This window comes from Pseudobutyrivibrio sp. OR37, from assembly GCF_900113655.1.
Taxonomy (GTDB): Bacteria; Bacillota; Clostridia; order Lachnospirales; family Lachnospiraceae; genus Pseudobutyrivibrio.
Map to the genome: position 1 here is coordinate 1 of NZ_FOQF01000023.1, position 57,671 is coordinate 57,671.

General features: G+C 39.7%; 46 protein-coding genes and 1 riboswitch (1 of these 47 running past the window's edge). Of the genes, 44 read left to right on the forward strand and 2 right to left on the reverse strand.

Translation table 11 applies throughout. The annotated features are described in order from the left end of the window. Positions 1–114 precede the first annotated feature (114 nt). From BM097_RS11165 to rbr, 11 genes are all read left to right on the forward strand, one after another. A complete protein-coding gene (locus BM097_RS11165) occupies positions 115–1,404 on the forward strand; it encodes an IS110 family RNA-guided transposase (protein ID WP_090549543.1) in 1,290 nt (429 codons plus the stop codon). Between the two features lie 448 nt (positions 1,405–1,852). Then, positions 1,853–3,157 carry a S41 family peptidase gene (locus BM097_RS11170; RefSeq protein ID WP_090549546.1) on the forward strand — a complete coding sequence of 435 codons (1,305 nt, stop codon included), beginning with the start codon at positions 1,853–1,855 and terminating at the stop codon, positions 3,155–3,157. Positions 3,158–3,233: 76 nt separating this feature from the next. Then, a complete protein-coding gene (locus tag BM097_RS11175) occupies positions 3,234–3,656 on the forward strand; it encodes a DUF4430 domain-containing protein (RefSeq protein ID WP_090549549.1) in 423 nt (140 codons plus the stop codon). A gap of 4 nt (positions 3,657–3,660) precedes the next feature. Next, on the forward strand, positions 3,661–4,182 hold the full coding sequence (locus tag BM097_RS11180) for a hypothetical protein (protein ID WP_090549552.1): 522 nt from the start codon (positions 3,661–3,663) through the stop codon (positions 4,180–4,182). Positions 4,183–4,186: 4 nt separating this feature from the next. After that, a complete protein-coding gene (gene ybaK, locus BM097_RS11185; RefSeq protein WP_090549555.1) occupies positions 4,187–4,660 on the forward strand; it encodes a Cys-tRNA(Pro) deacylase in 474 nt (157 codons plus the stop codon). Between the two features lie 73 nt (positions 4,661–4,733). Continuing rightward, complete coding sequence (locus BM097_RS11190) at positions 4,734–4,940, forward strand: hypothetical protein (RefSeq protein WP_090549558.1); 207 nt, start codon at positions 4,734–4,736, stop codon at positions 4,938–4,940. Positions 4,941–5,029: 89 nt separating this feature from the next. Next, entirely contained in the window at positions 5,030–5,887 is an 858-nt protein-coding gene (locus BM097_RS11195; RefSeq protein WP_090549561.1) for a hypothetical protein, read from the forward strand. Positions 5,888–5,979: 92 nt separating this feature from the next. Then, entirely contained in the window at positions 5,980–6,441 is a 462-nt protein-coding gene (locus BM097_RS11200) for a LytTR family DNA-binding domain-containing protein (protein WP_090549564.1), read from the forward strand. After that, positions 6,438–7,157 (forward strand): hypothetical protein, encoded by a 720-nt coding sequence (locus tag BM097_RS11205; RefSeq protein ID WP_090549567.1) that lies wholly within the window; start codon positions 6,438–6,440, stop codon positions 7,155–7,157. The genes BM097_RS11200 and BM097_RS11205 overlap by 4 nt, the downstream gene beginning before the upstream one ends. 1 nt (position 7,158) lies before the next feature. Continuing rightward, positions 7,159–9,111 (forward strand): ATP-dependent helicase, encoded by a 1,953-nt coding sequence (locus BM097_RS11210; RefSeq protein ID WP_090549570.1) that lies wholly within the window; start codon positions 7,159–7,161, stop codon positions 9,109–9,111. Positions 9,112–9,169: 58 nt separating this feature from the next. Further along, positions 9,170–9,712, forward strand: a complete 543-nt coding sequence (gene rbr, locus BM097_RS11215; protein WP_090549573.1) for a rubrerythrin — start codon at positions 9,170–9,172, stop codon at positions 9,710–9,712. A gap of 26 nt (positions 9,713–9,738) precedes the next feature. Here the strand turns inward: rbr and BM097_RS11220 are convergent, their stop codons facing one another. Next, positions 9,739–10,509 (reverse strand): histidinol-phosphatase, encoded by a 771-nt coding sequence (locus BM097_RS11220; RefSeq protein ID WP_090549576.1) that lies wholly within the window; start codon positions 10,507–10,509, stop codon positions 9,739–9,741. 259 nt (positions 10,510–10,768) lie between these two features. Between BM097_RS11220 and BM097_RS11225 the strand changes: the two genes are divergently transcribed. After that, positions 10,769–12,187, forward strand: a complete 1,419-nt coding sequence (locus tag BM097_RS11225) for an amino acid permease (RefSeq protein ID WP_090549579.1) — start codon at positions 10,769–10,771, stop codon at positions 12,185–12,187. On the opposite strand, the gene BM097_RS11230 is transcribed toward BM097_RS11225, so the two are convergent. Further along, positions 12,177–13,013, reverse strand: coding sequence for an AraC family transcriptional regulator (locus tag BM097_RS11230; protein WP_090549582.1), 837 nt, complete (start codon positions 13,011–13,013; stop codon positions 12,177–12,179). The genes BM097_RS11225 and BM097_RS11230 overlap by 11 nt on opposite strands. Positions 13,014–13,128: 115 nt before the next feature. On the opposite strand from BM097_RS11230, the gene BM097_RS11235 reads away from it, so the two are divergent. The 32 genes from BM097_RS11235 to BM097_RS11390 all read left to right on the forward strand — a co-directional run. Continuing rightward, entirely contained in the window at positions 13,129–15,330 is a 2,202-nt protein-coding gene (locus BM097_RS11235; protein ID WP_090549585.1) for an alpha-galactosidase, read from the forward strand. A gap of 114 nt (positions 15,331–15,444) precedes the next feature. After that, positions 15,445–16,764, forward strand: coding sequence for an ABC transporter substrate-binding protein (locus BM097_RS11240; RefSeq protein WP_090549588.1), 1,320 nt, complete (start codon positions 15,445–15,447; stop codon positions 16,762–16,764). A gap of 150 nt (positions 16,765–16,914) precedes the next feature. Continuing rightward, complete coding sequence (locus BM097_RS11245; RefSeq protein ID WP_090549592.1) at positions 16,915–17,808, forward strand: carbohydrate ABC transporter permease; 894 nt, start codon at positions 16,915–16,917, stop codon at positions 17,806–17,808. 13 nt (positions 17,809–17,821) lie between these two features. Then, positions 17,822–18,643, forward strand: coding sequence for a carbohydrate ABC transporter permease (locus BM097_RS11250; RefSeq protein WP_090549594.1), 822 nt, complete (start codon positions 17,822–17,824; stop codon positions 18,641–18,643). Between the two features lie 37 nt (positions 18,644–18,680). After that, on the forward strand, positions 18,681–22,958 hold the full coding sequence (locus tag BM097_RS11255; RefSeq protein WP_090549597.1) for a LamG-like jellyroll fold domain-containing protein: 4,278 nt from the start codon (positions 18,681–18,683) through the stop codon (positions 22,956–22,958). Between the two features lie 101 nt (positions 22,959–23,059). Next, entirely contained in the window at positions 23,060–24,469 is a 1,410-nt protein-coding gene (locus BM097_RS11260) for an alanine/glycine:cation symporter family protein (RefSeq protein WP_207647035.1), read from the forward strand. A gap of 247 nt (positions 24,470–24,716) precedes the next feature. Continuing rightward, positions 24,717–26,054 (forward strand): MFS transporter, encoded by a 1,338-nt coding sequence (locus BM097_RS11265; protein ID WP_090549601.1) that lies wholly within the window; start codon positions 24,717–24,719, stop codon positions 26,052–26,054. Continuing rightward, on the forward strand, positions 25,981–27,096 hold the full coding sequence (locus BM097_RS11270) for a helix-turn-helix domain-containing protein (protein ID WP_090549604.1): 1,116 nt from the start codon (positions 25,981–25,983) through the stop codon (positions 27,094–27,096). The genes BM097_RS11265 and BM097_RS11270 overlap by 74 nt, the downstream gene beginning before the upstream one ends. A gap of 82 nt (positions 27,097–27,178) precedes the next feature. Further along, the gene (locus BM097_RS11275) at positions 27,179–27,451 is read left to right on the forward strand and encodes a hypothetical protein (protein WP_090549608.1); all 273 of its coding nucleotides are present in this window, start codon (positions 27,179–27,181) and stop codon (positions 27,449–27,451) included. Continuing rightward, a complete protein-coding gene (locus BM097_RS11280; RefSeq protein ID WP_090549610.1) occupies positions 27,435–27,713 on the forward strand; it encodes a DUF4160 domain-containing protein in 279 nt (92 codons plus the stop codon). Before BM097_RS11275 ends, BM097_RS11280 begins: the two co-directional genes overlap by 17 nt. A 301-nt stretch (positions 27,714–28,014) precedes the next feature. Further along, positions 28,015–28,755, forward strand: a complete 741-nt coding sequence (locus BM097_RS11285) for an ABC transporter ATP-binding protein (RefSeq protein ID WP_090549613.1) — start codon at positions 28,015–28,017, stop codon at positions 28,753–28,755. Continuing rightward, a complete protein-coding gene (locus tag BM097_RS11290; RefSeq protein ID WP_090549616.1) occupies positions 28,755–29,678 on the forward strand; it encodes a SufB/SufD family protein in 924 nt (307 codons plus the stop codon). Before BM097_RS11285 ends, BM097_RS11290 begins: the two co-directional genes overlap by 1 nt. A 168-nt stretch (positions 29,679–29,846) precedes the next feature. Continuing rightward, positions 29,847–30,206, forward strand: coding sequence for a hypothetical protein (locus BM097_RS11295; protein ID WP_090549620.1), 360 nt, complete (start codon positions 29,847–29,849; stop codon positions 30,204–30,206). Between the two features lie 164 nt (positions 30,207–30,370). Beyond that, positions 30,371–31,549, forward strand: coding sequence for an aldo/keto reductase (locus tag BM097_RS11300; RefSeq protein WP_090549623.1), 1,179 nt, complete (start codon positions 30,371–30,373; stop codon positions 31,547–31,549). Between the two features lie 45 nt (positions 31,550–31,594). Further along, positions 31,595–32,146, forward strand: coding sequence for a DJ-1 family glyoxalase III (locus BM097_RS11305; RefSeq protein WP_090549625.1), 552 nt, complete (start codon positions 31,595–31,597; stop codon positions 32,144–32,146). Positions 32,147–32,164: 18 nt separating this feature from the next. Continuing rightward, on the forward strand, positions 32,165–32,626 hold the full coding sequence (locus tag BM097_RS11310) for an S-ribosylhomocysteine lyase (RefSeq protein WP_090549628.1): 462 nt from the start codon (positions 32,165–32,167) through the stop codon (positions 32,624–32,626). A gap of 206 nt (positions 32,627–32,832) precedes the next feature. After that, positions 32,833–33,519: a 5'-methylthioadenosine/adenosylhomocysteine nucleosidase gene (locus BM097_RS11315; protein ID WP_090549630.1), complete on the forward strand. Its 687-nt coding sequence runs from the start codon at positions 32,833–32,835 to the stop codon at positions 33,517–33,519. A 203-nt stretch (positions 33,520–33,722) separates the two neighbouring features. Next, positions 33,723–36,089, forward strand: a complete 2,367-nt coding sequence (locus BM097_RS11320) for a phosphoketolase family protein (RefSeq protein WP_090549633.1) — start codon at positions 33,723–33,725, stop codon at positions 36,087–36,089. A 216-nt stretch (positions 36,090–36,305) separates the two neighbouring features. Beyond that, on the forward strand, positions 36,306–37,976 hold the full coding sequence (locus BM097_RS11325; protein ID WP_177197452.1) for a cache domain-containing sensor histidine kinase: 1,671 nt from the start codon (positions 36,306–36,308) through the stop codon (positions 37,974–37,976). A gap of 2 nt (positions 37,977–37,978) precedes the next feature. After that, on the forward strand, positions 37,979–39,466 hold the full coding sequence (locus BM097_RS11330) for a response regulator transcription factor (protein ID WP_090549639.1): 1,488 nt from the start codon (positions 37,979–37,981) through the stop codon (positions 39,464–39,466). Further along, a complete protein-coding gene (locus tag BM097_RS11335; protein ID WP_090549642.1) occupies positions 39,463–40,665 on the forward strand; it encodes a sugar ABC transporter substrate-binding protein in 1,203 nt (400 codons plus the stop codon). The genes BM097_RS11330 and BM097_RS11335 overlap by 4 nt, the downstream gene beginning before the upstream one ends. A 132-nt stretch (positions 40,666–40,797) precedes the next feature. Next, the gene (locus BM097_RS11340) at positions 40,798–42,069 is read left to right on the forward strand and encodes an extracellular solute-binding protein (protein ID WP_242944703.1); all 1,272 of its coding nucleotides are present in this window, start codon (positions 40,798–40,800) and stop codon (positions 42,067–42,069) included. Positions 42,070–42,135: 66 nt separating this feature from the next. Further along, a complete protein-coding gene (locus tag BM097_RS11345; protein ID WP_330389636.1) occupies positions 42,136–43,050 on the forward strand; it encodes a carbohydrate ABC transporter permease in 915 nt (304 codons plus the stop codon). Between the two features lies 1 nt (position 43,051). After that, complete coding sequence (locus BM097_RS11350; RefSeq protein ID WP_090549645.1) at positions 43,052–43,885, forward strand: carbohydrate ABC transporter permease; 834 nt, start codon at positions 43,052–43,054, stop codon at positions 43,883–43,885. A 9-nt stretch (positions 43,886–43,894) separates the two neighbouring features. After that, on the forward strand, positions 43,895–45,847 hold the full coding sequence (locus BM097_RS11355; protein ID WP_090549648.1) for a glycoside hydrolase family 127 protein: 1,953 nt from the start codon (positions 43,895–43,897) through the stop codon (positions 45,845–45,847). 30 nt (positions 45,848–45,877) lie between these two features. Then, positions 45,878–51,838: a DUF5695 domain-containing protein gene (locus tag BM097_RS11360; protein WP_090549651.1), complete on the forward strand. Its 5,961-nt coding sequence runs from the start codon at positions 45,878–45,880 to the stop codon at positions 51,836–51,838. 176 nt (positions 51,839–52,014) lie between these two features. Next, positions 52,015–52,464 (forward strand): DUF4869 domain-containing protein, encoded by a 450-nt coding sequence (locus tag BM097_RS11365; RefSeq protein WP_090549654.1) that lies wholly within the window; start codon positions 52,015–52,017, stop codon positions 52,462–52,464. Further along, on the forward strand, positions 52,464–53,429 hold the full coding sequence (locus BM097_RS11370) for a hypothetical protein (RefSeq protein ID WP_090549659.1): 966 nt from the start codon (positions 52,464–52,466) through the stop codon (positions 53,427–53,429). The genes BM097_RS11365 and BM097_RS11370 overlap by 1 nt, the downstream gene beginning before the upstream one ends. Positions 53,430–53,516: 87 nt before the next feature. After that, positions 53,517–53,613: riboswitch (THF riboswitch) on the forward strand. A 68-nt stretch (positions 53,614–53,681) separates the two neighbouring features. Next, entirely contained in the window at positions 53,682–54,200 is a 519-nt protein-coding gene (locus BM097_RS11375) for a folate family ECF transporter S component (protein ID WP_028243303.1), read from the forward strand. After that, complete coding sequence (locus tag BM097_RS11380) at positions 54,197–55,483, forward strand: bifunctional folylpolyglutamate synthase/dihydrofolate synthase (RefSeq protein WP_090549663.1); 1,287 nt, start codon at positions 54,197–54,199, stop codon at positions 55,481–55,483. The genes BM097_RS11375 and BM097_RS11380 overlap by 4 nt, the downstream gene beginning before the upstream one ends. A gap of 68 nt (positions 55,484–55,551) precedes the next feature. Continuing rightward, a complete protein-coding gene (locus BM097_RS11385; RefSeq protein WP_090549666.1) occupies positions 55,552–57,234 on the forward strand; it encodes a phospho-sugar mutase in 1,683 nt (560 codons plus the stop codon). Between the two features lie 6 nt (positions 57,235–57,240). Next, on the forward strand, positions 57,241–57,671 hold the 5' portion of the coding sequence (locus BM097_RS11390) for a TetR/AcrR family transcriptional regulator (RefSeq protein ID WP_143084985.1). 145 nt of this gene lie beyond the right edge of the window; only the first 431 of its 576 coding nucleotides appear in the window; its start codon is at positions 57,241–57,243; the stop codon falls past the right edge of the window.

Consider the following 57,671-nt stretch of genomic DNA (forward strand, 5'->3'; position numbering starts at 1 on the left):
GGAGCATTCCTGTAATTCATAAATAACACCAATTGAATAAAAAAGAACCTCAAGGTAAGATTGAGATGCATCTTGGCGGATGTAACAAATCAATCAAAACACTGGAGGTTCCAAATGAATTATACACAGAATGAAAAAATCGAACAAGTAACAGATGAGACATTAGTTGTTGGTGTGGATATAGGAAGCCAAACTCACTACGCTAGAGCATTTGACAACCGAGGACGTGAGTTAACAAGAAAAGTATTTGTATTTCATAATGACTTAGAAGGGTTCAATTCCTTTAATTTCTGGACAGAGACATTAAAAGCTGATAATAAAAAGACAAAAGTTTTAGTAGGCTGTGAGCCAACAGGTCATTATTGGTTTTCATTAGCAAAGTATTTGAAAGACCATCAAAAGAAGCTTGTAATGGTAAATCCATTCTCTGTTAAAAAGATAAAGGAATTAGATGATAACAGCCCAAAGAAAACAGATGCTAAAGATCCAAAAACAATTGCAAAATTGGTTATAGATGGTAGATATTCAGAGCCATATATACCGGAAGGCATTTATGCCGAAATAAGAGATTTGGTATACAGCCGCGATAGAATTATGAAGCAGCATAACATTTCTGCAAATAGAATTCAGCGCTGGCTTGCAATACATTTCCCAGAGTATCTGGGATTATACAAAAGATATGATGCTGTGTGTGGCTTAATGATTCTTGAAAAGGCGCCTTTGCCACAAGATATCATTACACTTGGAGTAGACGGTGTTAAACAAATCTGGAAAGATGCTAAAAAACGAGGCCGTGGAGTAAGTAAAGATAGGGCAGAGACCCTGGTTGAGGCGGCTCATAATAGTATTGGACTAGAAGGAGGCATCGGTGCAAAAAGTGAGTTCTTTATGCTACTTGAAGAGCATCGCTTATGGGCTTCGCAATTAGAAGCTATAAATAAGGTACTTGAAGAAGCAATTCGAAAAGTATCAAACGTGGAGAAGTTACTCGCCATTAAAGGAGTAGGAGTTGTAACAATAGCAGGATTCATAGCTGAGGTTGGTGATATAAGACGCTTTAAATCACCAAAACAAATCCAAAAGTATGCTGGGCTAGAACTAGTGGAAAGAAGTTCTGGAAAGCATAAAGGAAAAACGAGAATCAGTAAACGAGGAAGACGTAAACTGAGAAGAATTCTTTATCAAGTAATGGTGCCATTGCTAGCAAGGAACCATGAATTTAGAGAAATCTATGATTATTATGTTACTCGTGTTAAGAATCCGCTGAAACGCAGACAAGCCATGATGGCCGTAAGCTGCAAATTGATTCGCGTATTTCACGCGGTATTAACAAAAGGTATGGATTATGACAGATTCAAAATGATGACGGATATCCATAGGAATAGCGAGCTAATCGCTGCCTAGTCAAAAAAGAAACTTGTAAACAGGAAGCGTCCGCCAATAGTTGGTGCTGAATACAGGAATGACAAAATATAGAGAACAAAGTAGAGCTAGTAGCTGCGTTGACATTTATTATAGGGCAACGACCCTGACTGAGGAGCATGAGCAGCACCCAACTACGGATAAGCAGTACGAAGGAATTTAGGACCTGACAGAGGTCAGTGATCCTGGTAGACATGAGAGGTTAGTTACTGTAGGTGATTAGGGAGACAAGAGGGCCTTCATAAAGAAAAAACAAAGACGTTCTTTTTGTTGTACCAAAAATCATCAGAAAAGGGCTCCAAGAAGCCAACTTCATATCTGTAATGCACTATTTTGATCAATATAAGTAACTGTAAACAGTTTAACAAAGCTTGATAAATCAAGGTTCTTTGTTAAACATCAACAAAAAAGAATAGAGAGGATATTTGTTATGAAGATAGGCAAACTGAAGAGATTTTTTATAGTCATAGGTGTATTTGCAGCAGCATTACTGCTACTAATCCTAATATATCAATTGGCATTCAATCCATACAGGGGGACAGCTGATAAATATGTGGAACCTCTAGCACTAGAGGATGAGCTTACTGAAAAACAAGTGCTTAAGGATATGGATTACACTATAAAGATGCTGCGCAGCCATCATCCTGCATGGCTTGAAAAGGATAATGCAAAGGTGCAGGCGGTGGAAAGAGAATACAAAAATCAGCGTGAGCAGCTATTAAATGATGAAAGCGATAGCTATACAACCTTAGATGAATGGCGCATTATATCTAAAATCACAAACAAGTTAAATGATGGTCATACAGGCTGCCTGTATAAATCAGATAATAATCGCTACATAGAAGATGCAACTCAGGTTGAAGCATATGGAGTTCCGACACAGATAAATGGAGCATCTACAGATGCGCTGCTTAAGGATTTTAAAGAGCTATTCTCTTATGAAAGAGAAGAATATTTAATAGTGTTCTTTAAAGATGCCATACAAAACGAAGCATATCTGAAAATGCTTGGAGTAGATACTAAAGAAGGGGTAACCTTTACATTTAATACAGAAAATGGAAATAAGGATTACCATTACAATTTTGTCTCTTTTGAGCAGATTAAAAGAATCCAAGATGATACCAACGAAGATTGGGTATATTATGACATTGATGTGGATAATAACATGGCAGTATTTACCTTGAAGGAATGCAATTATGATGAACATTATAAAAACACCTTAGACAGCTTTTTTAAAGAGGTAAATGATAAAGATATAGATAATATTGTTGTAGATTTGCGTGGCAATGGTGGTGGAAATTCATACGTTGCAGATGAATTCTTAAGCTATCTTGATATAGATGGCTATAATACATGGGCATGCGCCATTAGATATGGAGCTTATTTAAAGAAATGTGATGCAAGCTATACAAAGATAAACAAAAAGCCGGATGCCTTCAGTGGCAATCTGTATGTGCTAACAGATTTAAATACATATAGCGCAGCCATGGATTTTGCAATGTATGTAACTGATAACCATTTAGGAAAGATAGTAGGTGAAGCTTCTGGAAACATGCCAGATAGTTATGGAGATGTTCTTACATTTGTAACTCCAAACTCAAAGCTTACGCTTAGAGCTTCATTTAAGAAGTGGTACAGAATAGATGAGACCAAAGCTGGCCAGCCTATCGAGCCAGATGTAAAGTGTGATCCTAGTGATGCCCTTAATGTCACCAGGGATTTGATTTGTAACTAGCACAGCGATTGTATATAATATGACCACAAAGGCATAATCACGAATGTGATTAATACAGACAACATGGAGGAAAACAATGGAAAAGAACAATTCAAAGAAGATAATAATAGGTGGTGTGATTTTAGTTGCATTAATTGCAGTATTTGCAATTTGCTACAATCTTTTTGTTGCAAAGCCAACAGCAGGTAGTAAGAGTGTAGTGATTGAAGTAGTAGATAGCACAGGTGCAACTACATCTTATGATGTTAATACAGATGCAGAGTATTTAAAGGATGCAATGGACGAGCTTGCAGACAGCGATGATAGCTTCTCTTACAGCGGAACTGATGGAGATTACGGTATCATGGTAGAGGTTGTAAACGGCGAGCAGGCAATCTTTGCAGAGGATAATGCATATTGGGCACTTTACGTAAATGGTGAGTATGGTCAGTATAGCGCAAACCAGCAGCCTGTAGCTGATGGCGACACATATACATGGACCTACGAAAAGGCAAACTAGTTAAATGCAAAATAGAATTACAACAAAGGACATAGCGATGATAGGCCTTATGGTGGCCATTATCGAGGCTTGCAAAATGGCCCTCAGCTTTGCACCTAATATAGAGCTGACTACCTTTTGGCTGATTATGTTTACCAGACAGTTTGGCAAGAAGGTGGCAGTGATAGTACCGGTGCTGATTCTTGTTGAAGGGATGATGTATGGCGTAAATACCTGGTGGGTGATGTATCTTTACATATGGCCACTGCTTGTGATTTTGGCATATATGTTCAGAAAGGTTGATTCAGCAATCTTTTGGGCAATATTTTCCGGAATCTTCGGGCTTTGCTTTGGTATGCTTTGCTCCATCACATATTTCTTCATAGGAATGAGGGACGGCGGCATCATCGGCGGCTTTAACACAGCCTTCCCTTGGTGGATTTCAGGAATTCCATGGGATATGGTGCACTTTGCAGGAAATTTTGTGTTGATGCTGGTTTTGTATTATCCTATTGGAAATGTAATGAAACGCAATTGTAAAGGATGATAAAATGAAAAACAACGATAAAACAAATGTAATGCGTGTCCTTGACTCAAAGAAAATTTCTTACGAGAGTCATTCATACGAGCCAGATGCAACAATGACTGGCGAAGAGATTGCTGGTGTCCTAGGGGAGCCAGCTGAAAAGGTTTTTAAGACACTTGTAACTCAGGGAAAAACAGGAGCCTACTACGTATTCGTAGTTCCTGTAGTTGAGGAGCTTGACCTTAAAAAGGCAGCCAAGGCCGCAGGAGAGAAATCTATTGCCATGATAAAGCAAAAGGATTTGCTGGGCCTTACAGGCTACGTCCACGGTGGATGCTCTCCAATCGGCATGAAAAAGCAATTCCCAACCTTCATCCATGAGACTGCAGCAGGCTACGATAAAGTATTCGTAAGCGCAGGTAAGGTGGGCTTTCAGATAGAGCTTTCACCAGCAGATCTTATTAAGGTAGCAAATATTAAGGCTGTGGATCTGGTGTGATACTAGTGTGACAAAGACTGTTATATACTGTAACCATCAAATAAACCAATACAGTTTATAGGAGGAGAAAATTATGGCAGTTGTAATCATCGCAGCGTTAGTATTATATGTAGTAGAATTTGTAACATTAGCACAGTTACACAAGGAAGCTAATGAATTAAAGAATGACGATTTAGTTTTTCTTGAGAACGCATTTGGATATACATATATTGATGAGGATTTCGAGCAGGTTGAGGCTGAAATTCTCAAGCTTAAGGAAGAACTAAGATATGCAATTTAAATGGATTGCATTTAACATAATAGAAATGTAAAATCGAATGGAGCAGGTTATCTGCTCCATATTTTTTTGCGATAAATGGAGGTTAAAAAATGTCTTACGCAGAGTATGCTAAACATTATTTTACCATGCCAGATTGCATACTATTTTTACTTTTAGCAATGCTATTACTGGCAGTGGTGTACGGAATATTTTTTGTATTTGCTAACAAAACATTCGAAGGAGAGCTGAAGATTCAGCACGAATTCTTCTCATTATCAGAAAGATTTTACGAGCTAATCTTTTCAGGCGGCAGTATCATCGGATTTATGGCGGCGTACTATCTGATAAATAGATTTGTTACATCTGGATCATTTTATGAATTCTGGAGTGATTATAAGGATTATTTACTTCTGGTGTTCATGATAATCTCAATACTTTTGAACACATTCTTGGATCATGTCTTTGTAAAGCTAAAGAGACTAGACAAAAGCGAAATGGCATCCATCCGCCTTACAGGAATGATATATATGATTGTTATCTTCTGCTATATCAAATTTATCTACGAGGATAATAACTACGACATGTTCATCACATATTTCCTTACATTGATGATTGGTCGATTCGTATATTTTGATGCAAGCTTCAAGGATTTTATTGAGTGCATGAAGCAGGCGATTAAGAACATCCCAATTATGTTAATTGGCTTGACCTTCCTTGGAATCCTTTGTTTACGCGGTTATTCATCAGACTATCTGCTGAAGCACAACGGTGTAATCACCAATATTTTCTTCTGCCATTTGTATATTATCGTGGCAATATTTATCATGCATTTTGCAGTAGATATTTATTTCAATTATAGAAGCAAACGCCATGCAGAAGAAAGCCAGCCTGAGCGAAAGCCAAAAAGAAAGCCTAGACCAGCGCAGAGACCTCACAAACCAGATATACAGAATCTAGAGGATTTTTAACCTGTAACATTAAAAAAATCACCTCTTGTCCCAAATTGTTGAATAGATTTAGAAGTTATGTAGAATATAAATCATAGGAGGCGCCAATAGTTATGAAGATAAATATTGACGTAGATGATTCATTACAGCAGGATGTGATAACCATTCATTGTCGGGAGATTACAGACGAGATTCTAGAACTGCAGCGTCTGCTGTCTCAGCGGCAAACAGGTTCACAAAGGATTTCAGCATACATGGATGATACGGAATATTATGTGGATGTGAAATCTATTGTATTCCTGGAAAGCGGTGGCAACTATATAGCAATACATACTGCTAAATCAATCTACAGAATCAGACAAAAATTATATGAGCTTGAAGAAATACTCCCAAGAGATTTTATCAGGGTATCCAAATCCACTATCGTAAATACGGATTTGATATCTTCGATAAAAAAGAATATCACGGGAGCAAGTGAGATTACCTTTAGGAATTGCACCAAGCAGGCTTATGCATCGAGGAACTATATTAAAGCATTGATAGAGATTATGGATGAAAAGAGGTTGAAAAAATGAAAGATAATAGGATTAAATCAATATTTAGAGGCTTGGCACTTATCGCATTTGCGGTATGTTGTTTAATTGGAAACAGCGATAAATTCGCCGATATGCCACTTTTTAGAATAGGTGTGAGCTTGTTATTATTGGTGGTTTTAGTAGAAACAATCATTGAAAAGAATTTTATTAGCATATTTTGCGTATTAGGCTGTGGTGCATGTGTTTATCAAAATGAACTTGGCCTTAAGGATGTTAATTTCTTATTAATTATCGGTTTATTCATTCTGATTGGAGTTGGTATGAATCTAATATTTGGCAAGAAACCAAAGATTAACGTGATTAAGGATGGCCACAAGGGTTCAGTGGAAAGCGCAGGAAACATAGAATACTGGGAAGATGATGGAAATTTCAGCATAGATAACAGTCTTGGACAGCGCACTCAGTACGTTAAGATTCAGAACCTGAAAAAGGGTGACATCGATAATTCACTTGGTTCACTTACAGTATATCTTACAGGCAGCACTGTTGATGCAGATGGTGCAGTACTTGATATAGACAATGGAATGGGAAGCCTAACGGTTTATATCCCAAAGGATTTCAGAGTACGTTTTAACTGTGATAATGGCATGGGCAAAATCAATATGCATGGAGAATGCAGCCAGGATGAAAGCCTGCCACTTGTAAAAGCCAATGTGGATAATGGAATGGGAACTATAGATTTTTATTTTGAGTAATATGATAGAAAAAGATTTTTTAGACAGATATACAAAACAATTAAGCAATCAACAATTAGAAGCAGTACAGACAGTAGAAGGGCCTGTGCTGCTTCTTGCTGTGCCAGGAAGTGGTAAAACTACAGTGCTTGTTAATAGGCTAGGCTACATGATTTACTGCAAGGGCATTGCCCCTGAAAACATCCTGACACTTACATATACAGTGGCTGCCACAAAGGATATGGCCACGCGTTTTACACACATCTTCGGGGAAGAGCTTTCAGGCAGACTAGAGTTTAGAACCATCAACGGCATCTGTGCCAAGATAATTGCCTACTATGGAAGAATGATTGGAAAGACTTCCTTCGAACTATGTAGCGATGAAAAGTTTACAGGGCAGCTTCTTACAAACATATATCTGAATGTTGAACAGGATTATCCCACAGAAAGTGATATTAAGGGGCTTCGCACGTTGATTACATATTGCAAAAATATGTATCTAAATGCTGATGAGATTAAGAAGCTGGGTAAGGATAATGATATAGATTTATATCGTATTTACGAACTGTATAATGCCAAGCTTAAAGAGCAAAGTATGATGGATTATGATGATCAGATGATTTATGCCTACAAAATCCTGAAGGGCTCAACTGTTACATTAAAGTATTTTCAGGACATATACAGATACATCTGCGTGGATGAGGCTCAGGATACATCAAAGATTCAGCACATGATAATCTCCCTGCTTGCAGGAGCAAAGGGGAACCTTTTCATGGTAGGTGATGAGGATCAAAGTATCTACGGATTTAGAGCTGCATATCCAGATGCTCTTCTTAATTTTGAGAAGGAGCATCCAGGGGCAAAGGTGTTGGTGATGGACAAAAACTATCGTTCTAATGCAAGGATAGTAGAGGCTGCAGATATATTTATCCAGCACAACAAGGAGCGCCATGCCAAGCATATATGCGCTACCAAATCAGCTGCAAGCGATATTAATTATGTCTCAATAGCAAGGGAGGCTCAGTACAGCTATCTTATGAAGGTGGCTGAAAATCCAGCCACAAGGACAGCAGTGCTATATAGAGATAACGAAAGCGTACTTCCACTGGTGGATTTGTTAGAACGAAACAATGTCCCTTACAACATTAAAAGCGCTGACCTGACCTTTTTCAGTAATCGCGTGGTAATTGATATTGTAAATATGCTCAGATTTGCCTTCGTTCCTATGGATGAAGAGCTTTTCATGAAGATATATTTCAAGTTTCAGGCTTATATCAAAAAGACTGATGCAATCGCCATGTGCCAGCTGGCGGAAGCAAATCACAGCGGTATATTGGATGCAGCAGAGCTTGTAAATATGAACCCTCACGTGCTGGGAAACTGTCGCTCATTAAGAACTCATTTCAAAAACATGGCAAATGAGAATCCATACAAAGCCATTAATAGAATTGAAAACTTTATGGGTTACGGCGATTACCTTGGGGATAACAACATCGACACTAATAAAATCTTCATACTAAAACAGCTTGCCAAGCAGGAAAAGGATATTCCGTCATTCCTTAATCGTCTGTCTGTATTAAGACAGCTGCTTATGGAAAAGAAGAATGACCCAGGCACAAAGTTTATCCTATCTACCATCCATTCCAGCAAGGGATTAGAGTACGATTCGGTAATATTAATGGATGTATTAAATGGAGTATTTCCTAACAAGGTTCTAAGAAAACACACCAAGGCAACTCCTCAGGAGAAGAAGGATTACGAGGAGGAGCGCAGAATCTTTTACGTGGGAATGACCAGGGCCAGGGAGCATTTGACAATATTCAAATACAAGGACAGACCATCAGCCTTTTTGAAGGAATTGTCAAATAAGCAGGAAATTCCAGAGGAAATGCTAGAAAGCAAGCCGGCCAATACCTATTCGGCCACCCAGGCTACCTCTTATCTACAAAGAATGATGAGAAATTCACAGAAATAAACCTCAAAATATGTTATTATGATGTTAACTGGCAATGTATTGTAGAAGGAGGATTATTATGGCGGAAAACAAGTATGCAGGAACCAAGACAGAAAAGAATCTTTGGGAAGCTTTTGCAGGCGAATCAATGGCAAGAAATAAGTACACTTATTTCGCATCGGTAGCAAAGAAAGCTGGCTATGAGCAGATAGCAGCTTTATTCCTTAAGACAGCTGACAATGAAAAAGAGCATGCTAAGCTATGGTTCAAGGCTTTGGGGGAAGTTGGGGATACACCTACCAATCTTTTGCATGCAGCAGAAGGCGAAAATGCTGAGTGGACTGATATGTACGATAGAATGGCCAAGGAAGCTGAAGAAGAAGGTTTCCCAGAGCTTGCAGCCCAGTTCAGAGGGGTTGCAGCCATCGAAAAGGCACATGAAGAAAGATACCGTAAGCTTTTGCATAATGTGGAAGCCATGGAAGTCTTTAAGAAGAGTGGCGTAACCATGTGGGAGTGCCGCAACTGTGGTCACATTGTTGTGGGCGTAGAGGCTCCTGAGGTTTGTCCGGTTTGTAAACATCCTCAGTCTTACTTCGAAGTAAGAGAAGAAAATTATTAATACAAGAATTAACAAAGAGCTAAGGCCTATACAGGTCTTAGCTCTATTACGTTATCGCCATATATAATGTTGTTCTTGTTAAGGAAATCTACAAATCCAGGTAAGCTTTCAGGCTGCATTACATCTCTTGGAGCGTGGGCATCGCAGCCGATTACAAATTTTGCACCCATCTGCGACGCCAGGCTAAAGAATCTGTCGCAAGGATAGTTGCGGCCTGTGGCAAAGCCCAGCATATTTACCTCTAGTGGAATGTTCATATCAATAGCAGTTTGAATTACAGGACGCATGTGCATCTGGAATACATCTTCGTCACCAACATAATTGATTAAATCAGGATGTGCCAAATATGAGAAGAGGCCTGTTTGCATTCCTTCGATAGTAAGGGCTGCGTAATCAATAAGGTTTTGCTCATCTTCTGTCATAGCCCCTGAATAAAATCCTGTGATTTCATCTGGGACAAAATGCTGTCCCTGAATGATATAGTCCAAAGGGAACTGACGTAGATAGTTAATTAGCTTGTCGAAATATTTGTGTGTATATTCCACTTCATATCCGATTAAAATCTGAATATCGTCTTTATATTCATCTTTTAACTTTTGTAAAGTCTGGGTATAATTTTCCACCTCGGACATTTTCATACGGATATGAGATTCGTAGGTATCAGGGTATGGCTGAGGCACATGGTCCGAAATACCGTAGATTTTAAAGCCTGCAGCGATGGCTGATTCGATATACTCACGCTCTGTACCGCTGGCGTGATTGCACCTAACTGTGTGTGAATGGTAATTAGCTAACATTATGAAATCCTCCAAATATCATAAATAATAGCACAATAGTGACAAGTTTGCATTTGCTCAGAGAAAAGAGGATAAAAAATGACTACAGACTGAATAATTATCCAATGTTCAGAATATTTTATTTAAGATTTAATTTTCGGGAAAAATGTAGTATAATAGCCTTCGTCGCTGTACGGTGTAAAAGTTTACAGTGCTAAAGTCTTGTAGGCTCTGTCTACAAAATAGAGACTGATACGATAAATAGAGGGAGGATAATTAAATGGATTCTAAACGTATCAAATGGTCCACACTTGCATTTATGGCATTTTCGACAGTATGGGGATTCGGAAATGTATTAAATGGATTTATTTACTTCAACGGTATCCAGAGTATTTTCAGCTGGATTCTCATGTTTGCTCTTTACTTTGTACCATATGCACTTATGGTAGGTGAGCTTGGTTCTGCATTCAAGACATCAGGTGGTGGTGTCAGCTCATGGATTTTCGGAACTACAGGAGCAAAGGCAGCTTACTATGCCGGATGGACATACTGGGCATGCCACATTACTTACATCGCTTCTAAGTCATCAGGTGGCTTAAAGGCTCTTAGCTGGGCAGTTTTCAGAAATGGTGAAACATACGATAGCTTCCCAACACTTGCAGTTCAGCTTGTAACATTCGCTATTTTACTTGTATTCTGCTATGTTGCTTCACGTGGTCTTAACCCACTTAAGAAGCTTGCAACTATCGCTGGTACATCTATGTTTGTAATGTCTATTCTTTACATCCTTATGATGTTTGCAGCACCTGCAATCAACCCACATGCAGCATACGTTCCAATGGAATTTACAGCAAAGACACTTATTCCATCATTCAACGTTAAGTACTTTACATCACTTTCTATCCTTGTATTCGCAGTAGGCGGATGTGAGAAGATTTCTCCATACGTTAACAAGGTAGAAAACCCATCAAAGGGATTCCCTAAGGCAATGATTACACTTGCTGTTATGGTTATGGTATGTGCTATCCTTGGTACAATCGCTATGGGTATGATGTTTGATCCAGCTGATGTTAATGCTAACTTCGATGCATACAACTCAAACGGTTCTTACTGGGCATTCCAGAGACTTGGTGAGTACTATCATGTTGGTAACGCTATCATGATTATCTATGCACTTTGCAATGCAATCGGTCAGCTTTCAACACTTGTTATTTCTATCGATGCACCACTTCGTATGCTTCTTGATAACGAAGATGCTAGAGAGTTCATCCCTTCTAAGCTTCTTAAGAAGAACGATGCAGGCGCTTATGTAAATGGTATCAAGATGGTAGCAGTTCTTTCAGGTGCAATCATCCTTATCCAGTCATTCGTTCCTGGTGCAGCTGTAGTTCTTAAGCAGCTTACAAAGCTTAACTCAGTATGTATGCCACTTCGTTACCTTTGGGTATTCTTCGCATACATCATGCTTCGTAAGGCTGGTGAGAAGTTCAATCCTGAGTACAAGTTCGTTAAGAATCAGGCTGTAGCAATCTTCGCAGGTTGCTGGTGCTTCTTCGTAACAGCAGCTAGCTGCTTACTTGGTATGTATGTAGAGGGCGATTTATTCAACACATTCCTCAACATCCTTACACCAATCGTACTTGCAGCACTTGGCGTAATCTTACCAATGATCGCTAAGAGAGAGCAGTCTAATCAGTAATACCGTGACGTTTACGGTATTCACTTGGTGACATATCTTTATATCTTTTAAAGGCCTTGGAAAATGTAAATGCATCGCAGTATCCAACCATAATAGCAATATTATTGATGGATTCAGATGTATTAGATAACAATTCCGAGGCTTTTTTTATTCTGTAGGTGGCAAGATATAGCTGAGGGGTGTACCCCGTGGCGTGCTTGAAAACACGCGTAAGGTAACTGCGGTTCAGCCCACAGGCTCTTGCAATATCTTCTACATTAATAGGCTCTGAATATTTCAGCTGAATATATCTAATTGCGCTTTTAACATAATTAAGTCTTGGGTCAATCTCTACTTCTGGTTGTTTATTAACAGATTTGGTGTTTAAGCAATTGAAGAATTCATAAACCTTTGCGTAGCAATAGCATTCTTTATCTGCGTTATCATAGATATCATTAATATATTGCTCAAGCTCGCCAGCATCACCAGAAGAAGTAAAAACGGGATTTTCGGCGGTGATGCCTGCACTGGCAAAAAGCTCAGTGCTTCTTGGCCCATCCACATGAATCCATACATAAGACCAAGGGTCATCCTTATCAGCTTCGTAGTAAGCGGTGCACTTTGCAGGAATCAGAAATCCCTGGTTAGCATGAATATCAAATCTTTTTCCATCTAATATAAGATACCCTTTCCCAGATATTACATAGTGGAAAATCGTTCTAGTTCTAATAATCGGACCATAGCTGTAGGATGGTTCACATTTATAACAGCCCACTTCAAATAAATAGAAATCATTTGAACTAGTCATATCAACGAACTTTACCTTATCTACCCCATTTACATTCATAACATTCTCCTACAATGTCACAAAGTGACATGAATATATAAAATTACGACATCAACATAAAATAGCGATGTCAATATAATGATTATAGCAAAAATGAAAGAAGCGAGGAGACAAAATGGATATAAAGTTTAATGAGAAGGAAAAACAATTTCATCTTTTTAATTCAAAGATTAGCTACGTAATTGGAATATGCCTAGACGGCGAAATCGGCCAGTTGTACTTCGGAAAAAGAATAAATGAAAACCAGGTGGTGCTTGACTATCAGTCTGCAGGCTTGCGTCCTTTGTGCTGTAACGTAAAGGAAGAGGAAAACTACACTAAGGAGCTGGCTCTTTTAGAATATCCAGCCTTTGGTAACGGAGATTTTAGAGACCCTGCATACGAGATTCTCCAGGCAAATGGTTCTAGAGTAACAAATTTAATCTTTAGCAGTTATCGTATTTACGATAGTAAGGAGACTATACCAGGACTTCCTGCTACCTACACAAATACTGATGATGAAGCAAAGACTCTTGAAATTATCTGCAGGGATGAAGTGGCTGGAATAGAAGCTACATTATATTACACCATTTGGAGAGATTACCCTGTAGTCTGCCGACACACTAGAATCAAAAATGTGGGTGATGAAGAATTTAAGATAGAGAAAGCTTTAAGCTGCAACCTTGATATTCCTGATATCAATTATGAGCTGATGCATTTTGAAGGAGCCTGGGGTAGAGAAAGAACACCAATCACACGCGACGTATCCCATGGTATTGCATCAGTGGAAAGCATGCGCGGCCATTCAAGTGCAAACTACAATCCTTTTGTAATAATGAAGCGCAAGAACACAGACGAGTTTAAGGGCGAGGCTATGGGCTTCAGCCTTGTGTACAGCGGCAATTTCACTGTCATGACTCAGGCAGATACCTTCGGAAAGCTTAGATTCAACATGGGCATAAACCCAAAGTGGTTTAGCTGGCCATTGGCTCCACAGGAGTGCTTTGATACTCCAGAGGTTATCATTACCTACACTCAGGATGGATTAAATGATTTAAGCCAGAATCTTCACAAGCTGATGAACAACAACCTGGTTAGAAGCTGCTACAAAAACAAGCCAAGACCTATCCTTCTAAATAACTGGGAAGCAACAGAGATGGATTTCACAGAAGAGAAAATCCTTCAGATTGCAAAGAAGGGCAAGGAAGCTGGAGTAGAGCTTTTTGTCCTTGATGATGGTTGGTTTGGAGCAAGAAATGATGACCATGCAGGACTTGGAGACTGGGTAGTAAATACTGACAAGCTTCCAGAGGGAATCACAGGATTATCTAAGAAGATTAATGACATGGGCCTTAAGTTTGGTCTTTGGATTGAGCCAGAAATGACAAACGAGGATTCCGATATGTACAGAGCACATCCGGATTGGGTATTGGCTGCTCCAAACAGAAAGAGAACCTTAGGCCGTCACCAGATGGTGCTTGATTATTCAAAGCCTGAAGTGGTGGACAATCTTTACGACCAGCTTTACAAGGTGATTTCCACAGCAAGCATTGATTACATCAAATGGGATATGAACCGTTCTATTACAGAATGCTTTAGCCAGAATCATGATGCAAGAGAGCAGGGAACCATCTATCACAAGTACATTCTTGGAGTGTACAGCCTATACGAAAGATTGAAGGCAGCCTTCCCTAATATCCTTTTTGAATCATGCGCCAGCGGTGGAGCCAGATTTGACGCAGGAATGCTTTACTATGCACCACAGGCTTGGACATCAGATGATACAGATGGCTACGAGCGTGTAAAGATTCAGTATGGCACAAGCTTCGGTTATCCGATTGCATCAATGGGCTCTCACGTATCAGCTTCTCCAAATCTCCAGACAGGAAGAAGCATGAAGATTAAGGATAGAGCAAATATTGCTTATTTTGGTACCTTCGGCTACGAGCTGGATTTAAACGAGATTTCCGAGGAGGAATTTGCTGAAGTAAAAGAACAGATAAAGTTCATGAAGGAGAATCGCGAGCTGTTCCAGTACGGCACAGTTTATAGATTACAGTCTCCATTTGACCATAACATCGCATCATGGATGGTTGTATCTGAGGATAAGAAAAAGGCAATCCTTACCACATATAAAAAGGAAAATGTTCCAAACATGGGAATTGAGAAGGTGAAGCTTGCAGGCCTTAATCCTGATTTTAAGTACACAATCAACGGTGCAGCTCAGATGTATGGCGACTATTTAATGGAAGCTGGAATATCTATGAGCGAGAAGAACAAATTCTGGTTTGAAAGTGATGGGGATCATTCTTCACGTTTGTATGTGCTTGAAGCATAAGTCACAAATTGACATCTTTAGGAAAAAGAAATCCATACAAACTAGGGTTAAATGAAGCTAATATGAAAATATCTTCAGAGAGGCTAAATATATTATAGAGGGAGGTTTTTTAGCATGAAGGCGAAGAAATTAATTAGTCTGTTACTGAGTTCAGTAATGGCAATGTCGATGGTGGCATGCGGCGGTGCTGCAGACACATCATCAACAGAAGAAACAGCGGATTCTACTGCTACAGAAACAGAGGCAATGAAGGGAAGCGTTGAAGGAGAGCTTACTGTTTCAATCTGGGATGAAAACCAGAGAAAAGGACTACAGGAAATCATTGATGAATGGTCAGCACAGTCAGGGGTAAAGGCTACTATTCAGGTTGTAGGCTGGGATGATTATTGGACACTTCTAGAGGCAGGTGCTTCTGGTGGAGAATTACCTGATGTATTCTGGATGCATTCAAATCAGGCACAGAAATACATGGAAAACGATATGCTCATGGATTTAACAGACAAAATCGCAGCGAGCGATAAGATTGACATGGGCAACTACTATGAAGGTATCGTAAACCTATATCAGTCAAACGGTAAGCAGTACGCAGTTCCAAAGGATATCGATACAATCGCACTTTGGTACAACAAGACAATCTTTGATGAGATGGGCGTTGCTTATCCAGATGATACATGGACATGGGATGATTTCGTAGATGCTGCAGCAAAGCTTACAAATGATGAGCATTGGGGATATGCTATTGCACCATCTAACAACCAGGATTCATTCTACAACGCAGTTTATTCTATGGGCGGAGAAATCATCAGCGATGACAAGAAGTCATCAGGCTATGACAATCCAAACACAGTTAAGGCAATCAAGATGTTCGTAGATATGGTTCAGGCAGGTTCTTGCCCAGATCTTAACACAATTTCTGAGTCAGCAGCAGATGTACTTTTCGAGTCAGGCAAGGTTGCTATGGTAACACAGGGCTCTTGGATGGTAGCAGCATTCAAGGATAACGAATACACAGCAGCAAACTGTGATGTTGCAGTTCTTCCAAAGGATGCTACAACAGGCAAGAGAGTATCTATTTACAATGGTTTAGGTTGGGCTGCTTCAGCTAACACAAAGAACCCAGACGCTGCATGGTCTCTTATCGAGTGGCTAGGTAGCAAGGAGATGCAGGAGAAGCAGGCCGAGCTTGGTGTTACAATGTCAGCTTATGAAGGCTGCTCAGACCTTTGGGTAAACTGCACAGACGTATTTGATCTTAACGGTCACATGAAGATGCTTGATGCAGATTTAGTATTCAGACCATATTCTAAGTACACAACAGTTTGGGAGGATATGCAGACAGAAAAACTCAAGGAAGCTTGGACAGGTGACAAGGATGTTGAGACTGTTTGCAAGGAAATCTGCGACAGCATGAATCAGACTCTCAGCGAGGAGTAACTTTTTTCTTCTTCATATTGTTAAATAAAGGTTCATCCTGTAGGTAACAAGCTTTAATGTTTCTCAGGCTAAATATTAATTGAGCTAAGAAATATTAGGCTTGTGACCGTAGCAGGATGATTATTTTTCTAAAGCAGGAGACATAATGTTATGGGAAACAAAAAGAAAATAACTAATCGCCAGAGGAGCGAATTCATCTGGGGATGGCTTTTTATTCTGCCAACTATGGTAGGTCTAATCGTTCTAAATATCATTCCAATATTTCAAACAATATATCAAAGCTTTTTCAAAACAGGGGATTTTGGAAAAGGAAATATCTTTGTAGGCGGCGCCAACTATGTGAAGGTTTTTTCTGACACAGAGGTTTGGCAGGCTCTATGGAACACACTGAAATATGCAGTGGTTGAGGTTCCAATTTCTATTATCATTTCATTAGTTTTAGCAGTATTTTTAAATGGGAAAATAAAAGGTAAGAGCACCTTCAGAACAATCTTCTTCCTTCCAATGGTAGCAGCACCAGCAGCTATCGCTATGGTTTGGAGATGGCTTTACAATTCTGAGTTCGGCCTTTTAAATCATATATTACCAGGAAAAACAAACTGGATTTCAAATCCAAAAATCGCAATCTATTCGATTGCAATCATCGGTATCTGGTCAATCATCGGTTACAACATGGTTCTGTTTTTGGCAGGACTTCAGGAGGTACCAAGGGATTATTACGAGGCAGCTGCAATAGATGGGGCAACAGGTGTGCAGCAGTTTTTCAGCCTTACAATTCCTCTTATCTCCCCAACCATCTTTTTCGTTTTGGTGACAAGAGTTATTGCGGCAATGCAGGTATTCGATGTTATCTACATGGTTATCGACAACAACAATCCAGCGCTTACGAAGACACAGTCACTGGTTTGCCTGTTCTATAAATATTCATTCACACAGAGTAATAAGGGCTATGGCGCCACAGTAGTAGTGGTACTTCTTGTAGTAATAATGTTCTTTACAGTACTACAGATGATAGGCCAAAAGAAGTGGGTACATTATAACTAAAGGGGTGAATGAAATGAGAGATAAAAACAAAGCAATCATATATATCATACTGATAATCATGTCATTTATTATGCTGGTTCCATTTGCATGGATGGTGCTTACCGCATTCAAAACAGTAGGCGAATCAACACAGATGGATCCATTCGTAATCATACCTGCACACTGGAGAACAGAAAACTTTGTGAAGGTAGTGCACAACGTAAATTTTGGAAGATTATATTTTAACACTATCGCAATGATAGCCCTGCGCGTGCTTTGTGCGGTGCTTACATCTACAATCGCAGGCTATGCATTTGCAAGACTTCAGTTTAAGGGAAGGGATTTGATGTTTGGATTGGTATTGTTTCAGATGATGATACCATCACAAATTTTCATAATTCCTCAATACGTAATGGTAAGTAAATTGGGTTGGACTAATTCACTTTTGGGATTATTGTTCCCAGGATTAGTATCTGCCTTTGGAACATTCCTTTTAAGACAGGCATATTTAGGCTTGCCAAAGGAGCTTGAGGAGGCAGCAAGATTAGACGGCTGCAACATCGGCCAGACCTTCTTGTTTATCATGGCTCCTCTTACAAAATCATCAATGGTTGCCCTGGGAATTTTCACAGCGGTATTTGCATATAAGGATTTGATGTGGCCAATGATTGTATGCCCTGATACAAACAAGACCACACTTGCAAGCGCACTATCAAAGATGCAGGGACAGTTCTCATCCAACTATCCTGAGCTGATGGCGGCAGCACTTATTGCATGTCTGCCAATGATAGTAATTTACGTAATTTTCCAGAAGCAATTCATAGAAGGTATAGCCACATCTGGAGGAAAACTTTAGAAGATTATTTAGGAGAATAATAATTGAGGAGGTTGTGATGAAAAACAAATGGGTAAAAAAAGCGATTGCCCTTGCTTTGGCATCGCAGGTAGTGGCAACAGGGGTGCCAGTACAAGCAGAGGCTGTAGATGAAGTAAAAGAAGTCAAAGAACAGACAATCGAAGATGAAGAGGTAGCGAAGGGGGCTACTGAGGAGGAAGAAAAGGAAGAGAAATCCGAGGAAAAATCTGAGGAGAAGAAAGAAGAGGAATCTTCTAAAAAGGATGAAAAGGAAGAGTCAGCTGAATCTGAAAAGGATTTAGAAGAGGAAGTTAAGGAAGAATCAGAGGACGAGGATTCCGAGGAAGAAGATGAAGATGAAGATAAAGATGACAAGGATAAAAAGGACAAGAAAAAGAAGAAGCTGAAAAAGGCTGATGATAAAATCCCAAGTCCTGTATATGCTTATAATTTTGAGGATGAGGATTCTGTAAAGAACAAGCTTCGCGATGATGCAAGGATTGTAAAGGATGAGCAGAAGGATAGCAGTGTTTTATATTTGCCAGGAAATGGCTCAATGGATTTACCAGAGGATTTATTTGCAAAGATTGCAGATAGTGAAAACGGTGAGTTCACAATGTCACTTTGGGTAAATCCTTCATCAGATGCACAGAATTATTCAAAGTTTTTCGATGCAAGTAATGCACCAATCGGCGAAACAAATTCAGGAGCAAACTGGTGGAACGATCCTGATTTTGCATTTGCAGCAGGTGGCGGCGCTTACGATATGACACTTTATGTAGGTAAGCCAAACGAAAGCACAGATGTAAAGACAAAGGTTAAATTTGATAAGCAGCTTACAAGAGATGCTTGGCAGTATCTTACAGTTACATTTAAAGAGGATGAATACAAGGTTTATTTAAACGGTAAGAGCCTTGGCTACACAGATGGCGCTGACAACACTAAAAAGGTTGTGGATGTGCTTCCAAAGCTACTGGATTCAGACTATCTTAAGACTTTAAAATACGCATCTCTTGGTAAATCATATTACACATCAGATAACGATTTTAAGGGCTACATGGATGATGTAGAGTTTTATGATGTAGCATTATCTGAAGACCAGGTTAAGGAATTGTACAGCACATTCCCAGCTATGAAAAAGCCAGTATCACGTGGCACGCTGGATATCGATATGAGTGCAAAGACAGGTCCTGTAAAGCACGGTGCAACAGGCTATCTTTACGGTGTAGGTGAAGATAACGTTCCTAGCGTAAATCTTCAAACAGCCATCAAGCCATACATGTGCGAGCAGAAGCCAGCAGAGGGCTTGCAGCATCCAAACGGTGACGTGCTTATCATGGCAGACACCTTCTTAGAGGCAGGTGGTGATTCAATCCAAATCGCATGCCCTGATATCTATGCAAACTGGCCATACGAATATGAAGGAATGGATGAATATTGCGAAAAGCTTCAAACAATGGTTAAGCAAACCAAGGAAGCAGGCCTTAGTGATGTGGCAGTATATGTTCTATTCAACGAGCCAGAAGGAAACTGGTTCAACGAAATCTGGAGCAATGACATGTCAAAGTTTGATGCAGCATGGCTCAAGGCTTATAAGGCTGTAAAGGAAATCGACAAGGATGCCAAGGTGGCAGGTCCAAACTTCTGCTGCTATCAGGCTAGACAGTTAGAAACCTACATGCAGTTCTGTGCTGAAAATGATTGCATCCCTTATCAGATTTCATGGCATGTACTTAACAACGATTTGTACAATAACTTCCATAATAATGTGGTTCACTATAGAGACCTTGAAAAGAAATACTGGATTGAGCCAGGGCTTATCACAGAGCCAAGAGAAATCGTTATCAACGAGTATGCCGATTTCACACACCTTGGAGTACCAGGTGCTCTTGCAAGATGGATTGGTCTTTTCGAGGATGAAAAAGTAACAGCTTGTCTTGCATACTGGCACATTTCTAACAACCTTAGCGATTTGGCAGCAGACAACAACGAGCCAAACGGTGCATGGTGGTTGTACAAATGGTATGGTGAGCTTTCTGGTGAGACAGTAAACATTGATGTATCAGGCCTTCCACAGACACAGTTCTATGGTGTTGCATCAGTGGACAGCAACAAGAAATCTTCAAACGTAATCTTCGGTGGCGCAGAGAATGCTGTATTGAATCTTAACAATATCGACAAGAGCATTTTCGGTGACAAGATTGAAGTTAAATTTGAATGTACTGATTGGACAGGTATTAATGGTGCAGCAGTAGCTCCTACATATATGAAGAAGGAAGTATACGAAGTAGGTGAGGACGGAAGCTGCCAGATTAAGATGGACGAATTAGTTGCAGCGGCAGCTTACAATCTTACAATCACACCAGCTGATGCTGATGCCGAAGTTGGTTTAGTAGAAAATGGTCCTTGGAAGAAGACATACGAAGGCGAGGAAGCAGAGCTTACAGGCGGCGCAAGAGAGGCTGGAAAGAACCAAAGCTTTGCATGCTCAGGCATTGGTCAGGCACAGGGACTTGATAGCGAAAGCGCAAAGGCTACCTTCAAGGTAGATGTTCCAGAGGATGGCTACTATAGATTTGACATGGTTTATGGTGCCGGTACAGGCAACAACACCTACAACACAGCAGCAAATGATCCAAAGAATGCGATTCAGAAGCTATTTGTAGATGGTGAGTACAAGACAGATATGTATCTTCAGAATACTCTTACATTCTACATGTCAGGATTACATACAGAATATGTATATCTTACAAAGGGTGCACATGATATTTCTGTAAGCGGTACAGATAGCGAAGGTAAAGCATCAATCGACTGCGTATATCTTACATTTGTTGGTGATGAAAATGCGCTTTACAATGACAAGAATGTAAAAACTTACGAGGCAGAGCTTAGCGATTACAACATCCTTGGCAGCCAGACAGCAACAACAGTACGTACAGCAAACGATGTAAATGGCTATACAGGTGCAGGCTATGCAGTAGGCCTTGACACATCAGTTAAGAATGGTGGTGGTATCCGTTTCATCACATTTGCAAAGGAAAACGGAACCTACAAGCTTTCAGTTAAATACAATGGAAGCGACGCTGCAGAAATCGGCGTGTATGTAAACAACTCTAACAAGACTTTAGATAGAAAGGTTGATACTCTTAAGGCAGCAGCAACTGGTAGCGAATGGAGCACAGTTACTACAGATGTATTCTTAGAGCGTGGTATTAACATCATCGACCTTGATGCAACTAGTGCAGCACTTGCTGTAGATAACCTTACAATCGAAAAGGTCGATAACAAAAATATCACAGCTATTGAAGCTGAGGATTGCAAGCTTATTGGTGATGTAACAGTAGCAGAAAATCCAGCAGCTTCAGGTGGAAAATTTGTAAACGAAATCCTTGCATCAAAGGATGGAAAGAATGCACTTGAAATCGAGTACAATGCTCCAAGTGCTGGCAAGTATGAGCTTGTTGTATATCAGTCAAACAAAGAGTTATTTGGTAGCCACGCATACAATGCTCAGATGATTGATAGATTCATCACATTAGATGTAAATGGCAAGGATGAAAAGACTGTATACTTCAGAAATACATACAGTGTAGATTCTTTCAGAAGCCAGTGCGTAGCACTTGACCTTAAGGCAGGAAAGAACGTTATCAAGATTTACAATAACGATTATCGTCATCATAAGAATGGTGTAAATGGTGTAAACACTTGCGTTAACTACACACCAAATCTGGATAAGTTCGAGTTTGTTCAGGTATCAAAGACAGCAGAGCCTGAGGAACCTAAGCCAGAGAATCCAGGCACAGACAAGCCACAGCCATCTAAGCCAAGCAACCCATCACAGCCTAGCCAGCCATCTGGCGGTAATGGCGGAAGCTCATCTTCTAATGGAAGCAACCAGGCAAGCAGTGGCACAAAGACAATCGCTGAAGCTAACGTTCCAGCAGCAGGCCCAGCAGTATCAGGTTCTACATCAGCTCAAGCAGGTAAGAATAATACCGCAGCTTCTGTAGCTCCTAAGAAATCTGCTTCAACAAACGCAGCTAAACCAAAGACTGCAGAGGCAGCCGATGAGGAAACAGAGGTTGAAGAAACAGAGGAAGTAGAAATCAAGGATGAAGCAGCACCACAGGCAGTAGATGAAAAGGCAGATGAAACTAGTGATGATTCTGTAGAAATCCAGGAAGAAGAAACTCCTACAGCAGTAGAGGAAAGCTCTAATTCAGGATTACTTGCAGGAATCATCATAGTAGCAATCCTTGCAGCTGGCGCAGCAGTCACATTCCTATTGAAAAAAGGAAAATTAAATATCAAGTAATATGATGACTCCCAGCTTCGGCTGGGAGTTTTTGGGTAAATTTGCGCAAATCGTAAAATCCATATATAATAGCTCAGTATGTTTTTAGAATGGAGTTATTTATGTTATTAGATTTACTTACAAAGATTGATGATGTGATGTATTATCCAATCCTTATTATTGTTATGGGTGTTGCAGGATTATATTTCACATTTAGAACCAGATTTGTTCAGATTAGACTTTTTAGAGAAGCCTGCAGGCTTGTAATGGAAAAGCCAGAGGACAAGGCTCATGTATCATCCTTTCAGGCGCTGATGGTGTCTACAGCATCGCGAGTTGGAACAGGAAATATCGTAGGTGTATCTACTGCTATTTGTATCGGTGGCCCAGGTGCCATGTTTTGGATGTGGATTATGTGTATCATCGGCGCAGCCAGTGCTTTTGTTGAAAGTACATTAGCGCAGATTTATAAGCAGAAGGAAGATGATGGCAGCTGCTATGGTGGTCCTGCTTACTATATAGAGAAGGCGCTTCATGCACCATGGTTATCTGTGTTGTTTTGCATCTTTTTGATTTCTACTTATGCATTTGGATTCAATTTGCTTTGCTCATATAATCTACAGTCTTCATTTGCTGCATATAGCTTTTATGATCCAAAGCTTACACCAATCATTGTAGGAGCTGTAATCGCTGTATTAGTAGGAGCATGCATCTTAAGCGGAGGCAAAAGAATTATTAAGCTGACAGAGGTGTTGGTTCCATTTATGGGAATAGCCTACGTGGTAGTTGCTATAATAGTTATTCTTGTAAACATCACTAATGTGCCAGCAATGTTTGCAGTAATCTTTAAGAATGCATTTGATTTTAAATCAATCTTCGGTGGTGTTTCAGGTTCATGCTTAATCTACGGAATCAAAAGAGGATTGTATTCAAACGAAGCAGGTGTAGGTTCAGCTCCAAATGCTTCGGCATCAGCAAATGTTACTCATCCTGTAAAGCAGGGATTGGTACAGACAGTATCCGTTTACATTGATACAATCTTACTTTGTACTGCAACAGGACTTATGTGTTTAAGCTCTGGTGTTGCACCATCTGAGGAAGTAAGCGGAATCCTTTACGTGCAAAAGGCTATATCTACAGTGTTTGGACATTTTGGTCCAGCATTTATCACTGTTGCAATGATTCTTTTTGCATTCACAACATTACTTGGAAATCTTTACTATGTAGATAATGCTTTGATTTATCTCAACGGGAAAAAGAACCCAAGTGCTAAATTCATGGTCATCTTCAGATTATGCTGCGTAGCAGTCATTTTCTTCGGAGCAATCATTTCCATGGATACAGCCTGGGCTGCAGCAGATATCACTATGGGACTTATGACAATCATCAACCTCCCATGCTGTGCCCTTTTGTACGGAGTAGTCAACAAGACCTTAAAAGACTACGAAAAGCAAAAGAAGGAAGGCAAGAACCCTGTATTTACAGGAAGCCATGTTGGACTAAAGGAAGATGAAATAAGCTTCTGGAAATAAAATCAATATGTATAGATTCTTGCTGACAATTTCCTTGTTTGGTCAGCAAGAAGTCATGTACAAAAACTCCCAGCCTGTGCTGGGAGTTTTTGCATGTCCTGCAAAACATAGTGCTTTAGCATCTTTCGTAATAGGAAAATAATTACTATACAAACTAGAAAACTAATATGTTAAAATATCTCTAACCAAATCTTATAATCTGAGTAACAAAATTGCTATTCATAGATAAATTCGGGAGGCTTAGATTATGGGAGAGACAAAAACAGTAGGCTACAAAGATATATTAAAGATAGCTAATTGCAGGAAGCTATTGTTTTCAAATTTTATTAACAGATTTGGAGATTCAATAGATGCTATAGCATTTACATGGCTGGTGTATCAGTTGACAGGTAGCGCAACCTGGTCAGCAATTATCTTTGGACTTAATCAGCTACCAGGAATAGTTGTGCTTCCACTGGCTGGAGCATGGGTAGAGGGCAAGAACAAGAAAAAGATTATCGTATATACGGATTTGCTTCGCGGGCTAGTGATAGCTGGATTTGTAGTTTTGTATTATCTGCATTTGGTTAATCCTTTTATCATGGCAGGGTTTACACTGCTAATCACTGCAATCGAATCTATTAATGAATCTGCAGCAGGCGCTTTTGTGCCAGAGATAGTTCAGGGTGATTATTACACTATCATGCAGAGCATGAAGATGACAGTGGCTCAGGTGGTTAATTTAATAGGAATGGCACTTGGTGGAGTTATTATCGCAGCATTTGGTGTAGGCACAGCGATGCTTATAGATGTGGCAACATTCTTTATTGGAGCTTTCATTATTATATTAATAGATTATAGTAAGTGTAAGCTTCAGAGTGCTAGTATCAATGAACAGGACTATATGACCAAGCTCAAAGAAGGCTTTAAATATATTAAGGGAAATACTACAGTCATTTATTTCTGTATACTCGCAGTACTATTGAACTTTGTGCTTTCACCAGTCAGTGCATTGTTAACACCACTTGTATCTAGTGTATATATGAAGGATGCAGATTTTTTAAGCATTATTATGGTCGGACAGTGGGGCGGCGCGATTATTGCATCACTTATTTTGCCAAAGCTTGTATCTAAGATTTCTTTTGATGGGGCTGTGGGAGCCCTTGGTGCGATTGCGGGAATTGGAGTTATTATACTATCTAGAGGTGCGTTAGTAAAAGAAAGCATGATTTTTTCAATAGCTCTTGGGTTAGGTAGCATGTTTGTAATGGGAGTAAGCTTGTCTTTATTGTCAGGATTATTAAGCGTTGAGTTTGTGAAGAAGGTGGATCCTGATTATATGGCAAGATGTAGTGGCGCATTTAATGCAGTTGCAACAGCATCACTGCCACTTGGAGCATTTTTGGTAACAGTTGTTACAGTAAAGCTTAATGCTGATTCGATACTTTTATATACAGGAGTGCTAGGTATATTAATCTTTGGCGGAATCTACTTTGCGAAAAAAGCAAATATGGGCAAGGAGAAGAATATAGATGCAAAACAATCTATCAGAGAACATCAGAGCAAACAGGAAGCGGATGCTTCTTACCCAGGAGCAGCTGGCTGAGGCAATGGGCGTAACCGTGGGCACAGTGTCGAAATGGGAAAACGGAAACTGTGTCCCTGATATAAATACGATGATGGATTTGGCGGATTTCTTTAATCTTTCTATGGATGCGCTGGTGGGGTATTCCATGGTATCAAAGAGAGTGGATGATATTATCGAGGAATCATTTGAGTTATACAGGGAACATAGGCTTGACGAGGCAAGGGAGCATCTCGATAAAGCTGTAGTGAGATATCCTAATGATGTAAAGATTTTGAGGAGAGCTGGTAGTGTATATTACATAAGCTGGTATCAGGATAATAAAAATGAGGATTTTAGAAATCGTGCCATAGAATTATTTAATCGAGCATTACGCATACTAGCGGATTCTCCAGAAAACAAAATCGATGAGATTGCAATCCTTAAGCAACTTGCCTTGCTTGAGAAAGACAATGAAAAGCAGATAGAGATTATAAAGCATATAAATGTAGATGGAATATATGATGATTTGCTTGGAGAAATATATTGGCATCAAGGGAAAAAGGAAGAGGCGTTAGCTTGCTATACAAAAAAGTTTCATTTCAGTGTTCTTGACGCTACTGATGTAGCAGGGCATATGCTGGATTATTTCTTCTCAAATAAAAAGTATAAGGAGCTGCTTGAATTATATCAGTGGGTAGAACAAACTGTAGCAGGGCTTATGCTTTCAGATAAACCATCTTATTTAACAAGGTATGTTGCTATGATAAAAACATGTGAGGCTATATGTTATGAACTCATTGGCAATCATGAGAAAATGATGTCGGAAATAGCTTTAGCTATTGAAAAAGCAAAAGCTTTCGACGCAGATCCAGTGTATGACATCTATACAAATGTCAGATTTGTTTATGGTACTAAGAAAGATTTGCCAGTAGCTTATGATGATAAAGATGGCAATACCGTTTTAGGAATAAAGCAAATTGTAGATGAAATATATAGCACAGGCGACCTGGGCTTCACCAAAAAAGAACTGCAAGCTATAAAGCGAGTGCAGGAGTATATAGTAAAGCTTATTAACAATTAAATAGCTTGAAAATATGATATCATGCTATAATATGACTACGAATAAATTAGTTAGTAATAGAATAAGTGATTGGAGGAACATTATGGTTTATCCTTTTATGACGCTAAATGACAATACTGAAATAGTGCATTCTGAAATGCATGAAGATGGCAGAGTTCTTGTTCATATAGAGACTCCTGATGAAAAAGTATGTTTTAAGCATGCAGATTGCTGGCTCCCTGAATATAAATGGGAAGATGTATATGAATACACTGATGAAGAGCTTGCAAAGCTTGAGGAGTTTTTGAAATCAACGGCGCATCTTATTATAGAATTTTCCCAAGAAGGAGGTTTTGATAATGCCTCAAATTTTTAGAATGGGAGAGTACTGGATTTATTTTTGGACTAATGAAAATAAGCCCGTTGAGCCAATTCATGTTCATGTGGCTAAAGGAGCACCTACTGCCAATGCTACAAAGATATGGATTACAAGTACTGGTAAATGTTTATTGGCAAATAATAATTCCAAAATAGCGGAACACACTCTTAGAAATATAATGAGAATGATTGAAGCAAGAAGTGATGATGTGATTTCAAAATGGTTATTATATTTTGGGGAAATATCATATTACTGTTAAAAAATGATAAATATAAGGTTATTTGGATGTATATATGGTGAAGCAAGGCACAGTCCATCCTCTCAAACAGGGATGGAAGGAAAATGTGTTTTTAAAAGGAGATATTACAGGGATATAATTATAGCAGGGCTACTGAGAAGTTTTCTCAGTAGCCCTTTTCTTTACAAAAATAGGCTACCATTTTTACAAATCCATGTTAATATAATATGGCTGAATTAGTTTGACACAATTAAATTAGTCTTTCCTAACTACCACTGGCATGGGGTTAGGGAGTGTAGCACATAGAACGAGGAGTATAGATATGTTAGAAATCAAAAATCTTACATACAAGGTTGATGATGAAAATGATTCCGTTAAAGAAATCATTGATGGTCTTGACCTTACAGTTGAAGATGGTAAGTTTATCGTCATCACCGGTCCTAACGGTGGCGGTAAGTCCACACTTGCAAAGCTTATCATGGGTGTTAACCAGTTGACAAGCGGACAAATTATCCTTGATGGTGTGGATATCTCAGATAAAAATATCACTGAGCGTGCAAAAATGGGAATCAGCTTTGCTTTCCAGGCACCAGTTCACTTCAAGGGAATCAGAGTAATCGATTTACTTCGTCTTGCAGCAGGTGAGCACATTTCTGTTGCAGTAGCTTGTGAGTACCTTTCAAAGGTAGGACTTTGCGCTAAGGATTATGTAGAGCGTGAGGTTAACGGTTCACTTTCAGGTGGTGAACTTAAGCGTATCGAAATCGCCACAGTACTTGCACGTGGAACCAAACTTTCTATCTTTGATGAGCCAGAGGCTGGAATCGATCTTTGGAGCTTCCAGAATCTTATCAAGGTATTTGAGAACATGCGAAAGGATATCAATGGAACAATCATTGTTATCTCACACCAGGAGCGCATCCTAAATATCGCAGATGAAATCGTAGTTATTGAAAACGGCAAGGTTAAGAAGCAGGGGCCTAAGGATGAAATTCTCCCAGAGCTTCTTGGTACATCGGCAGCAGCCAGCATTGCCTGCGAAAAGTTAGGAGGTGACCAGTAATGGCTCTTGATGCAATTCAAAAGAACATTTTACATGAGGTTGCTGATTTAGATGGCATACCTCAGGGTGCATATAATATCCGTTCAAACGGTGCCAGCGCAGCACGTAACACTACTGCTAACATCGACATCGTTACAAAGGAAGATAAGCCAGGTATCGATATCATCATCAAACCAGGCACAAAGGGCGAAAGCGTTCATATCCCTGTAGTCCTTACACAGAGCGGTCTTAAGGATATGGTTTACAATGATTTTTATGTTGGAGAGGATGCAGATGTTACTATCGTAGCAGGCTGCGGTATTTCTAACTGTGGTGACCAGGATTCTCAGCATGATGGTATCCACACATTCCACGTAGGCAAGAATGCCAAGGTTAAATACGTAGAAAAGCACTATGGCGAAGGTGATGGAAAGGGAGCTCGTATCCTTAATCCTGTAACAAACGTATATCAGGAAGAGGGCAGCCATGTAGAGATGGAAATGGTTCAGATTAAGGGCGTAGATTCTACAGTTCGTACTAACTACGCTGAGCTTGCTGAAGGAGCAACACTTCTTATCCACGAGGCACTTATGACTCACGGCAGCCAGAAAGCCACATCAGATTACAAGGTTCTTCTTAATGGAAAGGACGCTAGCACAGATGTAGTTTCTCGTTCAGTTGCAAAGGATGATTCAGAGCAGATTTTCGAAGTAGCAATCGAAGGAAATACAGCCTGCAGCGGTCATGCAGCATGTGATGCCATCATTATGGGAAATGCTCACGTAGTAGCTATCCCACGTCTTGACGCCAAGAACGTAGATGCAGCCCTCATCCACGAGGCAGCCATCGGCAAAATCGCCGGCGACCAGCTCATCAAGCTCATGTCGCTTGGCCTTACAGAAGAAGAGGCTGAGGAACAAATCGTAGCCGGGTTCTTAAGATAAAAAGGCTTCCCCCTGGGGGGAAGCTGTCAGCGTAGCTGACTGATGAGGGGAACTATCTATAAGTTATTATGTGAATAAACAAAGAATTTAATAATAAAAAACTGTGTATTTCAGTTTTCGCCCCTCCAGAGGTGCTATCATTGTAGTAGTCACCTATGGAGGTTTTTTATGGCTATAGCACCTATCGGAGGATTAAGTACATACAGTCCAATCTCAAGTGTTCAGCCTATGAACTATTCAGTTCAGAATGAGGCTGAGGTTTCAGATGTGTATGCAGCAGATGTTACCAAAAACACAGCAGGGGTTAATGGGGCAAATCCTGTCCAGTATCCTAACGCTACAGTCAGAGAAATTGGTGGTGATTCCATACCGGTTGATCCAATAGCAAGGCAAAAGCGCAACATTCAGGTGTCCTCTGACTTCAATGATATAGCCACCAAGTTCCTTTCAGGAAATACATCCTATGGTGTAAATGGAAGAGGCAGTACATACAACACATCAGGCTCACGCTTTGATGCCTACGCTTAAGAAATAACATAAATAATAATTAGGAATTTACAAATCCTGTCACAAATAAGCTAAATGTAGCTTGGCTGTGACAGGATTTTTATTATTCTACTAAAGTTCTGTCACAACAACCCCTATGTAATATGATAAAATACTCTAAACTGGCAACAATTATGGAGAGGTCTATGGAGTACAGAAGTAATAAAAATGGGGATCAGATATCAATACTTGGTTATGGTTGCATGAGATTCACCACAAAGGCGGGGGCTATTGATATAGATAAGGCTGAGCAGGAAATCATGACAGCTTACAATAGTGGAGTTAATTACTATGACACTGCCTACGTGTATCCTGGTAGCGAGGCGGCGTTGGGGGAAATATTAGAACGCAACTCTATAAGAGAAAATGTAAATATTGCGACTAAGCTGCCTCAGTATTTGGTTAGCAGCGCAGCAGCTCTTGATAAATATTTCAACGAAGAATTAAAGAGGCTGCGCACAGATTATATCGACTATTATCTTATGCATCACATGACAGCTATGAACCAGTGGGATAAGCTGGAAAAACTTGGGGTGAAGGAGTGGATAGCCCAAAAGAAGGCCAGTGGACAGATAAGAAACATTGGGTTTTCTTATCATGGCAACACTGAAGATTTCATAGGCATACTAGATGCTTATGATTGGGATTTCTGCCAGATTCAATATAATTACATGGATGAACATTCTCAGGCAGGCCTTAGGGGACTGAAGCATGCGGCAAGTAAGGGGATTCCTGTGGTTATAATGGAGCCACTGCGTGGAGGTAAGCTGGTTAGTCTTCTGCCGGACAAAGCAAAAGAGAAGATTGCTCAGTATGAGAAGGGCTATACTCCAGCTGAGCTTGGCCTTAGATGGCTTTGGAATCAGCCAGAGGTTACATGTGTGCTTTCTGGAATGAATTCTGTAGAGATGGTGCAGGAAAATTGCAGGATTGCAGCTGATGCCAAGGCAGATTCATTTACCGGGGAAGACTTTGAATTGGTGGAGCAAGTGAAAACTATCATTTCCGAATCAGAGCTTGTAGGTTGTACAGGCTGTAGATATTGTATGCCATGTCCTAAGGGGGTAGATATCCCAGCACTTTTCAGGTGTTACAACATGACAGCACTAGAAAGCAAATCAGCAGCCAGATTTGAGTATGCCCAGACAGTAGGCCTAAAGGATGAGCCAGCATTTGCCACCCAGTGCATTGAATGCGGCAAATGCGAGCAGCATTGTCCTCAGAGCATTCCAATAAGAGAGATGATAAAGAAGGCTGACAAAGCTGTTAGGCCATTGCCATACAAGATTGGTATAAACATTGCTAGACGAATTATGTTAAAATAGAAGCCAAGGACATAATCTACTAGTTAGAAGATAGGAGGAGAGGTAATGAGCAAGGTACTTATATTTATGGCCGAAGGTCATGAGGAAATCGAAGCACTTACAGTTGTTGATTTACTTAGGCGTGCCGATATTGAAATAGAGATGGTTTCAATCACAGGAAATAAGAAGGTGCCAGGAGCACATGGCATTACAACATACTGCGATAAGCTGATTGAAAACACTGATTTTGAAAGTGCGGATATGCTTGTGCTTCCAGGAGGAATGCCAGGTACACTTAATCTTGAATTATGCGAGCCTCTCATGGATCAGGTTCATGGCTTTAACACATCTAAGAAGGGGCTTGCAGCCATCTGCGCAGCACCAACTGTTTTTGGCAAGGCTGGTATCCTTAAGGGAAAGAAGGCCACCTGCTATCCAGGCATGGAGAAGGATTTGCTGGATGCAGATTTTTCTACAGACCCAGTTTGTCACGATGGCCACATCATCACAAGCCGTGGCATGGGAACAGCTATCCCATTTGCACTTGAAATCGTAAAGACCTTCAAGGGTGCAGATGTAGCAGATAAGCTTGCCAAAGGAATAGTTTATAAAGTATAGGAAGGATTATAGGAATAAATGGAAAGAATTAAGAGCTTTACAATCAATCACAACATCCTTACACCGGGATTCTACATCTCACGTGTGGATGATGGAGATATCATCACTTACGATTTGCGTACTCGCAAGCCAAACGCAGGTGATTACATGGATAATGCAACAATGCACTCAGTTGAGCACATGATTGCAACATATATCCGCAATTCAGAAATCGCAGACCACGTTATCTACTTTGGACCAATGGGCTGCCAGACAGGATTCTATCTTGTTGTAAAGGGCGTTGATTCAAAGAAGACATTCGAGGTTGTAAAAAAAGTATTTAAACAGACAGTAGACCACGAAGGCGACGTCTTCGGAAAAAGCGCCATCGAGTGCGGTCACTACGAAAATTTGGACATCCAGCTCGCAAAGACTGAATGCGCCCGCTATCTAGACGTACTCAACTCATGGACAAATATGGAGTTCACATATCCATCGTAGAAAGCTCTCTGCAACTAGTAAAATAAGAGTAATAGTATAAATAGCTGGTAGGTCTCAAGAGCCTATAAATAGCCTGTAGGTAACAAACTATTATGTTTCTCAAGGAGACATCTAGTCGACGGAGAAATATAATAGTTTGTTACCGTAACAGGCGAGAGAAAAACTTAGAGACCGTAACCAGCGAGCCATAAACTAGGAGGTAGAAAATGAAGTTAGGTATTATTGGTGCAATGCAGATAGAGATTGAGAATTTGAAGCCTTCGATTGAGAAGCAAAGATTTGAGACCATCAGCGGCGTTGATTTCATTTCAGGCGAAATCAATGGCGTAGAGGTAGTAGCAGCCGTTTCAGGAATCGGCAAGGTCTTCGCTGCAATCTGCACAGAGATTATGATTTTACATTTTGGAGTAGACCATGTGATTAATATTGGCGTGGCCGGCTCTCTTGTAAAGGACCTTAAGGTTCTCGATGTAGCTGTTGCAGATTCTGCAGTTCAGCACGATATGAACACAACAGCCCTTGGCGACCCAGCAGGTCTTGTTTCAGGAATTAACATTGTTAATTTCACGGCTGATGCGAAGCTTAAAAAGGCAGTTTGTGAGGTACTTGATGCAAAGGGAATCTATTATCAGACAGGTGTAATTGCATCAGGTGATTTGTTTGTAGACACTGATAAGCAGCGTCAGAATATCCGCATGAAATTCGACGCAATTGCTGCTGATATGGAGGGCGGAAGCATCGCTCACACATGCTATGTCAATAATGTTCCATTTACACTTATCCGCTCTATTTCCGATGCAGATGGTAGTGCAATGGACTACAATACCTTTGCTGGTAAGGCCGCAGAGCAGTCAATCAGCATCGTTTTAGATGTTATTGCTAAGTTAAAATAATAACAATCTGACATCAAATCGCAAAATTTGACCCTTATTAGGTAAAGAATACACTCTACAAAATACACAAAAAAATAGATAATATATCACAGTTAGATAAAAATTTAACAAATTATCAAAATAGGATGTACAATGTACATCCTATTGTTGTATAATGTCAATTGTCTTTTAGGAAATTCTAAAGTATTTAAAGGAGATGTAAAATGAATCACACACAGATTACTGACGAGTACTTAGAGAAAATGGACGCCTACTGGCGTGCTACTAACTATCTCGCAGCAGCACAGTTGTATCTTCTTGACAATCCACTCCTTCGTGAGCCACTCACAAGAGAGCAGGTTAAGAAGAAAATCGTAGGACATTGGGGAACAGTACCAGGACAGAACTTTATATACGTACACCTCAATCGTGTAATTAATAAATATGACCAGGATATGATCCTTATTTCTGGTCCAGGTCACGGCGGAAACTTCTTCGTGGCTAACACATATCTTGAAGGCTCTTACAGTGAGGTATATCCAAACGTAAGCCGTGATATCGATGGTATGCAGAAGCTTTGCAAGCAGTTCTCATTCCCAGGCGGTATCTCAAGCCACGTTGCTCCAGAAAACCCTGGTTCAATCCATGAGGGTGGTGAACTTGGATATTCTATCGCTCACTCATTTGGTGCAGTATTCGATAACCCAGAGCTCGTTGCAGCTTGCGTTGTTGGTGATGGTGAGGCTGAGACAGGCCCACTTGCTACATCATGGCAGTCAAACAAATTCTTAAATCCCGTTACAGATGGTGCGGTTCTTCCAATCCTTCACCTTAACGGATTCAAGATTTCAAACCCTACAATCCTTGCTCGTATGTCACACGAAGAGCTTGTAAACTTCTTCACAGGTATGGGCTGGGAGCCACACTTCGTTGAAGGTGATGACCCTAAGGTTATGCACAAGAAGATGGCAGAGACTCTTGATGAGTGTATGGATAAGATTAAGGCTATCCAGAAGCACGCTAGAGAGACAGGCGATGCTACAAGACCAGTATGGCCAATGATCGTTCTTCGTACACCAAAGGGATGGACAGGCCCTAAGGTAGTAGACGGAAACAAGATTGAAGGATCTTTTGCGGCTCACCAGGTTCCAGTTATGATGGACAAGCCAGAGCACATGGAAATCCTTGAGAAGTGGTTAAAGAGCTATCGTCCAGAGGAGCTCTTCGATGAGAATGGTCGTCTTATTCCTGAACTTGAGGAGCTTGCTCCTAAGGGAGACAGACGTATGGGTGCTAACCCACATGCAAACGGTGGTAAGCTTCTTCACGACCTTAGACTTCCAGATTTCCGCGATTACGCAGTAGATGTTCCAGCTCCAGGCGCTGTTGAAAAGCAGGATATGATTGAGCTTGGTGGATACATCCGTGACGTATTCAAGCTTAACGAGGATCAGAGAAACTTCCGTATCTTTGGACCAGACGAGACAATGTCTAACCGTCTTAACAAGGTATTCGAGGTTACAAATAGAGATTGGAACTCACCAATCGAAGAAGGCACAGATCAGTTCCTTGCAAAGGATGGTCGTGTAATGGATTCAATGCTTTCAGAGCACATGTGTGAAGGCTGGTTAGAGGGCTACCTTCTTACAGGTCGTCACGGCTTCTTCGCAAGCTACGAAGCTTTCATCAGAATCATCGATTCTATGGCAGCTCAGCATGCTAAGTGGCTTAAGGTTTGCAACAGCCTTCCATGGAGACGTCCAATTGCATCACTTAACCTTCTTCTTACATCAAATGTATGGCAGCAGGATCACAACGGATTTACACACCAGGATCCAGGTTTCCTTGATCACATCGCTAACAAGAAGGCAGACGTGGTAAGACTTTATCTTCCACCAGATGCTAACTGCTTGCTCTCTACAATGGATCACTGCTTAAAGAGCAAGAACTATGTAAACGCAATCGTTGCATCTAAGCACCCAAGACCACAGTGGCTTACAATGGAGCAGGCTGTTAAGCACTGCACACAGGGTATTGGTATCTGGGATTGGGCTTCAACAGATACAGGAGAAGAGCCAGACATCGTACTTGCTTGCTGTGGTGACACACCTACACTTGAGGCTCTTGCAGCTGTTGACATCCTCCACAAGGAGATGCCAGAGGTTAAGGTTCGTTTCGTAAACGTAGTTGACCTTATGAAGATGGAGCCAAGCAACAAGCACCCACATGGTCTTACAGATGTTGAATATGATTCAATCTTTACAAAGGATAAGCCAATCATCTTCGCATTCCATGGATATCCAACACTTATCCATGAGCTTACATATACAAGAACTAACAGAAACATTCATGTATATGGTTACCATGAGGAAGGTACAATCACAACTCCATTCGATATGAGAGTTCAGAATAAGATTGACCGTTTCAACCTTGTTATTGCTATGCTTAACAACATGCCACAGATTGGTAATAAGGGCGCATTCCTCAAGCAGAAGATGAAGGATAAGCTCGTAGAGCACAAGACATACATCCATGATGTAGGTGTTGATATGCCTGAAATCGCTGAGTGGAAGTGGACAGGTCTTAACTAATTAAATTCCAATAATAATATAAGCTCATTGCCTGTTGTGCAATGAGCTTATTTTTTGTATGATGATTGTATTGGGTGGGTGAATGTTATGCATAGCATTATTAGTAGATACAATGATCTTAAGATAGGCAAAAAGCTTATTATTATATTTTTGTTAATATCTATAATACCTATTATTCTTTTACAGGTATTTCATTTTACTAGTGTCAGGGAAACTATGACTTCTCAAGTGGATGAAATCATCCAAAGTGATTTAATCCAAATTTCAGAGAGAACTAATCTCAGCTTGGAAAACTATACAAATTTAATGTACCAGATATATGTGGATGAGAATGTAATCGATGAGGTTATGATTCTTATGAATGGCACTCCCACAAGGAGAGCGGCAGCAAAAAGTGATATTAGAGAGCTGCTTCATAGATATACCAGTGTGGTAGAAGGGGTGCGCTCTATCAGCCTTGTGTGTAAGAATGGAGAGTCGGTAACCTACGATTTTGCCACAGATTCCTCCATGTATAATATCTGGGATAGATTTAAAGATATGAGAATTGCACCGCCATATCTGGATGCGGAAAGTAAATCTGGAATGGTTATTACTCCTAGTATGAAGTTTGATGAGAATGGAGTGAAAAAATACTATTTTCATATATCAAAACGACTATATAACTTTGATCAGTTGGAAAAGGGTAGCATAGCAACAGTCATAATGACGATTGATGAAAAGATGCTTAACAGTATTTGCAATTCATCGGAAGAAAGTAAGACAGGTATCAATTTCATCTTGGACGACAATGGCAAGGTAATCTCATATCCTAGTGAAGCCTATGTAGCAATGAGCACTGGGGAAAACTTAGAAGCCTTTGTACGAGAAAGTGGATATTTACAAAGTAGCCATAATATAGGAATCAATAAATACAAGGATGAATCCACAGGGTGGACATTCGTAAACGCTTATGATACAGATGAGATGCTAAAGGATGTTAGAAGGATTCAAATCATAACAGTATTAATAAGCGCTGTCATTATTATGGTAGTGGGATTGATTATTTTTTACACCACAAGAACCTTTGACAAATCCGTAAATACGATAGTAAAGGGAATGCAGACTGTTCAGGCGGGAGATTTGGACAAGCGGATATCAGTAAAAAGTAAGGATGAATTTGGAACAATAGCAACGAATTTCAACATAATGACAGCCAGGGTAAAGGAGCTGTTGCAGCAAATATCATCTGCTAAGGATAGGCAGCGCCATGCGGAACTAAAGGCATTAGAAGCCCAGATAAATCCACATTTTTTGTATAATACCCTGGATTCAATCAATTGGATGGCAATTGAGCATGGGGAAAATGAAATCAGTAAAGCACTTAGTAACCTGGGGTTGATATTAAGGCATTCAGTGAGCAAGGTGGAGGAAAAGACGCCTATAATTGCAGAATGTGATTTCCTTCAAAGATATTTGGAGTTGCAGCAGATTAGATATGAGGGGGCATTTAAATATGAGATTAATATGCAGCCGGAATTAAAGAATCTATATATTCACAAGCTGCTTATTCAGCCATTTGTAGAGAATGCTATATTACATGGATTTGAAGGAATAGAAGAAGGTGGAATGCTTTCTATAAATATGGACATATCAGAGGATAACAGGTTCCTTCAAATAAGTATTGCAGATAATGGGAATGGAATTGAGGAAGAGCTTGTTAACAAGATGAATAATCGAGATGCTGTTATCAATGATGACAACATAGACAAAGCGGGGTTAGGCCTGAAAAATGCATTTTCAAGGCTAGTAATGTATTACGGAGGTATGGCTCATTGGAATATTAATAGTGTGGAGAAAATCGGAACTGAGATAACATTGTATATTCCTAAAAGTGAGTGTGAGTAGGTATGAATATAGTTATAGTTGAAGATGAAATCAAAATAAGAAATGGGTTATCCAGATTATTATCCAGCTATGGGGAGCATGATGTAATTGCCAAGGCGAAAAACGGTAGAGAGGGATTGGAAACCATAGAAAGCCTTCATCCTGATTTGGTATTCACTGATATTAAAATGCCAGAGATGGATGGACTACAGATGTTAGAAGAAATAAAAAATCGCCAGATAAAATGCCATAGCGTAATACTTACAGGCTATGCCGAGTTTGATTATGCCAAGCGTGCTATCACCTGTGGAGCTGATGATTATTTGCTTAAGCCGATTACCGTGGATGCGGTAGACGGAGTGTTAAAATCCATCTCTGCCAAGATTAGTGCAGAGGCCACTAGAATAGACGCTGATCCTGCATCGTATATTAGAGCAATAGTTTCAGGAGCCCTTGAAAACAATGATGAAAACATAGGTAAGGCTGAGCGGATATTTGAATTATCAAAAGGATATGAATTATGCTTTTTAAGAGGATATAGCACAAGCGGATGCTTTGACAAGACTACCGTTATGGAAAAGTTTAAGGAATATAAGGGCTTGTATGTATCTGAAGATAATAAGGATTTGTTCATGCTTTATGATAAGTCTACCGGCAAGTATTCATCTGACGAGGAAATAGTAGCCATGCTTGACCGCAGAATAGATGTTGTTGATTGCCTAAAGGATTCTGTGTGGTATATGGCAAGCTTGTCTAGCTTGAAGGAGCTAAAGGATATTGCTCTTCAATCTGATAAGAATTTTTTGAATGGAGAAATGATTGACACTAGAATAGTATCAGAAAGCAATAATAATATCGTATATACGGATTATAAATATAGTAAAGATACAGAAAAAGAAATAGAAAAAATACTTGTGAATAATGATGAGGAAGGCTGGCAAAAATGGAGTGATGGCTTTGCCAAAGGATTCATAGGAAAAGCCTACGATCCATATTCTGTAAGAATTGCATATCAAAGCCTTGCAGGGTTTATTTTGCAGCTTGCCATTAAAATATGGCCTGATAAAGGCAGGCAACTTAGGGAATTAGATACAGTAGAAAAGATATCAAGGGCAAAGCTGTTATCTGAAATAAAGGAATGCTTGGACGAGGCGGCAGCAGTAGTGTTTGCTGGTGAAGCTACCCGTGATGATATTCACAACTATACTATATTAAAGGCTATTGCCTATATTAGAGAAAACTATGCTAACAAGATTTCCCAGGAAGAAGTAGCAAATTATTTGTCTATAACTCCAGAATATTTAAGCACACTTTTCCATAGAGAAATGAATAAGAATTTCTCTTCATTTGTTAATGAGTTTAGAGTAAGCCATGCTAAGCGCCTGCTTACAGGCAGCAATCTGAAGATATACGAGATTGCAGAACAGGTAGGTTTTACAGATACCAAATACTTTAATAGAGTATTTAAGGATATAGAGGGAGTATCGCCTAAGGAGTTTAGAGAAAGATGAGAAAAGGTCTGAAACTAATAACACTGGCTATGTGCATGGCAATTACAAATACAGCCTGTGGAAGAAGTACTTCTGATGTGGAAAACACACCTGATGAAAAAGAACAATTGTTGATATGGTCTTACTATGAAACAGAAGCACAGGCTAATGGGCTGGATAAGTTAACAGCCAGCTTTAACAAAAGCCAGGATAAATATCAGGTGTCATGGGAATATGTTCCAATGACAGAATTTGACAAGAAAATCTCCAGGGCATATACAGAACAAGAGCTTCCAGATGTGGTAATTATTGATAATCCTGATATGAAAAAATTCATTCAGCTGGATATGTTTGAAGATATATCTGAGTATGCCAGTACCCTTAATCTAGATACAGATTATTATGAGGCATCTGTAGATACTATCAAATACAATGATAAATACTACGGAGTTCCGTTTAACAGCAACAATGTTTGTTTGATATATCGAAGTGATTTGTTAATGGAGGCAGGTGTTACACCACCTAAAACCTGGGATGAGCTAAAGGAGACTGCAAAGCTATTATCAAAAGATGGTACCTATGGATTTTTGATGAGTGCCATGGATTCTGAGCAAGGCTCATTTCAGTTATTATCATGGGTGATGGCTGCCTCTGATTCTGATACACAGCTTACCAGGGAAGCAATCAGTGAATCCTATGACTATTTAGCAGGACTCATAAAAGATGGCTGTATGCCGGCGGATTGTCTTAACTACAGCCAAACAGATATTGCAAGAAGATTTATAGAAGGGGATATAGCTATGATGGAAAACGGACCATGGGTTTTTTCTATGCTAGATGAAGCAGGAATTAGCTATGGCCTTTCACCTATGCCTATGAATAAAAGAAATGCAGTAATACTAGGTGGAGAAAACTTAGGAATAATCAAAGGTAAAAATGTAGAAGGCTCCATTGAGTTTATAAAATATTGCATGGAAAAGGGTGGAACGGAAAGATTCTGCAGCGATGCAAATCTACTTCCATCCAGAATAAAATCTGCAAATAAGATAATAGTGGATAATCCTAAGCTGGAAATTATTAGTCAGCAAATGAATTATGCAATTCCTCGCACAGGAATAGAGGGATATTCCAGAATATCCAAGCAATTACCTAAGAGCTTTGCAGATGTAGTGACAGGAGAATTAACACCAGATGAAGCGGCAGGTAAAACCTTGAACTAAAATTAGGATGAATTTTTTCCACCTTTTTTAATTTATTAGAATTTTTTAAAATCAAAACCTCTCTTAGAATACTTATATAAACAAAGGAGATACAAAGTATCTCGGGGGTAAGTATTCGAAGGGAGGTTTTTTATGAGATTTAAGAAAGCCGTATCAATGGCATTAGCAGGTGCAATGGCAGCGTCACTTATGGTAGGCTGCGGCAGCTCAGGAAGTGGAGCAGAAGCAACTGGTTCAGGGGAAGGAACACAGTCAGCGCAGGCAGGAGACAAGCAAGAGGTAGTTATTTGGGATTACTTTGAGACAGATGCTCAGAAGAAAATGATGGAATCCCTGATTAATGGATTTAACTCATCACAGGATGAATACGTAGCAAGTCATACTTATGTACCATTTGCAGATTACGAGAAGCAGTTAACACTTGGTATTGCATCTGGCGAGCTTCCAGATGTAGTTATTCTTGATGGTTGCGATATGTCATCATTTATAGCAATGGATTTGTTTGGTGACATTTCAGATGCTGATATTGATTGGTCAGAGTACCTGGAGGGACCAATGAATTCTACAATGATGGATGGCAAGCATTATGGTCTTCCATTTGCTACAAACTGTACAGCTCTTTTCTACAACAAGGATATTCTTGATGATGCAGGAGTTCCTTATCCAGACGAAAACACTACATGGGACGAATTCCATGAGATGGCTAAGAAGCTTACAGATTATGGCGTAACAGGCTTTGGTAATGCAGCAATCGGAACAGATGAAGGTACATTCCAGTGCCTACAGTGGTTATACACAGCAGGTGGTTCTTACACAGATATCGAAGGTGGCAAGGATGCATATCAGCTTATGCAGGATATGATTAACGACGGCTCTTGGTCTAAAGAGTGTGTAAACTGGGCACAGACAGATGTTTGTAACAACTGGAAGGCTGGTAACATTGCTATGATGCAGAATGGTCCATGGCAGATTCCTGGTATCGAAGCAGATGCTCCTGATATGAACTATGGTGTAACTGTTCTTCCTAAGAAGGATGCTTCAAGCGGCCAGGCTACTTCAATCCTTGGCGGCGAGAACATGGGCGCTGTTAAAAAGGACAATATGGAAGGCGCTAAGGCATTCCTTGAGTACTACAACCAGACAGATGTTATGGTAGATGCAATGAAGCAGTATGGTTCATTCCCTCCTAAGACAGAGGCAGCTAAGGATAGCTATTGGACAGATGATCCTATTCAGGCAGAGTTCATTACACAGCTTGAAACTTCTATTCCAAGAGGACCTTCACCAATTTGGCCTTCATATTCAAATGCAATTCAGACTGGTTTCCAGGAAGTACTTACACTTGCTAAGTCGCCAGATCAGGCTGCAAAGGATACACAGGCAGCAGTTGATGCCGTTAAGTAAGAATTAACATTTGGCGGGGAAGTAATTCCCCGCCATTTTTAGAAATAGTTATTTTGGAGGGATGTTATGATTTCTAGAAAAAAGAAGTTGAATGGACCAGGGAAAATGGGATTTTTGTTTTCTCTTCCAGCAGTAATCTATATGCTTATCTTTGTTGGATATCCCACAATTTCAAATATCATTCTTAGTTTAAAGAATGTAAATGTTTTCAATTTTTCAAGACCTGAAGCACAAGAGTTTATAGGTCTATCTAACTATATAGAATTGTTTACAGATGCAAATTCTGTAATGAGCAGAGCGATTTTGAATACACTTATTTTTACAGTAGCTTCAATCTTTTTCCAGTTTATTATCGGATTTATTCTAGCATTATTATTTAGTAAGAAGTTCCCAGCATCAGCATTTTTTAGAGGTGCAACAATGATATCCTGGTTGCTTCCAGTGACTGTAGCAGGTCTTCTGTTTAAGTTTATTTTTGCAAGCTCAGGTGGTATTGCAAACCAGCTGTTGATGTCACTTCATATCATCAAATCGCCTGTTGATTGGCTGTTAAATGGCCCAACAGCCATGGTGGCTATTGTAGTTGCGAATATTTGGATTGGAATTCCTTTTAATATGATGTTACTGCTTACAGGTCTAACAACTGTACCAGCAGATATTTATGAAAGTGCAAAAATCGATGGGGCCAATAAGCTTCAGACTTTGTTTAAGATAACAATTCCAGTGATTAAGCCAGCTATCATGTCAGTGCTTACACTTGGATTCGTATATACGTTTAAGGTATTTGATTTGGTTTGGGTAATGACTAAGGGTGGCCCAATCAATGCAACAGAACTAGCATCAACCTATGCATACAAGCTGTCATTTGAACAGTTTGAATTCAGTAAGGGCGCAGCTTCTGCAAACATTCTATTTTTAATTCTATTTGTAGTAGGAATGTTCTACATCAAGCTAATAAATGCAGAAGAGGAGGTAATGTAGGATGAAACGAGAAAGAAAAGAAAATACCATAAGCTTCATAATCGGATTCATCATTTTTGTAATCCTTATGTTTCCTCTATATTGGATGATTGTTACAGCACTTAAAACGCAGGTGGAAATCTTCCAGGTTCCTACTCCACTGTGGCCTAAAAACCTTACACTAGAAGCTTTTCAAAGCCAGTTTTCTGAATCATCAGCAACTATGAAGGGCTTTAAGAATAGCTTTTTAATAGCATTTTCTTCAATGGTAATATCAACAGTATTGTCTATTCCAGCAGCATACGGTCTTGCAAGATTTAGATTTAATGCCAAAAAGCTGTTGATACTGTTTTTTTTAATGATGCAAATGTTGCCATCTACACTTATTTTGACACCACTTTACATTATGTTTTCAAAAGTGGGATTATTAAATAATTACTTGGCGCCAATCCTTGCAGATGCGACTTTGGGAATTCCCTTCTCAATCATCATTCTTCGTACTTATTTCCTTTCTATACCAAAGGAGCTAGACGAGGCAGCGGCAATAGATGGCTGCAATCCGGTAACATCATTTTTTAAAATAATGTTGCCGATTGCAAAGCCAGGTGTGATTGTAGCAGCGGTGTTCTCATTTGTTTATGCATGGGGCGATTTGATTTATGGAATCACATTTATGACAGATCCAAACATGAGACCAATCACATCAAATATTTACAATTATGTGCAGCAATATCAGACACTTTGGAATGCAACTATGGCATTTGGACTTGTAGCAATCTTTCCAATTGTGTTGATATTCATATTTATGCAGAAATACATTGTTAGTGGACTTACAAACGGAGCAGTAAAGGCATAGGGGGAACAAATGAAATTTAAAGCAAATTCTTCAATACCAATAAGTGACATCAAAATTACAGACGAATTTTTTAACAAGTACAGAGACTTAGTTGGTGATGTAATCATTCCATATCAGTGGGATGTTTTAAATGACAGGTTAGAGGATGTTGAAACCAGTCATTGTATTGAGAATTTTAAAATAGCGGCAGGTCTATCAAACGGAAAATTTGAAGGAGCAGTTTTCCAAGATACGGACCTTGCAAAATGGTTAGAGGCTGTCGGATTTTATCTGGCAGCCTATGGCCGCAATGAGAAGCTGGAAGCTATGGCAGACGAAGCTATAGATTTGATCGAAAAGGCGCAGCAGCCTGATGGATATCTGGATACCTATTTCATAATCAATGCGCCAGATAAAAAATGGAAGAATCTTTGTGAAGGCCATGAATTATATACAGCAGGCCATTTTATGGAAGCCGCAGTTGCTTATTATGAAGCTACAGGCAAAAGAAAGATAGTAGATGTAGTATGTCGCCTGGCAGATTTATTATGTAATGTTTTTGGTAAGGAAGATGGAAAATGTCACGGATATCCTGGACACCCAGAGGTGGAAGTTGGATTAGTAAAGCTATATAGAACAACAGGCGAGAAGAAATATCTTGATTTGGCAAAGCATTTTATTGATATACGAGGCGTAGGGGAAAACTATTTTTTGCAGGAAGAAAAGCAACCTGATTTTGAGAGAATCTTCCCTGAATTTGCAAACTACGATCCAAGCTATAGCCAGTCCCATCTACCAGTCAGAGAGCAAAAGACTGCAGAAGGCCATGCTGTTAGAGCAGCATATCTGTATAGCGCAATGGCAGATGTAGCAGTAGAAACAGATGATAAGGAATTGTTAGATGCCTGCAAGGTGCTTTGGGATGATATGGTTCACAGAAGAATGTATGTCACAGGAAGCATCGGATCATCTGGTTGGTTGGAAAGATTTACAACAGACTACGATTTACCAAATGATTGTAATTATTCTGAGTCATGCGCATCCATCGCACTTGCCATGTTTGGAAAAAGGATGGGTGAAATCACAGGAGAAGCAGCATATTTTGATGAGGTAGAAAGAGCTCTATATAACACAGTTTTGTCGGGAATTGCTATGGATGGTAAGGGATTTTTCTATGTAAATCCTTTGGAAGTTTGGCCAGCTGCATGTATGGATCACACATCACGTCTTCATGTAAAAAGCGAGAGGCAAAAATGGTTTGGAGTAGCCTGCTGCCCACCTAATATAGCAAGGACACTAGCATCTTTGGGACAGTATATAGCATATACCTCTGAGAATAAGATTTATTTGAATATGTATGTTTCATCTAGGATAAAGGCTGAAGTATCAGGTAAGGAGGTCAGGCTTGATATTAAAAGCGAAGTACCTTGGAATGGCAAAGTATCAGTTCATATAGAATCAGATAAACAAATGGAAGGAACCCTTGCACTTAGAATTCCTTATTATGCAAAGAATCCAAAAATCTGCGTTAGTGGGGCAGGACTTGATATGAAACAGGACAAAGGTTATATCAATGTGACCTTATCTGGCACGAGCATGGATATAAATTTTGAATTTGATATGAATGCAAGATTCATCCGCTCTAATCCAAAGGTAAGAGCAGATGTTGGAAAGCTTGCAATCATGAAAGGACCATTAGTGTACTGCCTAGAGGAAATTGATAATGGGGACAACCTGGCATGCACCTTTGTATCTTCAAAAACTAAATTTGAGGAAGAGTTTGATAATAGCATTTTAGGAGGCACCACTAGAATCAGCTTTGATGGCTATCGCCTAAAGGAAGAAGGCTGGGATTCTAATACATTATATGGTGAGCTTGAAAATGAATTTGAGGAGGTGAGACTGACAGCGGTTCCTTATTGTTATTGGGGAAACAGAAAGAAGAATGAAGAAATGTTAGTTTGGATGAAGGAGAAGTTTTAATGTAGTAGAAAGGAGAATTAAGGGGGACAAATGTCAAACACGAGAATGAAGAAGAAGGTTCTGTCGCTTGCACTGGCTACAATTACAGCATTTACAGCTTTGCCAGGTAGTATGGGGACAATTGATGTGTTGGCTAAGGAAGACAAGGGATCAAGCCAAACAAAGACCACAGAGGAAGCTGATGGAAGCTATACATTATCCAATGATTATTTCTCTGTAAACATAGGTAAATACGGCCAAATTAGAAAGCTGTATATAGTGGGGGATAAATATCCTACAAACTATGTGATGAACGAAGAAAACGCTCCAGCACAGGGGGCTAGCAGCACCCACCAATGGATGGGAGAGCTGATGCTTGCAACTAAATTTGCTGATGGTGCATATACGGAAGGATACACAAGCCAGTCCGACTCGGATAGAACCATCGAACTTAAAGATAACAAGGTAATAGTTACATACGGCGGGAATGCAACTGAAGCCAAAGGAATAAAAGGTTATCAGGTTAAGGAAACCTATACTCTTGTTAATGACAGGATAAAGTGGGACATCGAAATAGAAAATAAAAGTGAAGATGTCCTTACCGTAGGGGATTTAGGACTTCCTATTACGTTTAATGAGTATTGGTCAGGTGGAGATGAAATCTACGAGACAAGAGTTGTAGACCATAGCTTTGTGGGAAAGAATTCTTCATACATATATGCGACTCGTCCTAGTGGGCAGGGGCAGTATGTATTACTTACTCCAGATGATGCAACTGATGCCAGCTTTGAGTATCAGGACCATTGGCGTGTTGAGGAAAGAAGCGCCAATGAAAAATCCTGGTGTCAGGACCAGGATGGATGGGCAAGTGGTCTGAATGTTTTCTATATCCATTCAGATGCCATTAAGAAGACAAATCGAGGATATCTGGATAATACTACATTAAAGCTGAAGAAGGGTGAGTCTAAAAAGTATTCTTTCGATTTTAGTCCTGTTGATAATGAAGACGATATGAAGTCTACCCTTTATGAAGAGGGAATTATAGATGCGGTGGCTGTTCCTGGTATGACATTTGCTAAGAACATGCCAGCAAAAATGTATCTTCATACAAAGTATGATGCTAAGGATTTGAAGGTAAGTATTAAATGTCCTCATGAGTTGAATCTATTTGAGGACAATAAGAATAGTGTCAGCAATAATCTTCCATGCGAAAAAAGCGAAGCTGGTACTTATGCAAAATACGAATCCACAAAACTTATAGACGGCGAACAATATCATATATACGATATTGCCTTTGATGATTTAGGACAAAACGATGTAGTGGTTTCCTATGACAATGGTACAAAGGAAACAGAGCTACAATTCTACATTATGGATGATGTCAGCAAAGCATTGAATACTCATTCGCAGTTCATGGTAGATAATACCCAGTGGGATGCTGAAGGCGAGCTATATGATAAGGTTTTTGATGATTGGATGATGGATACCAAATCAAAGCGCGGTGTTTTCAATGGCTATTGGGGTTGGGGCGATGATTGGGGATTGACCCACGGTGAATATATTGCTGAAAAGAATGTTTACATCCCAGTAGAAAGGGAAATAACTGCTATTGATGAGTATTTGGACACTGCAATATGGCATGGACTTATGCAGGAGCATCAAGAGGATTATCTTATACATGACTTCCAGATGAAGGAGCCAAATGATACACCTACATACCGTGGCTATGCATATCCTCACATCTACAACACCTACTATTCAATGTACAAGATTGCTAGTAAATATCCTAATATTGTAGATTACATCGAGGATAAGGATACTTATCTATTGAGAGCCTATAACATAATGAAGGCTCTGTATTCAGACGGGGTATATTATAACTGGTCAACAGGTGTAATGGGCGAGCTAACTACTCCTGACATTATCGCCTCTTTAAAGGCAGAAGGATATACCGATGAGGCTGCTGAGATTGAAGATATTATGGCAAGAAAGTATAAGAATTTCTCTAGCACCAAGTATCCTTATGGCTCAGAGTATTCTTATGATAATACAGGTGAGGAAGCTGTATATACTCTTGCTAAGCTAAATCTTGGAAGTGATGAAGCTAATGCCCTAAGCATGATGCAAAAGATTGATTTGAAAACAAGGGCATGTAGAGGACTTCAGCCTGTATGGTATCACTACGCTAATCCTACCACTATCTGTGGCGAAAGCTGGTGGAACTTCCAGTATACAGCTGCTCTTGCCGGATACTGCATGGATGATTATTTGCGACTTGAAAACAATGGATTAAATTCTATTGAATCGGCTGAAGCAGAGAGGGTTAATTACGCAGCAAAGCTGGCAAACCTTACATGCATCAATTCAGGTCAGATAGATGCTGACCCAGAAAATATAGGTACCGTAGCCTGGACTTATCAAAGTGAAATGGGAAATCTAGGTGGACAGGGAACTGGCGGTGGAAAGATTCACAATGGCTGGAGACAGATGGCTGGCGAGGCAGATTTGGGTCTCTTTGGAGCGCTTCAGATTCTATCTGCAGATGTTGCTACAGATCCAGTATTTGGTTTATTTGGATATGGCTGTAATGTAACAGATAATGGTGAAAGCTATTCAATAGAGCCACTTGATGGATTGAATACTAGATTAAATCTAATCGATGATGGTTGTTATGTAGAGCTTGATAGAGACAGATACGTAAATGCGATAATTGCCAAAGATTGCAGTGATGTAAAGCTTACTGTAACAAATTTAGAAAGAACAGAGCATAACACAGATATCGACTTAACAGGATTAGCAGATGGTTGCTACACCATTCTTGTCGATGGTAAAGAGCGCGGAACCTTTAAGGCAACAAAGAATGAGACAGTGACAGTATCTGTTCCACTGGGCAAAAAGGATACATCTGTAGTTGAGTTCAAGATTGGTGCAGCTGCCAAAAATACAGCTCCTATTGTAGATGCAGGTAAGGATATTGAAACATATCTTCCAGAAGTAGATGGTATAGATGAGGCTACAATAGTCATTGACTTCAATCTTTCTGCAAATCAGGAGAATGGAACAAGACTTATCGAATTTGGTGATTTAGATGAAAACTACTTGTATGTGAACTTCAAAGGAAATAATCAGTTAAGCATCGCTGCTACTGACATGAAGTCAAAGAAGCTGAAAACAGTGGATACCGTATATGCGATATCCCCAGAATATGATAAGAAGCTTGTACTGACAAATGATAAGGGCGAGATTGTTGTTTATCTTGATGGAGACAAAATAGCTACATTGGATTCTGGATTCGTATTTTCGAAGATGGGAGATGCTCAGAGAAATTACCTGGGACGTTCACACGAGGAATCTATTAGCTTCTTAAATGGCAAAATCAAAGGCTTTAGCATGTATTCAAAAGCATTTGATGAAGAAGAGGTTTCAAAGCTTTTTGGAGATTTGAAGGATAGAGAAATAGTATCTATAAAGGATGCAGCAGTTGTAACCAAGATAAACGAAGCACCTAAGCTTCCAAAAGAAGTTAGCGCCCTGTATTCAGATGGCGTATACAGAAATGTGGAAGTGAAATGGGATGAAGTATCTGCAGAATCTTATGGTGCTAAGGGCGTGTTTACTGTAGAAGGTTCAGTAGATAAATCTACAGTTAAGGCCAAAGCTAATGTTGTTGTAGTTGATGGAAAAGAGGTAAATCTTGCAGCGTATGCAACACCTAGCGCTATCGTAAACACTCCACAGGATTTAGGTGGTGTAGCTGGTTTAAATGATGGTTATGACCCATCAGCTTCAAATGATACTTCCCATGGAGTATGGCACAACTGGTTAGGAGGCGCTCAGGGCGCACCAGCATGGGTAATGTACACTTGGGATGATGAGGTTATTATTACTGGCCAGGATGCATACTATTTCAAGGATAATGGAGGAAACTTCTCACCTGCAGCTGTAAAGCTGGAGTATCTTGAGGGTGATGAGTGGAAGGAATGCGACATAGTAGAAGGTCTTGGAACAGAACTTGATAAATACAACACTACAACTATCAAACCTATTCAAACAACAGCACTTAGAATGACTCTTAATCCTAAGACTTTAGGCTGTGGTGTAATTGAGTGGAAAGTATATGGATTTAAAGAAGGTGCTGTGGATAAGTCAGCATTGAACAGTGCTATTTCAAGAGCTGAAAAGATTGATCCATTCTTTGTCAAAGCTGGATATTCAAATATGAAGTCTATTTTGGCAGAGGCTAAGGAATTGGTTACAAAGATGGGTGTGTCTCAAAAAGAATTAGATGAGATGACTGATAGACTTAATAATGCAGTTAGTTCCCTTGATATGGATACCAACCTGGCATTAGGTGCAGCAGTTTCAACAAGCTATGTTTCTAGCTGGGAAACATTAGGAGCAGTAAATGATGGAGTGTCATCATCAGCATCCATGGAAAAGCCTGCAACTGGTGCTTATGGTTCATGGGGCAACACATCAGAATATGAGACCATTACATACACCTGGGATAAAAAGATAAGCATTAGCAAATCGGCTATTTACTTCTGGAAGGATAATGATTCTGAGGAAGTAGTGGGAATTCAATTCCCTAAGAATTACACCATTAGTTACAAGGACGGTGATGATTGGAAAGAAGTAAAGGATGCATCAGGCTATGGTCTTGAAGCTGATAAATATAATGTTACATCCTTCAAGCCTGTTATGACTGATGGATTAAGGATTCAGTTAAATAAGAAGGAAGCTAATAACTCTGGTGTAGGTGTAATTGAATGGGCAGTTCTAGGTGGTGAGCCAGTGGAAGAAGAGCTTGAAGAGCTAGAAAAGGAAGATGTGGAAAAACTGCTAGAAAAGGATGTGGAGTCAGAAGAAAAGAAAGAAGAGAAGGAGTCTGATAGCGAAGAATCTGTTGAATTACCTGATGAAGAAGCTACTGAAAAAGATGCTGAAACAACAGGGGAAAACACAGATGAAGTTGAATCTGTCACAGCAGAGGATTCTAAGCTGAAAGTTACAACAGATGAAGTAGTGCCAGAGGAAAAGCTGACAGAATTAGAAGAAGCTACAGGAACAACCTTACTTTTAGGAGCTGTTGCAACTACAAGACTAAGAGCATCAGCTATTGACGATGGATATCCTAATTCTTCATTGGATTATAAGTGGACAGTAAAGAGCAAGCCAAACAATGCAGCGGTAGCTATAGACAAGGCTAATCAGGCAATCACTGATGTAAGCTTTAATCAAGCTGGTAACTATGTACTTACACTTACAGTCTCAGATGGAGAACTTTCATCATCTGATGATATCAAGATTAAGGTTGCAAAAGGTGATAAGCTACCTGAAAAGCTTTGCGAATATGATTTCACTGAAAAGTCATTAGACAAGAAAGCTAGATTAGTTAAGGATATCAATGATACTGGATATGATTCAAGCTATAGCTACAATCCAAATCCTGTATTCGCAACAGAGGATGGAGCAAGCTTTGTTAACATGACTGGAGGCTTCTGCGGATATGTTAAGCTTACAGACGAATTAACAAAGGGCAAGGTAAAAGAAGCCAAAACAAAGGAGCCTATCATTAATCCTGTCAATCCTTTCAAGCCATCACAAGGTGGAAGCACAGGTACCACACCAGTTAATCATGAGGTAAACAAAGCTGTAAGCCCAGCAAAGGACATCACAGTAATTGATACTCCTAAGGTGCCTGCTGCTGGAAATGTAGCAGTAAATAAAAAGTCAGGTGCTGGAAATAACAAGAAGGCAAAAGCTGATGATAGTGTAGAGGTGGATGAAAATGCTAATGATACTTCTGTAGAAGAGAATAATGTAAATAGAGAAACAAAAGAAGATATCTCACAAAGTGAGGAAAACATATCTGATGAAGAAACACCTACTACAGGCGAGAAAAAAGATAGTAATGCAATTCTGATATTAATATTCGTTGTACTGGCACTAATTCTTGTAAGTGGCGGATATGCAATATTCGCAAAGACATTGAAAAAGGGCAATAAGTAATATAGAAAGACCTATTTGGGATAAATGCCAAATAGGTCTTTTCTTAACTAAGTGTTGACACTACACTTGTTAATGCAAGTGGAAGATTAGATATAATTAAAAGGTAGGATTTATTGATTTTAGCATCAAACTAAAATAAACTATAAGACAGTAAAGACGTAATAAAGAGGTGCTGTATGCTGAAAATATTTTATGGAACAGTGGAAGAAAATCTTTATGGGCCAGCTTGGTTTAATAATAACTATGAACAAGAATGGTTCGAAGATACATTTGTGCAGGATATGGTAAGAGACGTTGATAAAACAACCTATAAAGAGGGGGAAGTTTTCGAAAGCAGTGTTTTAGGGGCTATCCCGCCAGAAAAACTATCTGGTGGAGTTAAAACACTTATTTCAATATATAAGAATCCAACTCTTGTTTTCGATGCAACTAGTTGTGGAGATAATTGTGCAATATGGCTTCAAAAAATTGGTCAAAAAGAAGATATTACAGTTACCTTACGCTATGCTATGAGATTTGAAGAAATAAATGATTTTGAAATATGCCTGTTGAATACAAATAGCATATATAAAGATAAAAAAGAATTTACTCTTGCAGCATTAACTGTTATAGATGAGGTCTTATAATGATAGGAAGTCACCATATTATAGTAGAGACTAAAAAAATAAAATATGAGTTTGAAATCAAAAGGAATATTACGGTAATCCGTGGTGATAGTGCAACAGGAAAAACCACGTTGATTGATTTGCTTAGTCAATTTGCTAGATTCCAGGGGAGAACAGGTGTCAAAGTAGAGTCAGATGTTCCTTGTGTGGTATATGCTGATGGGTTAATTAGCTGGCAGGAAGCAATTAAATCTGTCTCAGACTCAATTATCTTCATTGACGAGGACTATGATTTTATTAAAACGAAGGAGTTTGCCAGTGTAATAAAAAATACATCAAACTATTATGTGCTGATAACCCGTGATTATCTTAAATGTCTGCCATATAGCGTAAACGAAGTTTATGGTATAAGAAATTCTGGTAAGTACAATTTCCCGCAACGTGTATATAATGAATTTTATCCTTTGTATGATGATGTTGAAAATAAAAAAATATCGGCAAAGTGTTTAATAGTTGAAGATAGTAAATCAGGCTACCAGTTTTATTCAGTAGCGGTTCCCGACATTTCTTGCATAAGCGCAGATGGAAATTCGAATATTTATAAAAAATTATTGTCACTAGATACTAAAGATGGTTGTTATGTTATAGCTGATGGAGCTGCGTTTGGCGCTTTTATAGATAAAATCCTTCAGCTTAGAGATATGGGATATAAAATAGGATTGATTTTACCAGAATCCTTCGAGTGGTTTATCTTGAAATCAAAAGTAGTAGATATTAATGATTTGCAAAAAATATTGGAAACACCAGAAGATTATATTGATTCTAGAATATATTTTAGTTGGGAGAGATTTTTTACAGAACTGCTGGAAAAAGGGACAAGCGGATCTATAGCGGAATACCATAAGGATGAGCTGTCTCAGTATTATTTAGAAGGAAAGAACAGGGAAGCAATCCTTAATACAGTAAAGCTTTTTTTGGAGGAATAAATTTATTTTATAGCAAAAACTGTTTTTAGCTATTGCATTATATGGTGGCTAATCTTATACTGTAGGCGAAACAAAAAACAAGACAAATGCAGAGTAGAATTTAAAGCGTTAAGTGCCGTTTGCACAGGGAGTTGGCAGATGGACGAAGGAGGTTACCGCGGTTTTAAATTCGCATCCCGCTGCTACATAGTAAGGTAAGCTATATACACCTTCATTGTAGGAAAAGGAAACTGCAAAGGAGGTGTATTTTTTATGAAAAAACTTATGAACACAAGAACACTTACACTTGCAGCTATGCTTACAGCCATCGGCATTGTGCTGGGCTTCTTTAAGCTACCAATCAATCAGCTGATTGAAATCAGATTTGGTTCCCTGCCAATCGCATTAGCAGGTATGCTGTTTGGACCAGGCGTTGCAGGTGTAGTAGGCGCCATCACAGATATCGGAGGATATTTGGTTAAGCCTACAGGCCCATTTTTCCCTGGCTTTACTATCAGTGGAATAGTAAGTGGAATCATTTTTGGATTAATGCTTCACGGTAAGAAATGTACATTGCCTAGAATTTTTGCAGCTCAGGTAGTACACACCTTTATTGTAGGCGTAGTCATGAACAGCTACTGGCTCAGCCTTCTTTATCTAAAGAACGGCTATCTTGCAGCAATCGTTACACGTCTTCCAAAGGAGCTTATCATGATTCCTGTGTACACCGTGCTTATGTATGCAGTTCTTAATTCACTTGAAAAGGTAGGAATAAAGAGATTAGCAGTATGATGAAATATAGCTATGATGAGGCATTGAATTTTTTCAAGAGTATGCCACATTTCATGCCGCCAAAGGATGGCAGCAGTGGAAAGGATATGTTTTCGCTGGATGCGGAGCTGGCACTTCTAGAAAAGCTTAACAGGCCTCAGGATAAACTTAAATATGTGCATATAGCCGGAACCAATGGAAAGGGTTCCACCACTACATATTTGGCTAATATTTTAAATGAGGCATCCGTTGTTACGGGTGCCTTTACTTCACCATTTTTATATCGATATAACGAAATGTTTAGGGTGAATGGCAATGATATTTCTGATGAAGATTTTGCAGATGTGTTTTCTCAGGTTAAGCCTTCTTATGATGAGTTGTCAGCTGAAGGGATTTTTGTTAGCGAATATGAATTCCTGACAGTAATGGCCTTCATTTATTTTATTAAGATGGACTGTGAGCTGGTGCTGCTGGAAGTGAGCATGGGTGGCAGAATGGACACTACTAATGTGATTCCAGCACCACTTGTGTCTGTAATCACTCCAATCAGTTATGATCACATGACTATTCTTGGGAATACGCTAACTGATATTGCTGCTGAAAAAGCTGGGATAATAAAGCCTGGAACTACAGTGGTGAGTGCAGTGCAGGAACGAGAGGTTGAACAGGTGCTTGAAGAAGTATGCGCAAAACAATCAGTCAGCCTTGAAATTGTAAAAGCAAGCCAAATAATTAATAGAGATATACACGGACAGAGATTTATTACATCAGATGGCATGGAGTATGAAACTACTATGCTTGGTACCTATCAGATAGACAATGCAGCAGTTGCTATAGCAGCAGCAAGAACGCTGTTCGCCCTAGGTTATCCAATTAGTGAAGAAGCTATAGCAGAAGGTATCGCAAATACGAAGTGGTTTGGAAGATTCACCCTGCTTTCAGACGACCCTCCTGTAATAATAGACGGAGGCCATAACAGACAAGGAGCCACAGTCCTTCGCCAGTCCTTAGAAGAATACTTCCCAGGCAAGAAGATTACATTCGTACTTGGCATCCTAGCCGACAAGGAAGTAGACATCATCCTAGACACACTGCTTCCTATTGCAGATAAGTGCTACACTGTAGCCGTTCCAAACCCTCGAACCATGCCACCAGAAAAGCTAGCAGAGATGATAAGCTCAAGAGGCGTGGATGCAGTCGTACTCGGTGCTGATGTGACACTTGATAGCATCAAGGAAAAAGCAGATGTAGTCTGTATTGCAGGCTCACTATATCTAATATCACAAATAAATAATATTACCTAGGTTGACATGCCTAACCAGAAAACTTAAAATTAAAAGAGTTTTAAGTTGAAAACAAGGAGATGAATATTATGTACAATGATGATTATAAGCGCTGGTTAGCAGCGGATTTAGATGATCCAGATTTAAAGCCAGAGCTCACAAAGATTGAGGGAAATGACGAAGAAATCAAGGATAGATTTGCAGTAGCACTTGCTTTTGGTACTGCTGGTCTTCGTGGTGTGCTTGGTGCAGGTACAAATAGAATGAACGTATATGTAGTACGTCAGGCTACACAGGGACTTGCAAACTGGGTTAAGACTCAGGGCGGCAATCAGACAGTTGCTATCAGCTATGATAGCCGTATCAAGAGCGATGTTTTCGCTAAGGCTGCAGCTGGTGTTCTTGCTGCTAATGGTATCAATGTTCGTATTTACGATGCACTTATGCCAGTTCCAGCACTTTCATTTGCTACTAGATACTATAATTGTAATGCAGGTATCATGGTTACAGCTTCACACAACCCTGCTAAATATAATGGATACAAGGCTTACGGTCCAGACGGATGCCAGATGACAGATGATGCAGCAGCTATCGTATATGCTGAGATTCAGAAGACAGATGTCCTCACAGGTGCAAAGGTCATGTCTTTCGCTGAGGGTGTTGAGAAGGGACTTATCAAGTTCGTTGGCGATGATTGCAAGAACGCATTCTACGCAGCAATCGAAGAGCGTCAGGTTCGTCCAGGTCTTTGCAAGACAGCTGGTCTTAAGCTTGTTTACAGCCCACTTAACGGTTCTGGTTTAGTTCCAGTTACACGTGTTCTTAACGATATTGGTATCACAGATATCACAATCGTTCCTGAACAGGAATATCCAAACGGATACTTCACAACATGTAGCTATCCAAACCCAGAAATCTTCGAGGCACTTGAGCTTGGTCTTGAGCTTGCTAAGAAAGAGGGCGCAGATTTAATGCTTGCTACTGACCCAGATGCAGACCGTGTTGGTATCGCTATGAAGTGTCCAGACGGAAGCTATGAGCTTGTTTCTGGTAACGAGGTTGGTGTACTTCTTCTTGATTACATTGCAGCAGGACGTATCGAAAAGGGCACAATGCCAAAGAACCCTGTAGCAGTTAAATCAATCGTTTCTACACCACTTGCAGATGCAGTTGCAGAGCACTACGGCGTAGAGCTTCGTTCAGTTCTTACAGGCTTTAAGTGGATTGGTGATCAGATTGCTGGTCTTGAGGCTGATGGAGAAGTAGATAGATTCATCTTCGGTTTCGAGGAGTCTTACGGATATCTTGCTGGTCCTTACGTACGTGATAAGGATGCAGTTATCGGTTCAATGCTTATCTGCGAGATGGCTGCTTACTACCGCAGCATCGGAAGCTCTATCAAGCAGCGTCTTGAGGAGATTTACGCTGAGTATGGCCGTTACCTCAACAAGGTAGATTCATTTGAATTCCCAGGCCTTTCAGGTATGGATACAATGGCAGGCATCATGAGCCAGCTTCGCGAGAACCCACCAAAGGATATCGCAGGCATCGCTGTAACAAAGGTTACAGATTACAAGAACACAGCTGAGACAGGTCTTCCTTCAGCAAACGTTCTTATTTATGGTCTTGAGAATGGATGCACAGTTGTTGTTCGTCCTTCAGGTACAGAGCCAAAGATTAAGACTTACTTCACAACAAAGGGTAAGGATCTTGCTGAGGCACAGGCTATGAAGGATAAGCTTGCAGAAGCTCTTAAGCCACTATTTAGCTAAAAAATTATGAAAGAATTAGATGAGAGATACAGCACAGCGGAGGAGGCTATTATAGGAGCCTTCCTCCTGCTGAGTAAAGAAAAGCAATTTGAAAAAATCACCGTGGCCGATGTGGTCAAGAAATCAGGGGTGGTTCGAAGCACATTTTACAATCATTATGAGAATGTGCCAGCTTTGATTTGCGCTGCAGAAGACAAAACCATAAATGATATTTTTCAATTGATGGAGAGCTTTCATCCAAAGGATGACCATCAGCTGTGTCATTCATATTTTCTGGCGATTTGCAATTACACCAAGGATAATCCCTTTTTAACCAGCTTATTGCACAGTCCAAGAGGGGATAGCTTCCTTGAAAAGGCCATGCTTATGTTTCATCGTTATGTTAATAGGGTAAGCGAAAACGATGCCATCATAATTGGCGATAAACAGCGCTTTTC

Bases quoted from the DNA above. Each gene is read 5' to 3' on its own strand.
- BM097_RS11380 (WP_090549663.1), top strand. From the start codon at position 54,197: ATGATGAAATATAGCTATGATGAGGCATTGAATTTTTTCAAGAGTATG.
- BM097_RS11375 (WP_028243303.1), top strand. From the start codon at position 53,682: ATGAAAAAACTTATGAACACAAGAACACTTACACTTGCAGCTATGCTT.
- BM097_RS11210 (WP_090549570.1), top strand. From the start codon at position 7,159: ATGATAGAAAAAGATTTTTTAGACAGATATACAAAACAATTAAGCAAT.
- BM097_RS11340 (WP_242944703.1), top strand. From the start codon at position 40,798: ATGAGATTTAAGAAAGCCGTATCAATGGCATTAGCAGGTGCAATGGCA.
- BM097_RS11220 (WP_090549576.1), bottom strand. From the start codon at position 10,509: ATGTTAGCTAATTACCATTCACACACAGTTAGGTGCAATCACGCCAGC.
- BM097_RS11355 (WP_090549648.1), top strand. From the start codon at position 43,895: ATGAAATTTAAAGCAAATTCTTCAATACCAATAAGTGACATCAAAATT.
- BM097_RS11260 (WP_207647035.1), top strand. From the start codon at position 23,060: ATGTTATTAGATTTACTTACAAAGATTGATGATGTGATGTATTATCCA.
- BM097_RS11195 (WP_090549561.1), top strand. From the start codon at position 5,030: ATGTCTTACGCAGAGTATGCTAAACATTATTTTACCATGCCAGATTGC.
- BM097_RS11245 (WP_090549592.1), top strand. From the start codon at position 16,915: ATGGGAAACAAAAAGAAAATAACTAATCGCCAGAGGAGCGAATTCATC.
- BM097_RS11330 (WP_090549639.1), top strand. From the start codon at position 37,979: ATGAATATAGTTATAGTTGAAGATGAAATCAAAATAAGAAATGGGTTA.
- BM097_RS11325 (WP_177197452.1), top strand. From the start codon at position 36,306: ATGACTTCTCAAGTGGATGAAATCATCCAAAGTGATTTAATCCAAATT.
- BM097_RS11365 (WP_090549654.1), top strand. From the start codon at position 52,015: ATGCTGAAAATATTTTATGGAACAGTGGAAGAAAATCTTTATGGGCCA.
- BM097_RS11225 (WP_090549579.1), top strand. From the start codon at position 10,769: ATGGATTCTAAACGTATCAAATGGTCCACACTTGCATTTATGGCATTT.
- BM097_RS11180 (WP_090549552.1), top strand. From the start codon at position 3,661: ATGCAAAATAGAATTACAACAAAGGACATAGCGATGATAGGCCTTATG.
- BM097_RS11345 (WP_330389636.1), top strand. From the start codon at position 42,136: ATGATTTCTAGAAAAAAGAAGTTGAATGGACCAGGGAAAATGGGATTT.
- BM097_RS11255 (WP_090549597.1), top strand. From the start codon at position 18,681: ATGAAAAACAAATGGGTAAAAAAAGCGATTGCCCTTGCTTTGGCATCG.
- BM097_RS11360 (WP_090549651.1), top strand. From the start codon at position 45,878: ATGTCAAACACGAGAATGAAGAAGAAGGTTCTGTCGCTTGCACTGGCT.
- BM097_RS11270 (WP_090549604.1), top strand. From the start codon at position 25,981: ATGCAAAACAATCTATCAGAGAACATCAGAGCAAACAGGAAGCGGATG.
- BM097_RS11280 (WP_090549610.1), top strand. From the start codon at position 27,435: ATGCCTCAAATTTTTAGAATGGGAGAGTACTGGATTTATTTTTGGACT.
- BM097_RS11235 (WP_090549585.1), top strand. From the start codon at position 13,129: ATGGATATAAAGTTTAATGAGAAGGAAAAACAATTTCATCTTTTTAAT.
- BM097_RS11230 (WP_090549582.1), bottom strand. From the start codon at position 13,013: ATGAATGTAAATGGGGTAGATAAGGTAAAGTTCGTTGATATGACTAGT.
- BM097_RS11190 (WP_090549558.1), top strand. From the start codon at position 4,734: ATGGCAGTTGTAATCATCGCAGCGTTAGTATTATATGTAGTAGAATTT.
- rbr (WP_090549573.1), top strand. From the start codon at position 9,170: ATGGCGGAAAACAAGTATGCAGGAACCAAGACAGAAAAGAATCTTTGG.
- BM097_RS11240 (WP_090549588.1), top strand. From the start codon at position 15,445: ATGAAGGCGAAGAAATTAATTAGTCTGTTACTGAGTTCAGTAATGGCA.
- BM097_RS11315 (WP_090549630.1), top strand. From the start codon at position 32,833: ATGAAGTTAGGTATTATTGGTGCAATGCAGATAGAGATTGAGAATTTG.
- BM097_RS11290 (WP_090549616.1), top strand. From the start codon at position 28,755: ATGGCTCTTGATGCAATTCAAAAGAACATTTTACATGAGGTTGCTGAT.
- BM097_RS11335 (WP_090549642.1), top strand. From the start codon at position 39,463: ATGAGAAAAGGTCTGAAACTAATAACACTGGCTATGTGCATGGCAATT.
- BM097_RS11175 (WP_090549549.1), top strand. From the start codon at position 3,234: ATGGAAAAGAACAATTCAAAGAAGATAATAATAGGTGGTGTGATTTTA.
- BM097_RS11165 (WP_090549543.1), top strand. From the start codon at position 115: ATGAATTATACACAGAATGAAAAAATCGAACAAGTAACAGATGAGACA.
- BM097_RS11320 (WP_090549633.1), top strand. From the start codon at position 33,723: ATGAATCACACACAGATTACTGACGAGTACTTAGAGAAAATGGACGCC.
- BM097_RS11275 (WP_090549608.1), top strand. From the start codon at position 27,179: ATGGTTTATCCTTTTATGACGCTAAATGACAATACTGAAATAGTGCAT.
- BM097_RS11370 (WP_090549659.1), top strand. From the start codon at position 52,464: ATGATAGGAAGTCACCATATTATAGTAGAGACTAAAAAAATAAAATAT.
- BM097_RS11300 (WP_090549623.1), top strand. From the start codon at position 30,371: ATGGAGTACAGAAGTAATAAAAATGGGGATCAGATATCAATACTTGGT.
- BM097_RS11170 (WP_090549546.1), top strand. From the start codon at position 1,853: ATGAAGATAGGCAAACTGAAGAGATTTTTTATAGTCATAGGTGTATTT.
- BM097_RS11310 (WP_090549628.1), top strand. From the start codon at position 32,165: ATGGAAAGAATTAAGAGCTTTACAATCAATCACAACATCCTTACACCG.
- BM097_RS11295 (WP_090549620.1), top strand. From the start codon at position 29,847: ATGGCTATAGCACCTATCGGAGGATTAAGTACATACAGTCCAATCTCA.
- BM097_RS11385 (WP_090549666.1), top strand. From the start codon at position 55,552: ATGTACAATGATGATTATAAGCGCTGGTTAGCAGCGGATTTAGATGAT.
- BM097_RS11350 (WP_090549645.1), top strand. From the start codon at position 43,052: ATGAAACGAGAAAGAAAAGAAAATACCATAAGCTTCATAATCGGATTC.
- BM097_RS11305 (WP_090549625.1), top strand. From the start codon at position 31,595: ATGAGCAAGGTACTTATATTTATGGCCGAAGGTCATGAGGAAATCGAA.
- BM097_RS11250 (WP_090549594.1), top strand. From the start codon at position 17,822: ATGAGAGATAAAAACAAAGCAATCATATATATCATACTGATAATCATG.
- BM097_RS11200 (WP_090549564.1), top strand. From the start codon at position 5,980: ATGAAGATAAATATTGACGTAGATGATTCATTACAGCAGGATGTGATA.
- BM097_RS11205 (WP_090549567.1), top strand. From the start codon at position 6,438: ATGAAAGATAATAGGATTAAATCAATATTTAGAGGCTTGGCACTTATC.
- BM097_RS11285 (WP_090549613.1), top strand. From the start codon at position 28,015: ATGTTAGAAATCAAAAATCTTACATACAAGGTTGATGATGAAAATGAT.
- BM097_RS11265 (WP_090549601.1), top strand. From the start codon at position 24,717: ATGGGAGAGACAAAAACAGTAGGCTACAAAGATATATTAAAGATAGCT.
- ybaK (WP_090549555.1), top strand. From the start codon at position 4,187: ATGAAAAACAACGATAAAACAAATGTAATGCGTGTCCTTGACTCAAAG.